The organism is Streptomyces sp. NPDC051183 (genome assembly GCF_040682455.1).
In the GTDB taxonomy this organism is placed as follows: Bacteria; Actinomycetota; Actinomycetes; order Streptomycetales; family Streptomycetaceae; genus Streptomyces.
This window is the reverse complement of record NZ_JBFBBA010000001.1, coordinates 1-56,329: the sequence shown is the minus strand read 5'-3', so window position 1 is coordinate 56,329 and position 56,329 is coordinate 1. Positions and strand designations below refer to the sequence as shown.

Here is a 56,329-nt window from a genome sequence, read left to right as displayed (position 1 = left end):
GGTCGAACGGCTCGTCCGGAGGGGTGGGGCGATTCCTGTCCATCGGGTCGCGCGGCATGCGTTACGCCTCCAGGGAGTGCCGGGTTCGAGCGGGGTGTGACGCCCGGAAAGCCCAGGCGACATATGTAGAGTTGTGGGCGGCGAAGAGCGGGACGAGGCCGCATGCGGCGGGACGGCTCAACCGTGGACCGCCCGCCGTGCATCGCGTCGCTCCTGGACGCTCGTCATGATCATCCCGACCACGGCCAGGAGGACGGTACCGGCGGCTCCGACGGCGCCGCCGTACAGCCCGCCGACGAAGCCCGTGGCGGCGCCGATGGCCGCGCCGACCGGCACGGCCGGGACTGCGGAGGGCAGGGGGGCGAGCAGGACGAGCAGTGCGCGGACGGCGACCCTGCCACTGCCGTAGCTGCGCGCCGACGCCAGGGCGCCCCCTGCGGTGAGACCGCCGACGCCGCCCGTCCAGAAGCCGGCGAACGCCCCCATGGGGCCGCCGGTGAAGGCTCCGCCGACGCCCCCTGCGACGGCGCCGACCGCGCCGGCGAGCATGGCCAGGACCGCGATGCCGATGGGGTTCCCCGAGGAGGGGGCGTACCGGCCGTCGTCCGACAGGTTCCGCGCAGTGCTCGCGCGGGTGGCGTACCAGAACAGGCCGAAGGCGAAGCGGAGCGTCCGTGACGCCCTGGCCAGGGTGGACGGGAAGTCCGGATCCGCGTGTACGGCCGCGAGTTCGGCGCACCAGTCCTGCTCGCGCTCGTCGCGCTCCGCCGCCTCGTCCTTGGCGCGACCGGAGTTCGCCATCATCCCGCACGCCCTGCGGAGCACGTACTCACCCAGCCGCAGCGGCAGGGCGTCGGGGCGGACCGGGCGGCTCATCCGGCGGTTCCCGCCGCGGGACGGGCGGTGCCGGGTGCGCCGGAGTGCCTCTTCTGCGTGAGGTGGGCCAGTTCGAGTCGCGCGACCTGCACGCCTTCGCCCGTGAGCTGGTAGTAGCGGCGGGGCCGCTGGCCCTCGTCTGCCGGGGTCTCCCACGCGGAGACCACCAAGCCGCTGTCCTGCAGCCGGGCGAACAGGGGGTAGACGGTGCCGCTCGCCAGCTGTGTCGCCTTCATGACTTCGTACCCGTAGCGCCGCGCCCCGGGTTCCTCCAGGAAGAACCGCAGGACGCACTCCAGTTGGGGCGTCATCCTCATGGCCCCAACTCTACATATGTCGGGGCGGGTTCGCGGGCGATCGGCGATACCGCCCCGGGCGGCGCCGCTCACGGGGTCGAGGGCTCCACTGCCGACAGGTAGCCGGTCGGGGACGGTGCCGCCCGCAGCCTCACGGCGTGGTGCGGATCCGGCTCCACGGCGGCCAGCACCTCGGCCGCCGGATACCCGAACAGGTCGACGCCCCCGAGCACCACCGGCACGGCGCACGGGCCGGCCGGGGCTGCACCGCATCGGCTCAGGTGGACGGCTGCGAGGCCGTCGATGGTGGCCCATGGCGGCTGCCGGGGGCAACGGGCAACGGGCGCGGGGCCGGGTCGGGGCAGAAACCTTTCGCCCCCGACCCGGACCCAACCGCCTCAGCGCACGCGGAAGTTCGCCATCATGCCCATCGCCGAGTGGTCCAGCATGTGGCAGTGGTACACGTACGTCCCCTTGTACGTGTTGAAGGTGGCGTGCAGCTTCACCGTCTCGCCCGGCATCACCCGCACGGTGTCCTTCAGCCCCGCCTCGCCCGGTGCCACCGGCACCCCGTTGCGCTCCAGAACCCGGAACTGCAGCAGGTGCATGTGGAAGTTGTGCGGGACGAACTTGTTGGCGTTGGTGACCGTCCAGACCTCCGAGGTGCCGAACGCGACCGTCTGGTCGATCCGGTCCGGGTCCCAGACCTGCCCGTCCATGAGCCCCCGCGGCTCAGGGCGGCCGTCCTCGTCCACGCTCATCACGATCGTGCGCTGCACCGCAGGCGCCGGCAGCGAGGCGACCGCCGGCAGCGTGCGCAGCGTGGCCGGCACGCGGCTGGGGTCGGCGGCGGTCCGTACGACGTCGAAGCGCAGCACCTTGCCCACCAGGTCCGGCGAACCCGGACCCAGGGTGTTCTCCAGGACGATCTTCGTGCCCACCGGGTAGCGGGAGAAGTCGATGACCACGTCCGCCCGCTCGCCGGACGACAGCCCGATCGAGTTGGTCGGGAACGGGCTCTCCAGCAGGCCGCCGTCCGACCCGATCTGGATCATCTCGCCGCCGTCCGACAGGCGCAGCTGGAAGAACCTCTGGTTGGAGGAGTTCTGGAGGCGGAAGCGGTACTTGCGCGCCGCGACCTCGAAGTACGGGCTCGGCTTCCCGTTGGCGAGGATCGTGCTGCGCCCGAACGCGTCGCCCATGACGTAGACGAGCTGCCCGGCCTCGTCGAACCGTGCGTCGCGCAGCGCGATCGGCACCTCGTACTGCCCGGACGGCAGCGGCAGGGCGCGCTCGGTCTCGTCCGAGAGCAGGTAGGTGGCCGACAGCCCGCGGTAGACGTGCTCGGACTCCATGTGGTGGGCGTGGTCGTGGAACCACAGCGCCGCGTTCGGCTGCTCGTTGAGGTAGGTGTACGTGCGCGAGGTGCCCGGCCCGAAGGTGTCCATGGGCCCGCCGTCCTCCTCCGGCGGCACGTTGGCGCCGTGCAGGTGGATGGAGACCGGCATGTCGTGCGTGTTGCGGTGCCGGACGACGACCTTGCGCCCGCTCCGCGCGCGCATCACCGCCCCCGGGAAGTGCCCGTTGAAGGTCAGCACCTTCGTCTGCACCCCGGGGAGGATCTCCCGGTCGACTTCCTTGATGGTGACGGCGTACGTGTCCTGCCCGCCCCACGTGGAGATCGGCGAGAGCACCGGCAGCCGGGGCATCTTCACGGTGAACGGAGCCGGCACCGCCACCGGCGCCGCGGAGGCCGCCTCCGCCGTCCGGGCGTTGACCAGCGGCAACAGCGCGCCGCCGGTTATCAGGGTGCCTCCGGTCGCGGCGATGGCACCGCCGATCACGCGTCGTCTGGTGACCATGGGATGTCCTCCTGGGTATGGGTGCACACGGCCGTTCTTCGCACATGTGTTGCGCCGCGAGTGCACCGGACCCGGCTCGCACGGCACTTGAGCCCAGGTGGTTCCCCTGGCGGCCCGCACCGGCCCGCCGTCGGCCCGCTCAGGCCCCACCCGTCCCGCCCCGTCCCCGGACAAAGGGCAGGGGCCCGTCCGAAACCGGACGGGCCCCTGTCTGCGGACTGCTGCTCAGCCCTTGTCGACCTTGATGACGACGGTGCTGCAGATCTTGTCGGCGAAGGTCTGCTTCTTCGCGTCCCACAGCGGCCACAGCCAGCCGAGGTAGCAGGGCAGGCCGTCGACGATGTGCGCCAGCTTGCGCAGGAACGCCTTGCCGAAGCCGAGCGTGCTGCCGTCGGCCTCGTTGCGCAGGCTGATGCCCACGACCTTCTTGCCGATCGTCTGGCCGGTGGAGCCTTCCTTGTAGAGCTGGAAGAAGCCCATGCCGATGGCGTAGATCACGCCGATGAAGAAGAAGACGCCGGGGTCCGCGGTGGCCGCGTCCTCGGCCATGGCGAGGTCGATGAAGCCCAGCGCGTACATCGGACCCGCGATGATCAGGAGGTCGAGCAGGTACGCCCCGACGCGCAGGCCCCAGTGGGCCAGCGGCGGCATTCCGGTACCCGGCATGCCGGGCATCCCGGGCATGCCCGGAGCCGGCGGGTACGCGCCGTACGGCGGCGGCGCCTGCTGCGGGTAGCCGTACTGCGGGGGGACGCCCTGCGGCGCCTGCTGCGGGTATCCGGGCTGACCCTGGGGCGGGTATCCGGGCTGCCCCTGCGGAGGCTGCTGGCTGTACGGGTTGTTCGGATCGCCGAAGCTCATGGCGAAGTCTCTCCAGGGTCTCAAACGGGGACGAAACGGCCGGAGCTGAGGGAGTTCACAACATGAGCGGTTTGCCCCCCTGCGCAGCCGCGATCTAGCGGCCCCATCGTGTTCGTAACATCGACCGCTTGTCCAATCCGTTCAACGGGGTACGAGTCCCCCCGCCGGCGGGGGTCCCGGAGAACTCCGGTCACCCGCGCTCCCGGCCGCTCGCGAGCAGTCGCAGGGCCTTGTCGAGCCGCGCCTGCCGGGCCTCCGGCGTCAGGGCCTGGAGCACCGGCAGCATCACCAGGTAGCGTCCGGTCCGATCCAGCGCCTCGAAGGCCTCCTTGGCCTCCGGATGCTCCTCCAGCGCCGCCACGACGTCCGGCGGCACGGTCGTGGTCGCGGACCTCTGCGACTCGTAGGCCGCCGCCCACCGGCCGTCCTCCCGGGCCTTGCGCACCTCGGCCAGGCCGGGTTCGCGCATGCGGCCCGCCGCCGTCAGCTCAGCGACCTTCTCCACGTTCACCTGGGACCACAGGCTCCTGGGCCTGCGCGGTACGTACTTCTGCAAGTAGTACTGCCCGTCGAGGGAGCGCCGCTGCCCGGAGATCCAGCCGTAGCAGAGTCCGATGTCGACCACCTCGTCGTCGGAGACGCTCGCGATGCCCGACTTCTTCTTGGCCATCTTGATCCACACCCCCTCGTGGCGCGTGTGGTGTTCGGCCAGCCAGTCCTCGAACGCCCGCGCGTCCGCGAAGGCGATGATCTGTACCCCGTTCAGCTCATCCATGGACCGAGGCTATCCCCGTACGGGGCTCCGCGCGCCGCCCGGCACGGGGTCAGCAGACCGGCCGCCGCCCGGTGTCGCGGGCGGCCTCCTCGGCGGCCGCCACGGGCGTCGGCAGCGACGGCACCGGCTCGGACGGCGCGATCAGTTGCGCCGGGAGCCCGGGGGAGGCGGCGGTGCCCTTGGCGGTGACCCGGCCGGTCGACACCGCCCGCAGCGTCCCGAGTTCGGCGACGTACGCGACGAAGCTCTCCATGTCGCGCCGGTGGCGGACCGGATCCCGGAAGCCGCCGAGCGCCGGGTACCCGTCCTGCCCTGTGAAGGTGTACGAGGTGGTCACCAGCCGGTACGCGCCGTCCGGCCGCAGCGCGGCGCTGCCGATGAGCACGTCGGCCGGAGCCACCCGGTCGCCGACGGGCCCCGCCGGGTCGAAGGAGTACCGGACGTTCCCCGAGACCGCCAGCGGGGCGTACGTCAGCAGTCCGCGGGCGTCCAGTGCCCACTGCTGCTCCAGGGCGTCGTGCAACTGCCGCCCGCTGACCGTCGCGGAGACCAGCGGGTTCCCGTACCCGACGGCCCGCCAGGCCCGCTCGAAGCTGACCGGTGCCTCCGCGGCGGACCCGAGGAGCAGGTCGGTGTTGACGACGCTCCGGCCGATCCGCGGGGCCAGCGCGATCAGGGCGAGGTCCGTCGGCCCGTGATCGGCGCGGGGGCTGGTGTCGAAGGAGTCCGGCGCCTGACCGGCCGCCCACAGCGCCCAGTCGGCCACCAGGTTGCCCATCGTGCTCTCGCCGGCCGGCGAGAGGGTGCGGCGGAAGGAGGCGCGCTGGCGGCCGATGGTCCTCGCGGCGTTCCGCGCCGCGTAGCCCTGCCAGTGGTCCACCACCTCCCGCAGTTCCGGATCGGGCGTCACGTCCCGGGTGTTGGGGTGGTTGGCCGAGGTGGTCAGCTCGCGGACCACCGCCCCGGTCACCGGGTCGAGACGCAGGTTGATCTCCCCCACGAGCTGCCCGTGGCAGCCGGCCTCGACGAACGGCCGCGGCCGCCCCGCCGGGTCGGGCAGCATCATGTTGAAGGCGGAGTGCCAGTGCCCGGTCACGATGGCGTCGATGTCCGGGGACACGCGCAGCGCCAGCTCGTACGCCGGTCCGCTCGGATCGCTGCCGGAGTCGAAGTCGGTCCCGGCCGTCGCCCCGTCGTGCATGCTGAGGACGATGGCGCGCACTCCGCGGGCCTTCAGCTCCGCCGCGCAGCGGTTGGCGGCGGACAGCTCGTCCAGTGTCGTCAGGCCGGGCTGGAAGGAGTTCGGGAAGCCCTCCGAGCCCAGGGCGGTCAGATGGATGAAGCCGATGGGCAACTGCCGCCCGTCCGGCGCCGGTACCCACTCGATGTTGTACGGGGGCAGCACCGTCGCCCCCGCAGGACCGGACACGGCATTGGCGCTGTAGTAGCGGAAGTCGGCGCCGTGGAACACCTGCCCCCGCGAGTCGGGGAACGAGTTGGTCAGGCCGGCCCCCTCGTACGGGACGCCCTGCTCCATGTGCTGGACGAGGAAGCCGGGGGTGCGGTCGAACTCGTGGTTCCCGGCCGTCGCGAAGTCCAGCCCGAGCCGGTTGAGCGCCTCGATCGTGGGCTCGTCGGACAGGGTGAAGGCGGGGAACTCCCAGCCCGAGAAGAGGTCTCCGGGCGCGAAGAAGAAGGAGTGCTCCCGCCCGGCCCGCAGCCGCTTCAGGTGCGTGGCCATGTACGCGACCCCGCCGACGGTGTACTTCGCGCCACCGGCGCCGGTGATGACGGAGTCCCGGGCCGGGGCGGCGCCGAGATAGCCGTGCAGGTCCGTGATGTGCAGCAACTGCACCTCGACGTACCCCGCCGCGCTGACGGCGTCGAGCGCCGCCCGCGTGGCCGCGGCCGCGGTGCCCGTGGCCGCCCGCCATCCGAGGATCCCGGCGCCGGTGAGGAATCCACGTCGGCCCAGCCCGCTCATCCGCGCTCCCGATCCGGTGTGCCCGACGGGACCGCAGGAGCGTCCCCGGGCCAGTTTTCCCGCTGTTGGCCACCATCCGGTGTGCGGCGCGGGGCCTGTCGGTGAAACTCCGGCGAACGGGTCCGGGTTCGGTGCGCCCGTCCGGAGCGTGAGACACGGCCGGTGGTGAACGAGCCCGCTCCTGGGCGGATCCCGCCATTCTCCGGACCGCGCCCGGCCGGACCCGGGATCCGGGGATAGCTTCCCCCAATGCATTCGAACATACAGACTTCAGCCATCAGTTCGCCGTCGCGCCGCGGGCTCCTGCGCACCGCACTGGCGGGCACGGCCGCGGCGGGCTCCGTCCTCGCCCTCGGCTCCGCCTTCCCCGCCGGCGCACAACCCGTGACCGACAGCCGCCCCGTCACCCCGCAGGAGGCGATGCGCCGGCTGGCGGCCGGCAACAGGCGCTGGGCGACGTACCGCCAGGAACACCCGCACGAATCCCCGTCCGTACGCCTGCGGCTCACCGAGTCCCAGCACCCGTTCGCGATCGTGCTGGGCTGCGTCGACTCCCGCGTGCCGCCCGAACTCGTCTTCGACCAGGGGCTCGGCGACCTGCTGACGGTGCGCTCCGCGGGCGAGGTGCTGGACGAGGCGGTGCTCGGCAGCATCGCGTACGGGGTCCTGGAACTGGACGTCCCGCTGGTGCTGGTGCTCGGCCACCAGTCGTGCGGAGCCGTCGGCGCCGCGGTCCACGCGGACGAGACGGGAGAGCAACTGCCCGCCCACATCCAGTACCTGGCCGAGCAGATCAGGCCCTCCATCGACCGCGACCGGCACGGCGAGGCCCGCGTCGACGCCACGATCGACGCCCACGCCCGCCGCACCCGCGGGCTCCTGGCGGCCGAGCCCGACATCGCGCGCCGCATCGAAACCGGCAAGCTGGCCGTGGTCGCGGCGCGTTACCAGTTGCGCGACCAGCGGGTCCGCACGCTGTGAGCCACGACGCTATTCGTACATCCACCGCATGAACGACCGTTCGTGGCGGCAGGGCGGATTGGTCCGCCTGCCCGCCAATGCGCCCGCCAGGGTCATCCCTTCGAGGGAAAGAGCCGCTGGAGACAGTCCTGAGCGGCTCCGGAGGACGAAGGAAGAGGTGCGGACCTGACCAAGGCCGTGCGATGTGCCTCCCGGCACATCGCTGGAATCAGAAGGAGACATCTGATGTCGCGTGTTCTCAAGAGCGCCGCACTCGCCCTCGCCGCCGGCGCCCTGCTCCTCGGCGGAGCCTCCGTCGCCTCCGCCGACGCCGAGGCGCACGGCGTCGCCGTGGGCTCGCCGGGCGTGCTCTCGGGCAACGTGGTCCAGGTTCCCATCCACATCCCGATCAACGTGTGCGGGAACTCGGTGAACATCATCGGACTGCTCAACCCGGCCGCCGGCAACACCTGCATCAACACCTGACCGGCCCGGCCGGAGGATCCACGCGGGTGACGGCAGTCGGCGCCGCCACCCGCGCGTCCGTTCGTCCGGCACCGGATCCGCCCCCCCGCGTCCCGGTGGGGCGGACCGCGCCTGGACAATTGCCGGGAGCCGGTATCCGGCCACCCGACGTGCACGGCCGGTCAGTCGTGCGGCAGGAATGGAGTCCCCCGATGGACGTACGGCACTTCGAGCGCATCACCGCGTTCATCGAGGCGCGCCTCACCCCCCTCTTCGCCGAGGAGACCGGCAGCGACAACGGCTTCGGGATGGACGACACCTCCCGGGCACTGCGGGCGCTGCGCAACGCGGTGCTGGAGGCCTCCGCGGTCAAGGGGCTCATCGAGAAGCGCGAGACGGCCGAGCCGGCGCTGCGCCGCGCGATCGACCAGTCGGTCGAGCACCACTGGGACGTGCTGCGCGGCGTCGCCCGCCAGTGGGAGGACCACGCCGACTTCGTCCGGGAGTTCAAGCGCCACGCCTGGGAACTGGACGAGGCCCCGGCAACGACCGCGACCCCGGCCGCCTGACGGGTCGGCCCCCCGGTTTCCGGCTCCCCGGGTTCGACTTCGGACGCAAAAATACCCCGGTCCCATTGGCGGCCGGGGTATTCGTCTGCGTATATTGGTTGTTTCACGTCTGGGCTCAATCAATGACGTGAAGAAGCTTACGAGGACACTGTATCGCGTCAGGAGTGGAATTGTCAACCGAAGAATTCCGGAATGAGCAGCAATTCATCACCGGGCTCTACGCGCGCCTCGACGACCTGCGCTACCAGGCCGAACACGCCGTCCAGGCGGCGCTCGGCGAAGGCGGCAACGGCTTTCAGGCACGCCTGGAGCGCGATGTGCTCGTATCCGAACAGTCCGGTCTGCTTTCCGCTCTGAACTCGGGCGAGAACGGTCTCTGTTTCGGCCGGCTCGAGTTCTCCGACGGACGCGACCACCACATCGGCCGTATCGGAATCAGGCAGGACGACGCCGAGCGCACACCCCTCGTTCTCGACTGGCGGGCCGAAGTGGCGCGCCCCTTCTACCTCGCCACCGGTCATTTCCCCATGGGGCTGCGCCGCCGCCGGCACATCACCACCCGGGGCCGACAGGTCACGGGCCTGCACGACGAGATCCTCGACCTCACCGACACCGAGCGCACCGGGTACGAGGGAGCCGACGCGGACGCGGTGCTGCTCGCCGCACTCGACGCCGCCCGCACAGGCCGCATGCACGACATCGTGCAGACGATCCAGGCCGAGCAGGACCGCGTGATCCGCTCCCCGCACCGCGGGGTGCTGGTCGTGGAAGGGGGCCCCGGCACCGGCAAGACCGCGGTCGCCCTGCACCGCGCCGCCTACCTCCTCTATGCGCACCGCGAGCTGCTCGCCAAGCGCGGCGTGCTGATCGTCGGCCCGAACCCCGCCTTCCTCGGCTACATCGGCGAGGTGCTCCCGGCCCTCGGTGAGACCGGCGTGCTGCTCGCCTCGCCGGGCGAGCTCTTCCCCGGCGTCCGGGCCACCGCCACCGAGCGGCCCGGCGCCGCCGCCGTCAAGGGCCGCGCGGAGATGGCCGAGGTCCTCGCCCGCGTCGTGAGCGACCGCCAGACGCTGCCCGACACCGTGCCCGCCGGCAGCGGCGAGGACTCCGACGTCGTCCCCGAACCCGCCCTTGAGATCGACCACGACGACTACGGGACGCTGCTCCTAGACCGGAGCATGGCCCATGAGGCCCGCGACCGGGCGCGGGCCACCGGGCTGCCGCACAACCTGGCCCGCCCGTACTTCGCGTTCCGGATCATCGACGCGCTCACCGCGCAGCTCGCCGACCGGCTCGGCGCGGATCCCTACGGCGGACCCAACCTGCTGGGCCCGGACGACATCGCGCAGCTCGGCAAGGAGATCGCGACCAGCGCCGAGGTGCACGCGGCCATCGACACCCTGTGGCCGGAGCTCACCCCCCAGCAGCTGATCTCCGACTTCCTGGAAGCGCCCACCCATCTCCCGGAACGGGACGCCGAGTCGATCCGCCGCACGAGGGGCGGGGCGACGGACGACTGGACTCCGGCCGACGTTCCGCTCCTTGACGAGGCCGCCGAACTCCTCGGCGTGGACGACAGCGCGCTGCGCGCCGCCGAGGAGCGGGAGCGGCTGGAGCGCATCGCGTACGCGCAGGGCGTGCTGGACCTGTCGCTGGGGTCGGAGTCGTACGAATTCGAGGACATGGAGAACGAGTTCCTCGCCGCCCACGACATCGTCGACGCGGAGCGCATGGCGGAGCGGCACGAGGAGGCCGACCACCGCAGTGCGGCCGAGCGGGCCGCCGCCGACCGCACCTGGGCCTTCGGGCACGTCATCGTGGACGAGGCCCAGGAGCTGTCCGCGATGGCGTGGCGCCTGCTGATGCGGCGCTGCCCGACCCGTTCCATGACGCTGGTGGGCGACCCGGCCCAGACCGGCGACGAGGCCGGCTGCGGTTCGTGGCGGGAGATCCTGGAGCCGTACGTCGCGGACCGCTGGGACCTGGTGCGGCTCGGCGTCAACTACCGCACGCCCGCCGAGATCATGGACGTCGCCACCGCCGTCCTGCGGGCCCGGCGGCCCGACTTCGAGCCGCCGAGCTCGGTGCGGACCACGGGGCACCGGCCCTGGGTGCGCAGGGCCGACGACCTGGCGCATCTGGTCCGCACGGTCGAGGACGCGGTCCGGGAGGGCACCCCGGCCGAGGGCCGGCTGGCGGTGATCGCGCCCCGCCCGCTGCACGAGGCGCTGGCGCCCGCGCTGCCCGGCGTACGGGCGGGCGAGGGGCCGGACCTGACCCGTACGGTCGTCCTGCTGGACCCGCGCCAGGCGAAGGGGCTGGAGTTCGACACGGTGATCGTGGTGGAACCCGCCGACCACTTGCCGAGCGACCTCTACGTCGCCCTGACCCGGGCCACGCAGAGCCTCGGCGTCGTCCACACCGGCCGGCTCCCGCAGGGCCTGGGCGAAGCCGCCGAGCGGGCGTAGCCAGGGACCGTGACCGCAGCCCCCGGCGCGGGGGCTGCGGTCACGGGAGGTCAGCGGAACAGCATGGAGGCTTCCCCGGCGGCCGTGGTGACCGAGCCGGGGCACAGGAAGCTGCCGGAGACCTTGGTCGCGGTGAAGGCCTGGTTGACGTACTTGCGGGTGGCCCCGTCGCGGTTCCACACGATGTTCGTGGCCTTGAAGCGGCAGGAGATGAAGCTCTGCTTGCCCGAGATGTCGATGGCGTCGGTCCTGGCGAGCCCGGCGGCGTCGTCGAAGGTGAATGCGGGGTTGTTGTTGAGCGTGGCCGTGATGCCGCCGCTACAGGCGAGGTTGCCGCCGGGCGGGTTGATGCTGGTGCGGTCGACGGTCAGGGCGGCCGGCGGGTTGGCGCTGGTGTGCGCGTTGGTCCAGCTGCAGGTGTTGCCCGCGACCACGATCGTCCCGTCCAGGCGCTGGTCGGCGGTGGGGCCGAGGGCCGAGGCCGCGGTCGATCCACCGATGATCACCGCGGCCGCGAGGGCGGTCACGCCGGAGAGTTTCGAGAGGTTCATCCTGCTGCTCCTCTTCGTCACGTGCTTGTGGGGGAGGTGGGGCACGCAGGAACGTGTCACAGGGACCTTGAAATGTCAGGACCATGCCAATGATTGGCCGAATGGTTCCGGTCCGGCCCTACCCGGAACCGGGCAGTCGTTCGATGCGTCGAACCCTGCACAACCACAAGGGAATTGGGGGAGAGATGGCGGAGAACGAGCCCGAGGGGACCGAGGCGGCGGCCGCGGACAACGTGCAGCACGCCGACTGGATCGGCCCGGGCGTGGCCCCGGACGGCTGGGTCGGCCCGACGGCGGAACCGGCCGAGCCGGAAGCGTCCGACCCCGACCGGCAGGACTGGGTCGGCCCGAGCTGACGGACCCCGGCCCGCCGGCTGAGCGAACCGGCGCCGGGCGGGGTGCAGCCCCTCGATCCGAAGCGGATCGAGGGGCCTCGGCGCGGGTCCGGTAGCCGGGCGGGGCTCGGCCGATGCGGTTCACCGAGGACGGGCGCACCGACAACGCCCGCTACGCCGGCGGGCAGACGTACGTCCGGTACTGGCAGGCCGTCGACCGGACGGGCAAGTCGGCCTGGGTGGCCCACCCCCGACGCCCCGTCACCCTGGGCCCCCGGACGGCCTGCTCAACCCGCCGAAGCCGGCCCCGACGGGAAGTTGACCTCATCGCACTCGCCGCGCAGATCGAGCAGCATCACGTCATGGCGGTCCGCATCCGAGCCCCATGGCTGCGCCTGGCCCACCTTGCGGTACCCCCACGCCCGGTAGGCGGCCGACGCCGCCTCGCTCGCCGGGTGGACGTTCAGCAGCACCCGCTCGGCCCCGATGGAGTCGAGCAGCGCCGTGTGCAGACGCCGCGCTACGCCCTGTCCCCGCCACGGTCCGCGCACGGCGAGTTCCATGAGCCCGAAGGTGCGGCGGCCGTCCTCGCGACGCATGTCGTCGGGCACGGGCTCGATGAGTTCGTCCCACCACACCGCGTCGGGGCCGAGCGGGTAGCCGTACGCCATGCCGATCGGCTCGCCGCCCTCGGTCCGGGCCAGGACCGCGCGAAAGGCGCGCTTGAGAGCCTGGACGGGGAAGCGGCGGAAGGCGGCGGCGACGTCGTCCTCGGACTCGTCGTAGGGAGGCTCGGCGAACGCCTCGGCGTAGATCACCCTGAACGAGTCCGCGGCCTGAACGGCGGACGCCCCGTCCATCTGCTCTATCGCGACGATCCCTTGCTGTGCCACGTGACCCCCATCGAGCGGTTGCGCAATGCGCTCGCCGCGCGCACGCGGCCGCTGCAAACTCCCGGATCCTACCCGGCAGCCACGTCGCGCGCCCCAACCGCCTTGTGCGGGGCGGCCCTTAGGGGGTGATCCCGGATGTCCTTGAGGGGCGCGCCCGCTTACCTTCGCGAGTAGCGCGGGCCTTCCGGCCGGCCGACCCACTGCGCGCCGAGGCGGCGCGCGTCACGGAGGCGTAGTGAAGGCCATAGTCCAGGACCGGTACGGATCGCCCGACGTCCTGGAGTTCCGGGAGGTCGACAAGCCGGTCGTCGCCGACGGCGAGGTGCTCGTGCGGGTCCGCGCGGCCGCCGTCAACGCGCGCGACTGGCACCTCATGCGGGGCGACCCGTACGTGGCGCGCCTCGTGCTCGGCCTCCGCAGGCCGAAGGAGAGGATCCGGGGCACGGACTTCGCCGGTCTGGTCGAGGCGGTGGGCAAGGGTGTGACGGGGCTGAGCCCCGGCGACGAGGTGTTCGGCGAGGCGGACGGGGCCTTCGCCGAGTATGTGTGCGCCCCGGCGGAGGCGGTGGGCCTCAAGCCCGCCAACCTCACCTTCGAGCAGGCGGCCGCGGTGCCGCTGGCGGGCAACACCGCGCTCATGGGCCTGCGCGACCTGGGACGGGTGGCGCCGGGACAGCAGGTGCTGGTCAACGGCGCGTCGGGCGGAGTGGGAACGTTCGCGGTCCAGATCGCCAAGTCCCTCGGCGCCGAGGTGACGGGCGTGTGCAGCACGAGGAACGCGGACCTGGTCCGGTCGCTCGGCGCGGACCACGTCGTCGACTACACCCGGGAGGACTTCACCCGCGGGGGGCGGCGGTACGACCTCGTGTTCGACCTGGTGGGGAACCGCTCGCTGAGCGACCTCCGTCGCGTGCTCACCCCCGCCGGGACGCTCGTCCTGTCGGGCGGCGGCGTGTCCGAAGGCGGCAGCCTGTTCGGGCCGATGGGGCTCATCATCAAGGGGCAGGCGCTGTCGCGCTTCGCCGGCCACCGGCTGCTCGTCCTCACGGCGACGCAGGACAGGGAGAACCTGGCGGAGCTGAGGCGACTCGCCGAGGCGGGGAGCATCAGCCCGGTGATCGACCGTACCTACCCGCTGAGCGAGGCACCCGAGGCCATCCGGTACCTGGAGGTGGAGCACGCGCGGGCGAAGGTCGTCGTCACCGTCTGACGTCAGTCGCCAGTCGCCAGTCGCCAGTCGTCAGTCCTCTTTCTTCGGTACGACGAGGACGAGTTCGTTCCCGCGGCAGTAGCGGAGTCCTCCTCCCGGCACGGTGTGCGCCCGGCAGGCGGATCCGGCCTTCCACAGGATCCGGTCGCCCGCTCCGGGCCAGTTGCCGAACAGGAGCAGCCGGCTGCCGTCCTGCCAGACACCGCTGTCGACGATCGCGGCGCCGGGCCCGAGGCCGGCCGGCCGGACCGGGCGCTTCTCCGGGTCCTCCGGGGCGTGGTCCGGCCCGTTGGGCCCGTGTACGAAGACCTCCGTCCGCTCGGCCGGGTACATGTGCTCGGTCCTGAGCAGGTACTCGCCCGGCTCCAGCCGTGGCCGGGCGACGGCGGCTGCCGGGCCGTCGAGGGCGCGGACGACACGGGCCCCCTCCGCGTCGGGGACGACAAGGCCGGCGTGCGAGAGGAGGGGCCCGGTCCGGTCCCACCGACAGCCGGTGCCCGGGTCCCGCGCCGCTTCGGGCTGGTCCCAGGTGACGTCCGCCCGCCAGCCCGGTCGGTCCCCGTCGGTCCGCATGGAGCCCGCGGCGACGGACGCCCGGCAGGTCCCCTTCTCGGGTGCGGTGACCACCACCAGCCACGAGCTGTGGGTGGAGCCCACCCGGTCGATCCGGCCCTCGGGCAGTCGCAGTCCTTCCGCCCACAGGACCCCTCCCTCGCGGGGCTCGATCCGGGCGATCCGGCCGTCCGCCACGACGTACGTCCCGCAGTCGTGGACGGCGGTGCCCAGGCCGTCGCGGCCGCAGCCGTGGAGTACGGCGCCGGCGCCCGGGACCGTACGTTCCCACTGCGACCGGCCCGTTGTGGGATCAGATCCCTCGACCCGGCAGGAGCCGGGCGCGCAGGTGGCCTCGATGAGCACGCCGTCACCGGAGCCGTGGTCCCGGTCGAGGGAGACCGACGTTCCCCCGGCGACCTCGCGGCGCCAGGTGATGACGCCCTTCCGGGGGTCGAGGCCCGCCACGGCGGTGGGGCCCACCCGGTCGGGCCGCCCGCCGACCAGCAGGACGGTGTGCCCGCGGACGAGGGCCGAATGCGGTGTGCCGGGCACTTTCGACGTCAGGGCGAACTCGGCCGGCAGCTCCAGGGTCCAGCGGGGGCCGCGCCGGTCCGCCCCCTCGTCGGCCCCTGCCCCGGCTCCCGTACGGTCCTGCTCCAGGCGTACGCCGGGCGGTCGCGCGACCACGGTGCCCTGGCCGAGCACCCCGGTCGCGGGCTGGTACAGGGCCCAGGTACCGTCCGGGCCGGGCGCCACCGGCAGTTCGCCGCGCCAGGACACGACGGGCTTCGACTCGCCGTCGCCGAAGTGCGGCGGTTGGGGCACGAAGCACCCCGTCAGAACCGCGCCGAGCAGGAGGAGGGCGAGTCCCCTCCACGTACGTGTGTGCACCGCAGCCCCCCGTCAGGCAGCTCCGCACCGAACGCACCCGGTACGGCAGCGGCCAACGAGGCCTCATCGTAGGTCAGTTCGACCACAGGTGGAGGGGCCGGGGCGGCCGCTCCGGGCCCCGCGGGGCTACTCGAAGCGGGTGGTGTCGCCCGCCCCGCGGCGTACGATCTCGGCCTCGCCGCTGGAGAAGTCGATGACCGTGGTCGGCCTGGTGCCGCAGTCGCCCGAGTCGACGACAGCGTCCACCACGTGTTCGAGGCGCTCCTTGATCTCCCAGCCCTGCGTCATCGGCTCTTCCTCGTCGGGCAGGAGCAGGGTGCTGGAGAGCAGCGGCTCACCGAGCTCGGCGAGCAGGGCCTGGGTGACGACGTGGTCCGGGATCCGGACTCCGACGGTCTTCTTCTTCGGGTGCATCAGCTGGCGCGGCACCTCCGACGTCGCACGGAGGATGAAGGTGTACGGGCCGGGCGTCGAGGCCTTGATCGCCCGGAACACGTCGTTGTCGACGTGCACGAACTGGCCGAGCTGCGCGAAGTTCTGGCACACCAGGGTGAAGTGGTGACGGTCGTCGAGGTCGCGGATCGACCGGATCCGCGCGAGGCCGTCACGGTTGCCCAGCTGGCAGCCCAGTGCGAAGCAGGAGTCCGTCGGGTACGCGATGAGCGCGCCGGAACGGATGCTGTCCGCCACATTGCTGATGGTGCGTCGCTGAGGGTTCTCAGGGTGCACGTCGAAGTACGTCGCCATCCGCCGAGACTACGGGATCGGGCCGGTGCGGCCGCCCGTCGGCCGCGCGTCGACCGCTCACCGGCCGCCTTGCCGGCGGAGGCCCCGCGGCGGACGGCCCCGCGGCGGGGGCCGATCTGCTGAACCGGGCCGCTGCGAGGCATCGGGCCCGCGCGGAGCGGGCACGCAGCACGGGTGACCCCTCTCGCCCTCAGCGCGGCGCCGCCGACCGGCACCCGACCGCGCCGCGCGCTGCTCGCCGGCTCGGTGGGCAACTTCGTCGAGTGGTACGAGTTCGGCGTGTACGGCTGCTTCGCCACCGTCATCGCCGCGCACTTCTTCACCCCGGACGCGGGGACGGGCACGGGCGCGGGAGCCGGCGCGGCGGGTGCGGGGCCGCTGCTCGGCACGTACGCCTCCTTCGCGGTGGCCTTCTTCTTCCGCCCCGTCGGGGCCGTGCTGTTCGGCCGGCTCGGGGACCGCTTCGGCCGCCGCCCCACCCTGATCCTCGTGGTCGGGCTCATGACGCTCGCCACCACCCTGATCGGCCTGCTCCCGACCCAGGCCACCGTCGGCCCGGCCGCGCCCTGGCTGCTCACGGCGCTGCGGGTCGTGCAAGGACTCTCCGCCGGCGGGGAGTTCGGCGGCGCCGTGGCCCTGATGACGGAGTGCGCGCCGCCCGGGCGGCGCGGGCGCTACGGCGCGTGGCAGTCCTTCACCGTCGCGCTCGGCCTGCTCTGCGGCGCCGGCGCCGCCGCCCTGCTGGGCTCGCTGCTCACCCCGGCCGCGCTGTACGGATGGGGCTGGCGGCTCCCGTTCCTGATGGCCCTGCCGATGGGTCTTGCCGCGCTGTGGCTGCGTACGGGACTGGAGGAACGGGAACCGCCCGGCCGCGCGGAGACCGGAGCCCTGCCCGGGACGGGGTCCGGGACCGGGACGGGCACCGGGAACAGCAGCGGCACCGGCACCGGCACCGGCACCGGCACCGTCCGGGCCATCGTGCTCGGTGTCGGGCGGATCATGGGCTGGTCCGCGGCCGGGTACACCTTCCTCGTCGTCCTGCCGTCCTACCTCCAGTCCACCCTCGGCGCGTCCTTCCGGGAGGCCCTGATCGCCACCGCCCTCGCCAACCTCGGCTTCGCCGCGTCGATCCTGCCCGCCGGAATGCTCAGCGACCGCGTCGGCCGCCGTCCCGTCATGCTCGGCGGGGCCCTCGCCGTCGTCCTGTTCGCCCTCCCGCTCCTGCACCTGCTCCAGGCCCCCGATGCCTCCGCGCCCGCCAAGGCCGCCGCCGTCCTCGCCGCGGGCGCGGCGGTGGGCCTGCTGGCCGGCCCGGGCCCCGCGATGCTCGCCGAGATGTTCCCCGCACGCGTGCGCTGCACCGGGCTCGGAGTGGCGTACGCCCTGGCCAACGCGGTGTTCTCCGGCTGCGCGGGTCTCGTCATCACCGGCCTGATCGCCACCACCGGCGACACCGACGTCCCCGCGTACTACGCGGCCGGCGCCTGCGCGCTCAGCGCCCTCGCCCTGGCGGGCCTGGGCGACGACGGCCACCGCGGGCCGCTGCGATGAGGGTCGTCGGGCTGATGTCGGGCACCTCGTACGACGCCGTGGACGCCGCGGCCGCAGAGCTGACCTTCGAGGACGGGGGCGGGACCCTGCGCCTGGTCCCGCTCGGCATGGTCAGCGCCCCGTACGAGGAGGAGCTGCGGAGCGCGCTCGCCGCGGCCCTGCCGCCCGCGGCCACCTCCATGGCCGAGGTGTGCCGGCTCGACACCCGCATCGGGCAGGCCTTCGCGGAGCTCGCGGCCCGGGCCGACCGCGAACTGTGCGCAGGGCGGGCCGAACTGATCGCCTCGCACGGGCAGACCGTCTACCACTGGGTGGCCGGGGGCCGGGTCCACGGCACGCTCCAGCTCGGCGCCCCCGCCTGGATCGCCGAGACCACGGGCCGTCCGGTGGTCGCCGACTTCCGCCCCCGGGACGTCGCGGCCGGCGGCCAGGGCGCCCCGCTGGTGAGCCTGATCGACCTGATGCTGCTGCGCGGGCGGCCCGGCGCACCGGCCGCCCTGAACATCGGCGGGATCGCCAACGTCACCGCCCTGCCCGCCACGGGCGTGCCGGTGGCCTTCGACACCGGACCGGGCAACGCCCTGCTCGACGCCGCCGTCCGCGAACTCACCTCCGGGCGGCTCGGCTACGACGAGGACGGCGCCCTCGCCGCCGCCGGCAGGGTGCACGAACCCCTGCTGCACCGACTGCTCGCCGAGCCGTACTACCGGCTGCCCGCGCCCAAGACGACCGGCAAGGAACTGTTCCACCACCGCTATCTGCGCACCGCGATGGCGGGCCTCGGCGCACTCGCGCCGCCGGAGGTCGCCGCCACCCTCACCCGGCTCACCGCCCGCACGATCGCCGACGCGCTGCGCCCCTTCGCCGCCACCGAGGTCATCGCCTCGGGCGGCGGCACCCGCAACCCGGTCCTCATGTCGATGCTCCGGGAGGAACTGCCCGCGCACACCGCGCTGGCCACCTCCGACAGCCTCGGCCTGCCCGCCGCCGCGAAGGAGGCGTACGCCTTCGCCGTCCTCGGCTTCCTGACCCTGCACGGCCTCCCCGGCAACGCCCCCGGCTGCACGGGCGCCGCCGCCACCCGGATCCTGGGCTCCGTCACCCCGGGTCCCGGCCCCCTCCGCCTTCCGCCCGGGCCCGCACGAGCCCCGGCCTCGCTGGTCATCGGCGCACGCTGACACCGACCCCATGTACTACCTGGGTAGTACACGGGAAACGCTACGCCGGGGTGACGCAGGCCAGGCGGGGCCGCGTCTAGCGTGGCTCGTATGGAAGAGCAGCGTGGGCGCCCGGGTCCCCCCTGGCGGCGGTGGGTGGAGCATGGCGGACGGGGGCCGGCGTGGCGGTCCGTGCTGCTCGTCGCCGTCTTCGCGCAGGTGGGGTCCGGATGGGCCGCGCAGGCGCAGGGCGGGCGCGTGGCGCTGGACTGGTTCGCGCGGCTCCTGCTCCTGCTCGGGCCCGCCCTGCTCCTGGCCCGGCGCCGGTATCCGGTGGCCACGGTGTACGGGGTCAGCGCCGTCACCCTGGTGTATGTAGCCGCCGGGTACCCCTACGGCCCGGTGTTCCTCAGCGTGGCGCTGGCCTGCTTCGCCGCCGTCATCGCCGGACACCGCTGGGCCGCGTGGGGGGCCGTCGGCCTGCTCTGGACCGGGCATCTGCTCGTCGCCCACTGGCTCTACCGCCGGCTGCCGCCCACCGGCGACGGCCCGGCGCCCTGGGCGCAGGAGCTGGTCGTCACCGCCTGGGTCCTCGCGATGCTCGCGCTCTCCGAGCTGGTCCGCGTACGCCGCGAGCAGTGGGCCCGCGAGCGGTCCGAGCGGGAGGCCGCCGAAAGACGCAAGGTGGACCGGGAACGGCTGCGCATCGCCCGGGAGCTGCACGACGTCCTCGCCCACAGCATCTCGGTGATCAACGTCCAGGCAGGGGTCGGGCTGGCCCTGCTGGACAGCGATCCCGAGCAGGCCCGTACGGCGCTCACCACCATCAAGGCGGCGAGCAAGGAGGCATTGGGGGAGGTCAGACAGGTCCTCGACACCCTGCGCACCCCCGGCGACGCGCCGCGCACCCCCGCCCCCGGGCTCGACCGTCTCCCCGAGCTCGTCGAACAGGCGGCCGCCGCCGGGCTCGCCGTGGAGATCACCGCCGAAGGCGAGGCCAGGGTCCTCGCGCCCGGCGCCGACCTCGCCGCCTTCCGTATCGTGCAGGAGGCGCTGACCAATGTCGTACGGCACTCCGGCTCGCGAGCCGCCCGCGTCCGCCTCACCTGGCGGCCGGACTCCCTGCAACTGCGCGTGGACGACGACGGCCCGGCCACCGGCGGCGCGTCGGACGGCAGCGGCAACGGCCTGGTCGGGATGCGCGAGCGGGCCGCGGCGCTGGGTGGCAGCATCGAGGCCGGGCAGCGCCCGGACGGCGGCTACCGGCTGGGCGCGCGAATCCCGCTGAAGGCCGCCCCGCTCCAGGAGGACCCGTGATCCGCGTGCTGCTCGCCGACGACCAGCTGCTCGTCCGGGCGGGGTTCCGGGCCGATCGCGATCCTGGGACGGCGCTTCGCCACCGGCGAGATCGACCAGGACGAGTACTGGCGGCGGCTGTCCGTCCTGGACGAGCAGTTCGGCCGCCCCCTCAAGGACGGCGCGGCATGACCACCGTCACCCCCGCGCCGGCGGGCGGGCGCAGGCGGCGGCCAGGCGGGCCAGGGTGGTCCGCATCCCGGCCCGGTTGACCTCGACGCGGCGCTCGGTGCCGGTCCCGGCGAAGACGGCCCCGAGCGCGTCGGTCAGCCCGGCGCCGCGGCCGGTCCGGAGGTCCTGCCAGGTCTCGGTGACCCGGGTGCCGTCGCCCTCCGGCTCGAAGCGGTAGCCCCAACGGGCGATCGGGAGGCCGAAGATGCCGACGTCGAATCCGAACTCCCCGGTCCAGTCCGGGGCCTGCGGTTCGCGCAGCACCACGATCCTACCGGTCGTGAACCAGAGGAACGGTCCCCGCCGGTTGAGCCCGAGGAACCGGCCGCCAGGGCGGCCCGGCGGCCCGGCAACCAGAACCCGTCGGCACTCGGGGCTCCAACGGCCCATGTTCCGCAGGTCGGACACCACCCGGTGGACGTCCGCGGGGGCGGCGTCCACCACGATCTGCTCCTCCAGGAGCCGCACGCGCTCTGCCACCGGGGTCAGCCTGCCGGGCGGGTGGCGAAGAGTTCGAGGTGCCCGCACTCCGGGCAGCGGGTCGCGCCCAGGAAGCCCGGTTCGAGGCCCGTGGCGGAGCAGCGCGTACAGGTGGTCGTCGACATGGGGGGAGTGTAGGCACCGCCGCCCCCAGGCGGTACAGGGGCCGAGCTGCCGATCTGGCGCCTGCCGACCGGCAGATCCGGGGGCGGGTGCGGACGGTGGTGCGTATCCTCCCGATCATGGTGAGTTTGGAGCGGCTCCGGGCCGATCACGCGGCTGCCCTGCTGGCCTTCGAGCGGGAGAACAGGGAGTTCTTCGCGCGGAGCGTGCCGGACCGGGGGGACGCGTACTTCGCGGAGTTCGCCTCCCGTCACGAGGCCCTGCTCGACGAGCAGGCCACCGGCGGGATCCACTTCCACGTCGTCCTGGACGAGCACGGAGCGCTCATCGGCCGGGCCAACCTCGTGGACGTGCGTGACGGCGCCGGCGAAGTCGGCTACCGCGTCGGCGAGCACGCCGCCGGACGGGGCGTGGCGACGGCGGCCGTCGCGGAGCTGTGCTGGCTGGCCGCCGGCTCCTACGGGCTCTCGACACTGACCGCACTCACCGACCTGGACAATCCGGCCTCCGCTGCCGTGCTCCGCAAGAACGGCTTCGCCGCGGTGGAGGAGATCCTCATCGCCGGGAAGCCCGTCGTGCGCCACCTCCGTCACCTCCGCCCCCGTTGCCGATGACGGTTCGTGATCGTTCGACTGGCTGAGGGCGCGACCGGCAGGGTCGGCCGGCGATACGCGAAGCGAGTGATCGGGTTGCGAGTTGCGCGCAGGACGGTTCTGCAGGCGGCTTCGGCCGGAGCCCTGACGGCGCTGCTCGACAGCTCCCCGGCCCCGGCCGCCCCCGCCCCCGCCCCGGCCCCGGCCGCCCCCGCCCCAGCCCCGGCCGCCCCCGCCCCAGCCGCGGCCGCGCCCCCCGCTGCCGGGGACCTCGTCCGGCTGCGCTTCACCCGCGCGACCAACGGCGCGGCGACCGCCACCGCGAGCGGGGACCGCATCGTCGCCGAGGTGCAGAACATCCTCTGGTCACTGCCGCCGGACGGCTCGCCCGCGACCCAGCTCACCCCGCCCGACCTGGAGCCCGGACGCCCCGTCTTCTCACCGGACGGCCACCGGATCGCGATGAGCGCGTACCGCGGCGGCGCCTTCCACATCTGGGTGATGCGCGCGGACGGCTCCGCCCTGCGCCGGCTCACCGACGGCCCCTTCGACCACCGCGCCCCGGCCTGGTCGCCCGACGGCCGCAGCATCGCCTTCTGTTCCGAGCGGGGCGGCGACCCGGTGGCGGGCAGCCCGTACCGGATCTGGACCGTCAACGTCACCGACGGCCGCATGCGCCGACTCACCGGTCTGCCCGGGCAGACCGGTCCCGGACAGGAGGGCGCCTGGGAGGACTTCGACCCGGTCTGGTCGGCCGACGGCTCCCGCGTGCTGTTCGTCCGTGCCACCCTCACCGGCGAGACCCTGACCGCCCGGACCCTCGCCTCCGTCACCCCGGGCGACCCCGGCCCCGTACGGACCGAACACACCGCCACCACCGGCAGCCTGCTCGCCCCGGCGGTCTCCCCGGCCGGGCGCACCGCCTGGCTGTCCGCCGCTCCGGGCCCCCGCAAGGCCGAGGTCCTGAGCCTCTACGCCGACGGCCGCCCGGTCGCCCTCGACGGCGACCTCGCTCCCGCACCCCCGCGCTGGATCGGCGACGACCGGCTGCTCATCACCCTCGACGGCCGGTTCCGGGTGATCCGCCCCCACCGCGACACCACCGGCCACGAGATCCCGCTCGACGCCACGCTGGAGACCACCCGGCCCCGCTACCGGGTCAAGCCGTACGTCCTGGAAGCCGAGCGGAGCCGCCCCGTCCGTGGCATCCACCTGCCCAGCCTCTCGCCCGACGGCCGCAGCGTGGCCTTCGCCGCACTGAACGCCCTGTGGGTCGCACCCGTCGCCGGGGGAGCGCCGCGCCGGATCTCCCAGGCCCCCGTCACGGCCTACGTCCAGGGCCCGCTGTGGACTCCCGACGGCCGGGCCCTCGTCTACACCGACGACCGCGACGGGCTGAACACCGTGCGCCGCCGCGACCTCGCCGACGGCCGGGAGAACGTGCTCGCCCCGGGCGGCCGGGTCTACGGGGCGCTCTCGCCGGACGGCCTGCGGCTCGCGGCCCTCGACCTCGCCGGCCGGCTCCACGTACGCGATCTCGCGACGGGCACGGAGACGCCCCTGGTCGCGGCCCTCGGGGGCGGCGGGCTGCCGGGTCCGCCCAGTTGGTCGCCCGACGGGCGGTACGTCGCCCTGTGCGACCGGAACCGCCTGAGCCGGCGCTTCCGCGAGGGCTTCAACCTCATCCGCATCGTCGACACCACCACCGGCGAGGCCCGGCTGCACGCGCTCGCCCCGCACGCCTCGCTCGCGGACCGCTACGCCTCGGGGCCGGTCTGGTCGCCCGACGGCCGCTTCCTCGCCTGCGTCAGCGAATCGGCCCTGTGGCTGCTCCCCGTCACCCCCGACGGCACGCCCGCCGGCCCCGCGCGGATGCTGACCGACGAGCCCGCCGACCACCCCTCCTGGTCCGCCGACTCGCGCACCCTCCTCTATCAGTCCTGCGCCCGGCTGCGCCTGCTCACCCTCGACGGCGACGGCGAACCCGCCGCGGACCCCCGGACCGTGCCGCTCTCCCTGAGCCACCGCCGCCCCGCCCCCGTCGACACCGTCGTGCACGCCGGACTCCTGTGGGACGCCACCGGCACCCCGCCCCGCGCCGATGTCGACATCCTCCTCAGCGGCGGCCGGATCACCGCCGTCGAGCCCCACCGCGCGGGGCGCCGCGCCGCACGCACCGTCGACGCCTCCGCCGGCACCGTCCTGCCGGGCCTGTGGGACTCGCACGTCCACCCGTACCCGTACACCTACGGGGCCCGCCAGGGCGTACTGCACCTCGCGTACGGGGTCACGACCGCCGTCTCCCTCGGCGGATCCGCGTACGAACAGGCACGGCTGCGCGAGGACATCCGGGCCGGGCGGCTCGCCGCACCGCGGCTGCTGGCCGGCGGCGAACTGCTCGACGGTGCCCGAGTCGCCTACAGCATGGGGCGCGCCCACCGCACCCGCGCGGGATTCGCCCGCTCGCTGGCCCGGGCCGCGGCGCTGGACTGGGACTTCGTCAAGACGTACGTCCGCGCCCCGTACGACTACATGGAGGACGCCGCCCGCTTCGCGCACGACCGGCTCGGGGTCCTGGCCGGGTCCCACCTGTGCGCCCCCGGGATCCAGGCGGGACAGGACCTGACGACGCATCTCGTGGCGACCGAGCGTGCGGAGCACGGGCACGGCGCGACCCCGAGCGGGCACACCTACCAGGACACCGTCGAGGTCTACACCCGGGGCGGCTTCGACCTCGTCGCGACCCCCTTCACGGCCCTGCCGCTGATCGGCGCCGACCCGGCGGTCGCCGCCGACGCGCGGGTCACGGACCTGATGCCGCCGTGGGACGTGGCGGCGGTACGGGCGGCGGCCGCGCAGCCGCCGACCGCCGAGCAGAGCGCCGCCCTCGAACGGGAGGTCGGCGTGTACCGGCGGGTCCTCGCGGGCGGCGGCAGGCTGGCGCTCGGCACCGACGCGCCGCTCACCCCCGTGGGCCTCCACCTCCACCTGTCGCTGCGCGCCCTGCACCGGTACGGGCTCACCCCGGCCGAGGCCCTGACCACCGCCACGCGCACCCCGGCCCGGGTCTTCGGGGTCGCGGACCGCCTCGGCACGGTCGAGCCCGGCAAGATCGCCGACCTCACCCTCGTCGACGGCGATCCCTTCACGGACTTCGCGGACCTGATCCGGGTACGGGGCAGCATCCGCGGCGGAACCCTGTGGGAACGCGCCTCCCTGGAGCGCGCCTTCACCCCTCCCGCGGCTCCCGACACGCCGCCCGAGGGCTGGCGCGGCGTCCTGCACCAGATGCTCCGCGACGGCTGCTGCACCACCCACCAGTCCCCGGAGAACCCGCCATTCCGCTGATGTCGCAATAGCAGTGGAAACTTCTGCCGGTCCTTGGAGAATGCCTCCATGCGCATTCGAGCAGTACGCATTGACGAGTTGGGGCTCCTCCAGGACATCGAGAGGGCGGCCGGGGAGTGCTTCCGCGACATCGGCATGCCGGAGATCGCCGACGACGAACCGCTACCGCGCGAGGAACTGGCCCGGTACCATGAGACCGGGCTGGCCTGGGCCGCGGTCGACGACACCGACGCCCCCCGCGCCTACCTCATCGCGGAACGCGTCGACGGCAACCTCCACGTCGAGCAGGTGTCGGTGCACCCGGACAGCGCGCGCCGCGGCATCGGCCGGTCCCTGCTGGAGCGGCTCGCGGTCCGCGCCGCGACCGAAGGGGCGCCCGCGCTCACCCTCACCACCTTCACCGAAGTCCCGTGGAACGCCCCCTACTACGAGCGCTGCGGCTTCCGGAGCCTGGACCCGGGCGCGCTCACGCCCGGCCTGCGCGAGATCTGGGACCGGGAAGCGGAGCACGGCCTGAGGCGGTGGCCGCGGACGGTGATGCGCCGACCGCTGTGAACACGCAGGCCGCTACTCGGGCTCCAGCGTGGAACCGGGCCCGGCGGGCGGCCGGCCGAGCGGGTCGTAGAGGCGGGGCCGTTCTCTGAAGGAGGAGTCGCCCATCGGCAGCCGGGGGCGTGGTCTGAGGTAGTCGTCGTAGGCACCGGTCAGGACCTGGGGCATCAGACCGTTGAAGTCCTCCAAGCCGAGCACGCCCTCGCCGGACCGTCCGCTCCGGCGCAGCAGGTTCGGGACGGTGGTGGCCAGTCGACGGCTCAGACGGGGCGCCGCCTCAACGCTCTCCCGGTCTTGGCGGCTCCAGGCGACGACGATGCTCGTTCCCGGCGAATCGTACGTGTCCAGGGCGGCCAGTGCCCTGCCGATGGCGGGAACCTCCAGTGCCCAGAGGTCGACGAGCAGGATCAACGGACCGGAAATCCTGCGGTGCCTCGCCAGCGCCACCTCGTCTTCGAGTGTGGAGGCCTCCACCTGGTTGTTCAGCTGGTACGCCAGGTCGGCGGCCGTATGGGCGAGCGTCCGCGCGGTCAGGGGGTGATACGGGTTCCAGTCGTCGGGGCGGTTCCCGTAGTAGTCGGCGCTGCGCCCTTCCGGGAGGTTCGCCCGCGTGGGGGCCGCCACCGCGATCCGCAGACTGCCCCGGTAGGACGTGGCCGTGCCGAAGGCGCTCGGCACCGTCCGGAAGTCCACGGGACTGACGGGGCCGAGCCGGACGCTCTCGCCGACCCGGACGATCCGTTTGGCCAGTTCGTACACCGCCCGCTCGTACTCATCGGCGTAGCCGCGGAGTTTGAGCAGGCCGTAGAGCCCGTCGGTCACGTAGCGCTCGCCGAAGGCGTGGTGGCTGAAGTGCAACCGTTCGGCAGGGGCGGGCAGTTGGGAGGGCGGTACCGGCACCCACAGTGCGGGCACGATGGCCTCGGCCGGCTGACCGCTGAACGCGCCGTGCTGGGCGGTCCGTTGGGCGAAGGCGAACCACTCCTTCCCGCACATCTCGCTGGCGAAGTAGCGCGGCGAGTACAGGGGGACGAAGACACGGCAGTCGGCCAGCGCCGTACTCAGCCGCTCCGACCAGCCCTCGCCGTTGCGGATCTCCCGGTCCATGAACCCCACCGGGTATCCCGTCGGCAGGTCCGTCAAGGCCATCACATGCCCGCACAGATCACGGAAGAGCCGTTCGACCCACATGTCAGGGTCCGCGCCGGTCGCGCCGTAGCGCGGCGTGTGCGCGTAGCTGAGGAAGAAGTACGGCCGGACCCGCGCGGACTGGGTAGGGCGGCCGGATGCGGCGGCCTCGACGAGCGGAGCCACGGCGGACGTTTGCGGTCCGGGTTCCCCGGCAGGGGTCGGTGCCTCCCCCAGCACTTCCGGGTGCACCTCGGCGAACGGCGCGTGGTCCGCGGTGACCTCGGCACCCCCCTCCGCTTCGGGCACGAGGGCGGGGAAGCGCGAAGGGGCCGCGGTGTGCGCGGCCATGAAGCGGCTCACCGCGTCACGGGTGCGTGCCGCGTCGCGCGCGCCCAGCCTGGGGGCCAGCCGTTCGCGCACGCCGTCCCGGAACCTCAGCACCGGACCGCCCCGCCCGGGCTCGCCCTCCTCGACCGACACCAGGCCGCCGACGACCACTTCGGCCATGTCGGCCGCACTCGCCTCCGGGACCAGCTCCTGGCGCACCAGGTGCAGCAGCCCGGAGTGCATGCGCGGGTACGGGGAACAGAGCACGGCCAGGCGTACGGCGTTCGCCGAGGCCCGGTGCAGGAAGGCGTCGACGAGCTGCCCGGCGTCCGGCGGGGCGTCCGGGGGAGCGGCCGGCCGGCCGAGCAGTCCCGGCTCCGGCACCAGGACCGCGTCGCAGCCTGCGGGGTCGCCCCGCATCAGGGTGCGGGCCCAGCGCGCGACGGAGCGCGGGGAGAGGCCGACGACCGGCAGCGGCAGCCAGGTGTCCGTGCGGTTGCCCGGCGGGCCGAACGCGTCCTCCAGCAGTGGCGGGGCCAGGAAGCGCAGTTGGGCGTTGTGGACGCCCGGCGCACCGGGGGTGGTCACCTTGACGGCCGGGAGGTCGAGACCGGAGTGCCGCCAGATCTTCGGGGGCAGCGGGTTCACGAGCACGGTCGGAGTGGCGCCGGCCCAGGCGTGCACCTGGTCCCAGAGCCAGTTGTCGGCGCCGGCGCCCGGCACGCAGTCCGAGACGACCAGTGTCAGCCGGCGCTGCCGTGCCGTCCCCGCGGCCTTCTGGGGCCCCCGGATCCGGGGCTCCGCCTCTGCCCCGGCCTCCCAGGTGTCGACTTCCCGGACCCGGAGCGTACGGAAGGCCCCGGTGGTGGCCAGCACCTTCAGCAGTTCGTCGACGGTCTCGCCCCAGACGGCCATGGTCGGCGACCGGTCGACCACGACGGACAGGTCGAACCAGCGCTCCGGAGCCGGGCTGAACGCGGGCAGCAGCTCACCGCTGCGGGCGTAGCGGGCCACGGTCCGCGGGAGGTCCAGCTGCTGCCTGCGCCCCGCTGCCCAGGGCCGGCGCAGGGGGCGCAGGGCGCGGGCGATCTCCCGGGCGCGGGGGAGTGCGGAGCCTCCCGGTACGGTCACTGCGCGGGCGGGCAGTGCCTCGCCGCCGGGCGCCGCGGGACCGTACACCGGTCTGCGGAGGCGGCCCCACTCGCCGGTCCGCTCGCGCGGGTCCTCGGTGCCGGAGGAGCCGGGCGGGGCCGCTGCCGGATCCGCCGGGTCCGTGGCCCCGGTCCCCGGGCGGGCCTGCGTACCGGCGGCGAGCCAGAGCAGTTCGGCCAGCGAGAGGCCGTCCAGCTCCCGGCCCAGCGCGTGCAGCGCCGAGGCCACGGCCGTCAGCGGGTCGCCGTGCGGGGCCGGGGCACCGGCGGGCTCGGCGGACCCGGCCGACTCGGTGGACCCGGCGGGCTCGGTGGACCCCGCAGACCCCGCGGACCCCGTGGACCCCGTGGACCCCTCAGGCACCCGAGAGGTCCCTCATCAGGAGGCCGATGAGCCGCTCGCGCTCGGCCGCGTCCGACCGGGCGGGCCCGTCCAGGAGGTGCAGCGTGCCCAGGAGCTGGTCGACGGCCACGCTCTCGCCCGACGCGACCCGGCGTACGAAATCGTCGACGAGCTCGGCCGCCGGACCCGACTCGCCGACCTCCATCCCCAGGTGGCCGCGTACCACGTCACGGATCAGCGCGGCCGTCGGCTTGGGCATGGTGTAGCGCACGCAGCGACGCAGGAACGGCGCCGGGAGCTCCTGTTCGCCGTTGCTCGTCATCACGATGAACGGGAACTCGGTGCACTGCACGTGACCGTCCTCCACCAGGTGCCGGACGTCGCTCTCCCAGGTCCGCACCCGCGCGGTGTGCTGTTCCTCGCGCATCAGCTCGGTGATGCGGAACTCGCCGCGTTCCAGCACGTCGAGCAGGTCCCCGGGGAGGTCGAGGTCGGCCTTGTCGATCTCGTCGATGAGCAGGGCGCGCGGCCGCGTCGCGGGCAGCAGCGCGGTCCCCAGCGGGCCGAGCGTCAGGAAGGCGGCGATGTCGTCCACGTCGACGTCCGTGCCGGGGTTCCCGCCCGCCCGCGCCTTCTCCTGCTGGAGCCGGTGGGCGTGGATGCGGCCGAGGGCGTCGTAGCGGTAGAGCGCGTCCGCGAGCGAACTGCGCGAGGTGATGTGCCAGCGCAGTACGGGCCCCAGTGTCAGCTCCGTGGACACCTGCTCGATGACCGTGGACTTCCCGGTGCCCGGGCCCCCGGTGATCAGCAGCGGCCGGCGCAGCGCGAGCGCCGCGTTCACGGCGTCGGTCAGCCCCTCCGGCGGCCGGAACACCGCGGCCGCCGAGCGGATCGGGAAGGTGCGCCAGGGCGGCGGTTCGGGCAGCGGGACGGCGGCCCTCTTCACACCGTCCCCCCGGTAGTACGCGTCCCAGGTCATGGGGTCCCCTCGTCTCGGGTGCGGGCGGGCGGGGTCGAAGTCCTGAAGGACCTGCAGAAGCGCAGCCAGTCCTCGTCGTCCCAGACGGCGCGGAGATCGGCCAGCCCGGCATCCGCGTCGCCCCGCCAGCGGTCTCGGTAGGCGCGCGCCAACGCGCCCGGCATGGCCCACCAGTTCTTGTCCAGGCAGCCGTGCCGCTCCTTGGGGAAGCCCTCCGCCGCGTGCGGCCACAGCAGGACCGGCGTGTAGGCCAGGAGCATCTCCATCAGCCGGGCGTCGGCGCCGGGATGCCGGGTCAGCCCGATGCCGCGCGTGTAGCGGCCGAAGCGCAGGTGGTCGCGCAGGGTCTGCGGATCGGCGAGGTCCTCGTGGGGCAGCCAGTCGACGGGCGTGCCCGCCCGGCACTCCGCGATCGCCTCCCAGCGCTCGGCGACCACGGCGTCGATGCTGCGCAGTACGGCGTCGGGGGTCAGGCGGCTGCTCCAGTGCAGGCGCACGTCGTAGCGGATGCCCAGCAGCATGGCGACTCCCGCCTCCTCGGGCCGCCAGGCCAGCAGGAGTCCGCTGGGGACGGCCAGGTCGAGGCGTTTGAGGGGGAGTTCGAGGGTGGCGGCGTGCTCCTCGGCCCACTGCACCGCCGCCTCGACCGCGCTCTCCGCCCCCCGCCTGTCCGCAGCCTCGTTGGGGAACTGCTCGTGGTGGATCATCGCCCCGTCCAGCAGCAGCCAGGCGTCGAGCACCTCGGGCCAGTCTCCGGTGAGGGAGGAGTGCAGGCTGACGACGAGGCCGAGGCGCTGGCTGTCGGTACGCCGCAGGGCGTGCACGATGGCGTCGTTCACCTCGACGGGGGCTTCGATCCGGTGTCCCCAGGCGCGCAGTTCGGGGTCCTTGAGATCCTTCCCGCAGGCCTGTGCCAGCAGCGCCACGAACCGGGCGACGGAGCGTCTGCCGTCCACGTCGGTGGCGGGATGGTTGAAGGTGAGCTCGTCGATGACGGCCACATCGGTCGGGTTCGGGTCGTCGGCCGGCAGCCGGCCCTCGGCCGCCAGCATCGTGTACAGCGCGTGCCGGATCCGGGCGGAGGTCAGATCGCCGCCGATCCAGCCCCGGAGGAACTCGACGGTGCGTACCGCGACGAGCAGCCCGTCGACACCGCGCAGCGCGCGCTCACGGGCCGGGGAGGCCGGCAGGCCCCGGAGTTGCTCACGGCACCGTCTCGCCGCGTGCACGTCCGCGGTGATGTCCGGTACGGGCATCAGGGGGTCCATGGCCGCGAGGGCCTCGGTCAGCTCCTCCGCGGCGAGCCTGCCGCCGAGGCCGCCCAGCAGGCCGTCGCGGACCCGTGCGTTGCGGGCGACCCACAGCGGCTCCCTGGCCGCGCCGTCCCCGTCGAAGTCGAGGCCTGTGAGGTTCTGCCCCACGACCACCGCGCGCAGCGCGCCGAGTACCTCGCCCACGCGCAGCGTCCCGCCCGCGCCCGGCAGACCGGCCCGTACGAGGGCGGCCAGGTGCCGGGAGAAGGAGAGGTCGACGGCGGGCTGGCCCAGTGACGAGGCCATCAGCAGTCCCAGCCGGGTGCGGCCGCCGCGGGCGCCCGCGGTCAGGTCCTGGGCCGCGGGCGGCGCTCCGGCCGCGTGGCAGGTGTCGATGATGCCGAGTACGCCGGCCACCCCGGGGTGGTCCGAGGCGACGGTCAGGAGTTCGCTCACGTTCACCGAGTCCTGCCGGAGGTCCTCCGTGGAGTCGGCGCACATGAGGTGGAGGGTGCTGCTGCGGCCGGGAGCGAAGCCGTGGCCGAGGAGGGCGAGGACCAGTGCCGCGCCGTGCTCCGCCGCGTGGCGGACCGCCTCGTGCACCGTGTCCCGCACCACCCGGCTGGTGAGGCCGTCGCCGGTGACGAGCGCGGACCGCCCGTCGGGCAGCCCGGGTTCGCACCCGCCGAGCGCGGGGTCCGCCAGCACCCCGTACAGTCCGCCGGCCGCCTCCTCCAGGCGTGTCAGGTGCTCCATCGACGCGCACTGCGGCGCGACCACCAGGACGTGCCGGCGGGCCGTCCTGCGCCTGCTCATCCCGCGCCACCGCCGCCGGGCCCGAACGCCGGGCGGGACAGGGCTTCGGCGACGGGGCCGGCGACGGCCGGCTGGGCGAGGTACTTCTCGGCGGAGTGCACCCAGGTGCCGTCGGAGTCGACGCGCCGGCTGACCGGGACGACCCCCGCGGGGTTGGCGCGCACGTCCCGTTCCAGGCGGGGGCGTACGGCGATGATGTCGTCGCGGTCCCAGAAGTTCAGCCATTGCGCCACGGTTCCCGGCGCGCTCGGCGGCCGGGGGGAGAGCCGCGGCCACACCACGGTCCGCATGGCGATCGGAGAGCCGAGGGTGACGAACAGGGGTGCGGGCGCGGTGAGTTCGTGCAGCGATTCCAGCGCGACGATCGTCCCCAGCGAATGCGCGACCACCACCGCCGGTCCGTCCCCGATCGCCTCGGCCACCCGGGCGCGGATCCGGCGGTCCAGGCCGGCGCCCTGCGCATCGGCCTCGGCGCGCGCCAGGTAGCGGGCCACTTGGGTCAGGTGGCTCACCATCAGCTTGGGGGTGACCCACCGCGCGGCGGCGCCCCAGGGTTTGAGGGCCATCAGCGTGGTCGCCACGTTCAGGGCGCGGCGTACCACTTCCAGGCTGCCCTGTTCCTGCGCCCTCGGCGCGGCCTGGGCCCGGGCGTGGTCGAGGGTCCGGCGGTCCCACTCGTCGTCACCGCCGCCGCCGTCCGCGTGCTCCTCGGCCAGGCCGTCCACCCAGGCGACGAGGAGCTCGGAGAGGATCTCGGCCTCCGCGTCACCGGTGTCATCGGCCCCGGCCCCGCCCTGGGCCTGGCCGGATCCGAACAGGTCCGCGTAGTGGGCGAACACGCACTCGGCCAGGCCGCCGGCGAGCAGTTCGCGGGCCGCCTGCGAGTGTCCGGCGCCCTGCATGCCGGTGGCCAACGCCCCTGTCCAGGCGGCGAGTTCGCGGTCCGGGTCGCGAGTGCCGCCGATCCCGTGGACGAATACCAGGCGTGCCCGCACCGACTGCCTCCCCATGACGCAGCGCACCGTCCAGGAAGGCTAACAACACCCGCTGTCGCGGGCGGCCGGTTCGGCCAAGTCTTTGGATAGGGTGCCCTGCGAGACCGGTGTTCTGCGTGGGAGACATGAATTGATGAGTGGTCAGCAGTCCGGCCCGGGCGGTTCCGCACAGGTTTTCCAGCCGCTGACGGGAGACGATCCGACCACCATCGCCGGGTACCGGCTGGCCGCCAAACTGGGCGCGGGCGGCATGGGCAAGGTGTACCTGTCGTACACGCCGGGCGGGCGGCCGGTGGCGATCAAGGTGATCCGCCCGGAATTCGGCGAAGACCAGGAATTCCGGAGGCGGTTCGCCCAGGAGGTGCAGTCCGCGCAGCGCGTACAGGGGCTGTTCACCGCTCCCGTCATCGACGCCGACACCGACGGCGCGCAGCCCTGGCTGGCCACGGCGTACGTCCCGGGCCCCTCGCTGGCCGACGCCGTCGTCGCGCACGGCGCCCTGCCCGTCGAGGCGGTGCTGCTGCTCATCGCGGGCATGGCCGAGGCCCTGCACGTGATCCACGGCGCGGGCATCGTGCACCGCGACCTCAAGCCGTCGAACGTGCTCCTCGCCGCCGACGGCCCCCGCGTCATCGACTTCGGCATCGCCTACGCCGCCGACGCGACCTCCCTCACCGGCAGCGGCGTCACCATCGGCACCCCATCGTTCATGGCGCCCGAGCAGGCGGCGGGGCGCAAGGTCACCGCGGCCACCGACATCTTCGCGCTGGGCCAGGTCGCGGCGTACGCGGCCACGGGATCCCCCGCCTTCGGGGAGGGGACCTCGCACGGCGTGCTCTACCGGATCGTCCACGAGGAGCCCGACCTCGGCGGAGTGCCGCCGCGGCTGACGGAGCTGGTCACCCGCTGCCTGGCCAAGGACCCCGGAGCCAGGCCGTCGATCCCCGAGATCATCGCGCTCTGCCAGGCGGCGAACGCGGAGACGGTGCTGCGCCGGCCCGAGGACTGGCTGCCGGGTCCGGTCGCCGCCGACATCACGGTCCGCGCGGCCGCCCCCGCCCCGGTCCAGGCCCCGCCGCCGCCCACCGTCGCGCCGTCCGTCGGCTACACGCCCACCGCGCCGGTGCGCCCGGCCGCCGCCCCGCCCGCGGCGGCCGCCCCGCCCGCGGCGGCCGCCCCGCCCCCGGGCTACGGGCCGGCCCCGGCGTACCAGCCGCCTCAGCCGTACCGCACTCCGCCGCCCGTGGCCGTTCCCGTACCGCCCGCGGCGCACGCCCATGCCTACGCCCCGACGCCCATGCCGGCCTACCCGGGGGCCCCGGCGCCCCGGCCTCCGCAGCGCGGCGGCAGGCGGGGCGCGCTCGCCGCCCTCGCGGCCGCGCTGGTGTTCACCGTCGTCGGCGGCGGCGCGGCGTACGTCGCGCTCAAGGACGACGACAAGGACAAGGGGCAGCAGGCACAGGGCGGCGGCCGGTCCGACAACGCCGGCGGCGGCGGGCAGAGCTCGCCCGAGCCGAGCGCCAAGGCCGATCCGAAGCCCGTCGACCACAAGGGCATCAACCTCACGGCCGGCTACCACCTGACGCTCAGCGACGACTCGCTGCGCCCCCAGCAGGGTGAGGACGGCGGCTACGAGCTCTCCTACGACACCGGGTGGTACCTCGACGCGGAGAGCCAGGGCGGACAGCTGGTGCTGCTCGACCCGGGGCAGGAGGGCTCGCTGGCCGCCTGCCGCGAGGACACCCGCTTCACCCAGAACGTCTACGTCAACAAGCTGTCCAAGGGACGGCAGGTCTGCGTCATCACCGGAACGGGCCACCTGGGCCTCCTGACGGTCCAGGGCTTCTCGCCGGAGGATTCGCCCAGCAAATACATCACGCTGGACGTGACGGTCTGGCGCAACGCCATCCGACCGGCCTCGGGCCGCTGAGTCGTTTTGACTTCGCGGTGCCTTTGCGATTGCGTAGATGATCCGCCCGCTCCGCCGTGAAGGACGCACCCATGCACCGCACCGCCCGCACCGCAACCGTCGCCGCCGCGCTCCTCCTCGGGGCGAGCGCGTGCTCGGGCGGCGGCGCCGAGACGGTCGACAAGGTCGACAAGGTGGTCGACGACACCTACCAGGTCACCTACGAGGTCACCGGCAAGGACGTGGCCTCCATCCAGTACTCCGCCGGCGAGGGCACCGCGACCGACCCCAAGCTGGCGACGGCGGACAAGCCCGCGCTCCCGTGGTCGAAGACCGTCACCCTGCGCGGCATCATGCCGCCGACCGTCCTGCCGGTCGCGGCGGACGCCGCGGACACCACGACCGCCGGCATCACCTGCCGGATCGTCTACAAGGGCAAGACCATCGCGGAGAAGTCGGGCGAGGACCTGGCCACGGCCGGCGGCTGCGTCGCCGTCTCGCCCGTCACCGGCTGACTTCCCGCCGACTCCCGGGACACGACGGCGAAGCGGGCCGGACACGAGGTCCGTCCCGCTTCGGATCGGCTGTCGTACGGTCAGGCCTTCCGGCGGCCGAGTCCGATCGCCACCAGGAGCGCCGCGCCGACCATGATCGCGGCGTCGATCGCCAGGACCGTCCGCACCCCGTCGAAGAGCGAGGCCTGAGTGGTGGCCAGGACGCCGAGCAGCGGGATGCCGATCGTGAGGCCGACCTGCTGCGTGGTGGTGACCAGGCCGGTGGCCAGCCCCTGCTCCCCGTCGGGCACGCCGCTCGTCACGGTCAGCCCGTACGAGATGATCGCGCCCAGGTGGAACATGCTCGCCACCGACACGGCGACGGTCGCGACCAGGGCGCCGGAGCCGCTGCCCACGGTGAGCAGGGCGGCGGTGAACAGCCCCTGGCCGAGCAGCGAGCCGACCAGCGTGCGGCGGGCGCCGAAGCGGCCGATGACCTTCGGGGCGAACGCGCCGGCGAAGACGGAGGCGATGCCCTGGATGCCGAAGACCAGACCGGTCCGGAAGGACGACAGCTCCAGCGTCTCCTGGAGGTAGAGCGTCAGCACGAAGACGACCGTCGACATCATCGAGAAGGTCACCAGACCGCCGATGTTGCCCCAGGCGACCGTACGCCGCTTCAGCATCGGCAGCGAGACGAGCGGGGCCGCCGACCGCGACTCCGCCACCACGAAGGCGGCGAGCAGCACCAGTCCGGCGGCCAGCGTGCCCTGGACGTCCGCGCCGCCGAAGCCGTGCTGGGCAGCCGTCGACAGGGCGTAGATCAGCGCGAGCAGACCACCGGTGACGGTGACGGCACCCGGCACGTCCAGCCGCGGCCGCTCCGGGGTGCGCGACTCGGGCAGCAGCCCGGGGGCGAGCACCAGCACGACCACCGCGGCGACCGCGAGCAGGCCCATCGTGGAGCGCCAGCCGAGGGTGTCGGTCATGACGCCGCCGAGCACCATGCCGATGGTGAAGCCGAGGGACAGCAGGGTGCCCGAGATGCCGAGCGCCCGGTCGCGCTGGGGCCCCTCGGGGAAGGTCGTGGTCAGCAGGGACATGCCGGTCGGCACGATCACCGCCGCGCCCAGGCCCTGTAGGGCGCGCCCGGCCAGGAAGGACGCCGGGTCCCAGGCGAGGGTGGCGAGGAGCGAGGCCGCGGCGAAGACCGCGAGGCCGGTCAGGAAGAGCTTCTTGCGGCCGTAGAGATCGGCGATCCGGCCGAACAGGAGCAGGAAACCGCCGGAGGGCAGCGCGAAGGCGGTGACCGCCCACTGGAGGGCGGAGCGGCTCAGGCCCAGGTCCTCGCCGAGCACCGGCAGGGCCACGTTCAGTACGGAGAAGTCGAGCGCCACCATGAACTGGGCGGCGCAGAGGACGAAGAGGACCAGCTTGGCCCGGCCGGAGAGCCGGTTGTCCGCGGGTGCCGCCGTGTGCGGCGCGGTGGTTGTCGTATGTGTGTCGATCGCCATGAGCACCACCTTCACGGAGCGGGAATGTCCGTGAAGAGTGGGAACTTATCCTGTTGCTGGTACCACCAGGCAGCCGACAGGGGGATTTCGTGGCGACACCGATCGACAAGTACCGCAGGACGGAACTGCGCGAGTTCCTGATGAGCCGGCGCGCCAGGGTCAGCCCGGCCGAGGCGGGGCTGCCGGACGGTGGGGCCCGCCGCCGCACTCCGGGCCTGCGCCGCGAGGAGGTCGCCGTTCTGGCCGGGGTCGGGGTCTCGTGGTACCAGTGGCTGGAGCAGGGCCGTGACATCACGGTGTCCGCGCAGGTCCTGGACGCGGTGAGCCGGGTGCTGAAGCTGAGCAGCGCCGAGCGCCGGCACCTGTACGTCCTGTCGGGACTCAATCCACCGGCGCTGGAAGTCGCGCCGGGCGACCGGGACATGTGCCACGGCCTGAAGCGGCTGATCGACGCCTGGATGCCGTTCCCCGCGCACATCATCGACTCGTACTGGAACACCGTGATGTACAACGACGCGGCCGCGCTGGTGTTCGGGATGCGTCCGGAGATCGTGCAGAACTGCCTGATCGCCTTCTTCACCGACCCGATCTACCGGGCCCGCTCCACGCACTGGGAGGAGATCGCCTGCGACGTCGTGGCCCAGTTCCGGGCGGCCTGTGCGGAACACCCCGAGGACGAGGGGTTCCAGGCGGTCCTGGAGGAGGCGCGCGCACTCAGCCCGGAGTTCGTCGCCCTCTGGGAGCGGCGGGACGTCCGGCCCGGCGGTCAGATCCAGAAGCACATGGAACACCCCGTCGTCGGCGAGCTGCACGTGGAGTCGACCACGCTGCGGGTCCCGGCCCGCCCCGACCTGTCGATCGTGCTCCAGAACCCGCTGCCGGGCACCGACACGGCCGAGAAGCTGGAGTGGCTGGCCTCGCCCGCGGGCCGGCGCGGGATGCTGTACCCGATCGCGGGCTGACCCGCCGGCGCCGGCGGCGGGCCTACGGGGTGTGCCGGGCGCCGAGGGCCGCGACGGCGCCGACCATGCGGTCCCAGAACCGTTCGGCGTCGAGGGTCACCGCGACCTGCGCGTTCACGGGGCGGTCGAGGTACTGGTGGAGGTCGACCACGGTGGCCCCTCGGGTGTACTGGCCGTGCAGTTCCACCGTGACGTTCGCGTCGACGCAGCCCACGATCGACCGGTCGATGACCCGGGCCACCGCGACGGGGTCGTGCAGCGGCGGGTGCGGCATGCCCCACAGGCGCTTGTAGGTGGAGGCGAAGTAGGACAGCAGCTCCGCGCAGATGTGCCCGAGCTCGGTGCCGAGTCCTTCGAAGCGGGCCAGTACCTGCGGTGTGGCCAGTGCCTGATGCGTGACGTTGAGCCCGCACATGGTCACGGGGACCCCGCTGCGGAAGACGATGTCGGCGGCTTCCGGGTCCCCGTGGATGTTGAACTCGGCGGCCGGGGTGCGGTTTCCGCGGTCGGTGGAGCCGCCCATCAACACGATCTCGCGGATGCGGGCCGCGCTGTCGGGGTAGCGGGTCAGCAGCAGGGCGATGTTGGTCAGCGGGGCGGTCGGCACCAGCGTGACCGGCTCCGGGTGTTCCATGAGGATCCGGTGGATCAGCTCCACCGCGTGCTCGGGCACCACCTCGACCGTGGGTTCCGGGAACTCCGGTCCGTCCAGCCCGGATTCGCCGTGCACGTCGTCCGCCACGGCCAGCGGCTGGAGCAGCGGCCGGTCGCAGCCGGCCGCGATGGGTACGCCGGTGATCCCCGCCACCGTGCACACCCGGCGGGCGTTGAGCGTGGTCTTCTCCAGGGTCTGGTTGCCGGCGACGGTGGTGATGGCGAGCAGGTCGACGGCGGGGTCGGCTGCCGCCAGCATGATCGCGAGGGCGTCGTCGTGTCCGGGGTCGCAGTCGATGATGATCGGTACGGGCACGGGCAATCCTCGTGGTCGGGGTCGCTGATCTGCCCAGTCTGCCGTCGGCAGGCCCGCGCGAGCCGCTGGTTCCGCGCCAAAACGAAGGCTCAGTGGCGGATACACGTACCATCGGCCGGCTACGGCGTCCAGCGCACCGGCAGTTGCGTCAGGCCCCGGAGCATGGTGCCCGACCGCCAGGTCAGGGATTCGGGAGCGGCGGCCAGGGCGAGGCCGGGCAGGCGCCGCAGCAGGGTCGCGAGCGCGATCGAGCCTTCGACGCGGGCGAGCGGGGCGCCCAGGCAGTGATGGACCCCGTGGCCGAAGGCCAGATGCCCGCGGGGCGCCCGGCGGATGTCGAAGCGGTCCGGGTCGGGGAAGTGCCGGGGGTCGCGGGAGGCCGCGGCCAGCGAGAGCATCACGCTGTCACCGGCGGGTACGAGGGTGCCGCCGATCTCCACCGGCTCGGCGGCGAAGCGGAACGCGGCGGCGGTGACGGGCCCTTCGTAGCGCAGCATCTCCTCGACGGCGCCGTCGAGCAGGCCCGGGTCGGCGCGCAGGGCGGCCAGCTGGTCCGGGTGGCGCAGCAGGTTCAGTACCCCGCCGGAGATCAGGTTCACGGTGGTCTCGTGGCCGGCGACGAGCAGGAGGAAGGCCATGCCGAGCAGTTCCTCGGGGGACAGCCCGTCCTCCCGCGCGGATGCCGCGACGAGCGCGCCCATCAGGTCGGCGCCCGGATCTACGGCCGGATCTGCGTCCGGATTCGCGGTCGGCCCGCCGGCGGGAGCGCTGCCCTTGCGCCGGATCAGTGCGGCGAAGTAGCCGGTCATCTCGGCGACGGCGGCGCCGGCCGCCGCGGGCGACGAGGGTGCCACGATCTCGTTCGACCAGGTGCGGAAGTCCTGCTGGTCCCCGGCCGGTACGCCGAGCAGCTCGCAGATGACCGTCAGGGGCAGGGGCAGCGCGTACTCGGCGACCAGGTCCGCGGCGCCGCCCTGGGGGAGGGCGTCGAGCAGACCGTCGAGCAGGGCGTCGGCGATCTGCTGGACGCGGGGCCGCAGGGCCTGGACGCGCCCCGCGGTGAACTCGCGGGCGACCAGGGTGCGCAGCCGGGCGTGCTGGGCTCCGTCGGTCTGGAGCATGTTGAGCCCGATGGCGTGGCCGCCGTCGTCCTGCCACGAGGAGGAGTGGCGGATGTCGTTGCGCAGCCGGGGGTCGGTGAGCGCGGCGCGGACCTCGTCCCGGCCGAGGACGAGCCAGGTCTCGCCGGATCCGGGGACGAGGACGCGGTGCACGGAGCCCTTGTCCCGCAGGGCCGCGTAGGCCGGGTACGGGTCGACGGCGATGTCGGTGCCCGCGGGTGCCAGTTCCCCAAGTGTCGCGGCGCTCATGGGGGTTCCTCCTCGTACGGAAATGGGGAGCACTCCCCGCTTGGCTGCGACAGTAGCAGAAGCGGGGAGTGGTCCCCATATCGGGAGCTCAGTTGCCGATGGTCCCCAGCGCCGGACGGAAGGCCGTCATCGCACTGCCGACCGGGTGCGGCGCGCTCCACCCCCCGCTGTTCGGATGGATCCGGCTCCACCAGATGCGCTCGTCGCCGTCGACCCCCTTCCACGTCATCTGGACGAACCCGCCGTGGAAGGCGAGGGCCGGCCCGACGCCGCTGCTCGCCCCCGCCACCGGCTGGGGCGCTGTCCAGGCCCCACTGCCCGGGTAGAGCCGGCTCCACCAGATCCGCTGGTCGCCCTGCACGCCCTTCCACGCCATGAACAGGCCGCCCCCCGGCGGCCCGGTCAGCGCGACACCGGCGCTGGTGGCGGCCCCGTCCACGGGCCGCGGTCCCGTCCAGGCGTTCCGGCCGGAGTCGCCGCCCTGATAGGTGTTCCACCAGATCCGCTGGTCCCCGTCGACGCCCTTCCACGCCATGACGGGTTCGCCGTAGGTCCCGATGCGGTTGACGGCCAGCGCGGGCGCGAAACTCGTGAGGGCATCGGGGACTTGCTGGGGCGGCGTCCACTGCCCGTACACGTACCGGTTCCACCAGATGCGCTGGTCGCCCTCGATGCCCTTCCACGCCATGAAGACCCCGGAGTACGGGGCCAGTGCCGGGCCCACGCTGCTGCCCGCGTCGGGCACGGGCTGCGGACCGGACCACGCGGAGCCGTCGTACCGGTTCCACCAGATCCGCTGGTCGCCCTCCACGCCCTTCCACGCCATGTGCAGCGGGCCGTTGGACGGGCCCGCCAGGGCGACCCCGCTGCTGCCGTAGGTATCGGCGACGGACTGCGGCCCGGTCCAGGTCCCGTCGCGCAACTCGCTCCAGAAGACCCGCTGATCCCCTGTGACGCCCCGCCACGCCATGAACGTCCTGCCGTCGCCGATCGCCGCGGCGGCCGCGGCCGCGGCCGGTGCGGCGGCCACGGGGCCGCCCAGCCCCACCGCCGCGAGGCCCGCCCCACAGCCCCACCGGAGCAGTTCGCGCCTGCTCGTGAACGGTGTGCCCGTCCCTGATGACTCCACGATTCCCCCTGTACCGGATGTCGTCCGTGCCTCCTCCGCAGGTTCCCCGGCGTAGGAAACCCGGGCAAGGCGTGGATCCCGGCCATGGCGCCGGTCGCGCCGGACACCGTCCGATATCCGCCATCCGTGGGACGACGGCACGTACCGGCCGGGCCGCCGCCCTAGGATGCGATGGCCGCGGCCCGCCGACCCTCGGGCGCACGAGCGGCATCGAGAGTCCACCCGTGAGGAGTTGAGGCATGAGGCAGTTGCGCGTCCTGGTCGCGGTCGGAGTCCTGACGCTGGGAGCCGCAGGGACGGGAACCGCCCAGGCGAGCCCCTCGTCGCCCGCCCGGGGCTGCCCCACGGCGGAGATCTTCGCCACCAACAACACCGCGACCATCACGGACCCGGCCGACCCGCGGCTGAAGACCCGCCTGACCCGGTTCGACCACGACGTCCGCGACATCATCCGCACGCACGGCGCGAAGCCCGGCGCCTCGACCCTGCTCGACGGGGTGTTCTGGTCCGGCGACCTGAAGCAGGCCACCTACGAGCGCTCGCGCGAGTTCGACGTCAACAGGGTCGGCCCCGCCGGTCTGCACCACATCGCCGACGTCATCCGCAAGGAGTACAAGCAGGAATCGGTGCTCACCTTCCGCTGCCTGCCGCGCACCTCGCCCGAGACCGACGCGGTCGAGATCCGGGCCGACGGAGTCAACCCGACCCGGCTGCACGACGCACTGCTCGCCGACCCCGAGGTCCGCGACCGGCTCGGCGGCGGCTCCGTCACCGTGGGCGGGCGGCTGATCCTCATCGCCCCGCTCGCCGACCTGCCGCTCGCCCGGAAGTTCACCGAGTCCCTCGGGGTCGACTGGAGCAAGGCCGAAATCCGTTACGGGGACGAGGAGTTCGTCGGGTAGAGGGGAGGGGTGCTGCGCGCACGCGCGCAGCACCCCCCTCCCGCTATCCGGCCGCTGTTACGTCCACTGCTCGACCGGCGACTTGCCGGGCAGCGGCTTGCCGATGACGGCGAGCGGTATGAAGAAGTTGACCTGCCCGATCGCGATCGTCAGCGTGATCAGCGCCTTGGCGTCGTAGTGCTCGGACACCCTGGCGTACAGCTCGTCCGAGACCCGCTCGCCGCCGGCGGACGGCAGGAGCACGGCTTCCACCAGCGCCAGCGCGGCACGCTCGGCCTCGGTGAAGTACGGCGCGTCCTGCCACGACGCCACCGCGGCGAGCCGCTCCTCGGTCTCCCCGCCCTTGCGCAGGAGGTCCGAGTGCATGACGGTCAAATAGGTGTTCCCGACGAGCTGACCGGCCCGGAGGTGGACCAGGCCGATCGTGGTCCGGGGCACCGACCGGTTGGCGGTGGCCTTGTACAGCAGCCCAGCCAGGTCCTCGATCTCGGGGACGAGGTCGACGGGGTTGGAGATGCGCGAACGCAGGGTCTCCTCGACGGTGGTGGAACGTGTTTCCATGGCCGGCTTCCTTTCAGAATGCTCAGGTTGTTGCCAGTGCCATGACGGTGCGCGGGGGAGCGATGTGACCGGCGGCGGGCGCACCGAGCTGATTTGGCTCGAATGCGGCCTATGGCGGGCGAGCAGCCGGGTGGAGCGGGCCGGCCGGAATCACGGTGACACCGCGACGGCCTCGACGATCGAGGGCAGGGCCGGAGTCGGCAGGATGCGCTGGAGCCGGAAGCCCGCCCGGTCCAGCAGTGTCCCGAACTCGGCGGCGGTGCGCTCGCGGCCCTTGAGGGCCATCAGCATGACGATGTCGAGTTCCAGCGCGGGATGCGGCGCACTGTTCCCGGGCAGGACGGAGTCGACGACGAGCAGCCGGGCGCCGGGCTCCGCCGCGCGGCGGATCGAGCCGAGGATGCGCAGGCAGTCCTCGTCGTTCCAGTCGTGCAGGATGTGCTTGAGGACGTAGAAGTCACCGCCGGACGGTACGGCGGTGAAGAAGTCGCCGCTCTCGGTGCGCCACCGCCCCGCGAGCCCGGGCCGGTCCAGCAGGTGCTCGGCCACGGTTGCCGACTGGTCGAAGAGCACGCCGGACAGGGACGGCTGCCGGTCCAGTACGGCGCCCAGCAGACCGCCTCGGCCCCCGCCCACGTCGATCACCCGGGCACCCTCCGGGAACGCGTAGCCCTGCGCGACCAGTTCGTCCTCCGCGCCGGAGAACGCCGCCATGCCGGCGTCGAAGGTGGCCCGGTCCTCGGGGGACTTGAGCAGGTGCTCGAAGAACGGCATGCCGTAGACGAGGTCGAAGGACGGCTGCCCGGTGTGCAGCGTGTCCTGGAGCCCGGGAGCTGACCGCGCGAACATCGGGTCGGTGATCATCACCACGCCGGCGTGCTGCGATCCCGGCACGTCGGTCCGCAGCGGCTGCCCGTCCTCCTCCAGCCGGAAGCCACCCCGCTCGTCCTCGGAGAAGAGGCCCCGGCTCGCCAGCAGCCGCAGGACGCGCCGCAGGGCGGCGGCGTCGGTGCCGGTACGGGAGGCGAGGTCCTCGGCCGTACGGGGTCCGGCGGCGAGGTGGTCGGCGACCCCGTGGACGACCACGGCCCGCAGGGCGGCGGAGTGGATGTGGCCGAACATCAGGTCGTGCAGCGGAGACGGGAGGAAGGGGTCGACGGGACCCGTGGGTTCGACGGGCTCGGTCGGGTCGACGGGCTCGGTCGGGCTGGTCACAGGCGCGCTCCTGTCGTGTCGGGGAGTGCGGGAGTACACGGCAGCGGCCATCGTCACCCGCACCCCGGACCCGTGGGGGCGCTTCCGGCCCGGCGGACCGCGGTCAAGTCGAGTTCAGGGCAGTCCGGACGGGCCGGCTGCCCTGCCGGGCCGTCGGGCCGTCAGACCCCGGCGCGCGACAGGTCCCGCAGCCGCTCCAGGCGCTCGCGCGTCCGCTCGTCCCGCGGCACGTACGCGATCAGCCGGGGGCCGGCCGCCGGTCCGAGCCACAGGTTGGTGTACTCCAGGTGCAGCAGGCCCACATGGGCGTTGCGGATGTACTTCACCTTCGCGCCCGGCCCCACGACCTCGTGCCGCGCCCACGCCTCACGGAACTCCGCCGACGCCCCTTCCAGCCGCGCCAGCAGCGTCTTCCAGGCCGGCTCCGACAGGTGCTCGGCCATCGAGGCCCGGAACTTGGCGGCCATCACCCGGTTGACCTCCGCCATGTCGACCACGGCCGCCCGCCAGTCCGCATGGGTGAAGGCCAGCCACATGCAGTTGAGGTCCTCGGGCCGCACCCCGTCCAGATCGCACAGCAGCCGCCCGAATGTCGAGTTGTACGCGAGGATGTCGTACCGGCTGTTCTGGATGCTGGCCGGAACCGGGTCCAACTGGTCGAGCACCGCCCGCAGGGCCGGCGTCACGGTCGCGCACGGCGTGTGCGCGGCCGGATCCACGGCGCCGGCCAGCGAGAACAGGTGCGTGCGCTCGCTGGCGTCCAGCATCAGGGCCCGCGCCAAGGCGTCCAGCACCTGCGGGGACACCTGGATCTCCCGGGCCTGCTCCAGCCAGGTGTACCAGGTGACGCCGACCGCCGAGAGCTGCGCGACCTCCTCGCGGCGCAGCCCGGGCGTACGCCGACGGCGGCCCCGTACGAGCCCGACCTGCTCGGGAGCGATCCGCTCGCGGCGGCTGCGCAGGAACTCCGCCAGCTCGTGCCGACGTACATCGCTCTCCGGGGCAACAGTGGTCATGGAAGCAGCCTGCCGTACCGCTCAGCCGGATGCCAGGTACTCCTGGTACCAGGATGAAGAGACTCTGGTACCAGGCTGAGGCCGCGGGGATCGTCTTCCCCGTGAGCAAAACAACCACCGGTACGGCCCATCCGTCCACACCCGCCGCCACGGGCTCCGGCCCGGTCCCCGCCATCCGCCACGGAGCGGTACTGGGTCCGCTCGGGCTGTTCACCGTGCTCCTGGGGGGCGCCCTGCCGCTGATCGACTTCTTCATCGTCAACGTCGCGCTGCCGGCCATCGACAGCGACCTCGCCGCCGGCCCGGCCGTGCTGGAGCTGGTCGTCGCCGGCTACGGAGTCGCGTACGCGGTCCTCCTGGTGGTCGGGGGCCGACTCGGCGACACGGCCGGACGGCGCCGGCTCTTCCTGATCGGCATGGCCGCCTTCGGCCTGACCTCGCTCGCCTGCGGCCTGGCCCCCGGCGCCTGGACACTGGTCGGCGCGCGCGTGGCCCAGGGAGCCGCCGCCGCGCTGATGCTGCCTCAGGTGCTCGCCACCATCCAGGCCACCACCCAGGGCGCCCGCCGGGCGCGGGCGATGAGCCTCTACGGAGCGACCGCCGGACTGTCCATGGTCCTCGGGCAGATCCTGGGCGGCGTCCTGGTCGCCGCCGACGTGGCCGGCTCCGGCTGGCGCTCGGTGTTCCTCGTGAACGTCCCGGTGGTGGTCCTCGGGCTGGTGCTCGCCGTCCGTGCCGTCCCCGAGACCCGCTCGGAGCGCCCCGCCTCGGTCGACGTACCGGGGACGCTGCTGCTCGCGCTGGCGCTCGTGTCCCTGCTGCTGCCGCTGACCGAGGGCCGGGCGACCGGCTGGCCGCTGTGGACGTGGGTGTCGCTCGGCGTCTTCCCGTTCGCCGCCGCGGCCTTCTGCTTCGCCGAGCACCGCGCCGACCGCCTCGGCCGCAGTCCGCTGGTGCCGCCGAGCCTGCTGCGCCTGCGGTCGCTGCGGCGCGGACTGGTGATGGTCGTGCCGTTCTCGATCGGCTTCAGCGGGTTCATGTTCGTGATCGCGGTGGCCCTGCAACAGGGTCTGCGCATGGGGCCGGTGGCGGCCGGGCTCGCACTGGCGCCGATGGCCGTCGCCTTCTTCGCGGCCTCGCTCGCCGGCCCGCGCCTGGTCGGCCGGTTCGGCAGCCGGGTCATCACCGCGGGCGGCGTGCTCCAGGGCGTGGGCGTGGCCCTGATCCTGCTCGCCGTCCAGCTGGGTCGGCCGGATCTCGGACTTGCCGAGCTCGCTCCCGGAGTCGCCGTCGCCGGCCTCGGCCAGGGCCTCCAACTGCCGGTGCTGATACGGCTGATGCTCTCGGACGTACCGGCCGACCGGGCCGGAGTGGGCAGCGGAGTCATGAGCACCACCCAGCAGTCGGCGCTCGCCGTGGGCGTGGCGACGCTGGGCAGCCTCTTCCTCACGCTGGTCCCGTCGATGGGCACGCGGGACGCCCTCGCCGTGACCCTGCTGGTCCAACTGGGCCTGGTCGCCCTGACGGCCCTCCTCAGCCTGCGCCTGCCGCGCGTCATGGGCTGAGGGGGCCGCGGGGCGGCGGTGCCGCGGTGGCCGCGGGGCGCCGGGGCGACGGGGCGCCGGGGCGACCGCGCGGGCCGTCGCCTCAGCCGAGCCGGGTGAGGCGGGTGCCGAACGACGGCTCGGACAGGCCGTCACGCACCGCCACCGGCACGCTCTTCGCCCCGTTCCCCTCGCCGACCGTCAGCACGCCGACCTCGGCGCCGGGCTTCGCGGAGCGCGGCAACGGCGCGGCGCCGGTCCCGAGCGAGATCCGCAGCTGCTGGCCCGGTACGCCGACCACGTTCAGGTCCTTGGCCGCCACCAGCGGGGCGCGGCCGCCGAGCTTGTCGTCCACGTACCCGACGACCTGCCCCTTGCGGATGACGGGCGCCGAGGTCAGCGCCTGGCGGACCGACTCGATGACCTTCTTGCTGTTCGCCAGCACGAGGGCGAGGCTGCGCACCGCGTTGGGGTCCGCGCCTTCGGCGCGCTGTTCCATGAGGGTGCCGAGGATCAGCGGGGTGTCGTCGCCGACGCTCTTGTACGAGGCCCACATCAGCGCGCCGCCGGCGGGCGTGCTCGAACCGGTCTTGATGCCCATGACGCTCAGGCCGGGCGCCGAGAGCAGGGTGTTGTTGTTGACGAGCTGCTGCGGCAGCCCGGGGACGGTGGCGCTCTGCATCGCGACGACCGCGCGGAACGCGTCGAACTTCATGACGGCCTCGGCGAGCTTCAGCTGGTCCACCGCGGTGCTGACCGTGCCCGCGTCCAGACCGCTGGGGTCGGTGTACGTGGTGTCCTTCATGCCCAGTTCCGCCGCCGCGGCGTTCATCTTCGCGATGAAGGCCGCCTCGGAGTCGGTGCCGGAGTCCCACCGGGCCAACAGCCGGGCGACGTTGTTGCCCGAGGGGATCATCATCATCTTGAGCATGTCCTGCTGGCTGTACTTCGTCCCCTCGACCAGCCCCTCCACCCGGGACTCGTTCTCGGAGGTGCCGTCGGCCACGGCCTTGGCGTCGACCGCGATCTGCGGGCCCGCCTCGGTCTTGCCCAGCGGGTGGTCCTTGAGGAGCACGTACGCCGTCATCACCTTGGCCACGCTGGCCGTCGGCACGGGCTTCTGCTCGCCGAAGGTGCCGATGTCTCCGGAGCCGGGTATGCGGACGGCGCCCTGGCCCTTGGCGGGCCACGGCAGCGAGAGGGACCCGTCGAGGGTGTGTACGGTCTCGGCGGCCACGATCGCGGGCGCGGGCAGGGGCCGCAGCAACTGGGCGCCGGTGACGGCGCCGGCGAGGAGCACCAGGATCGGCGTCCACACCTTGACCCGGCGCGTCACGGTCCGCCGGGGGGTCTCCGGCGGGGGAGCGGTGTTGGTGAGCTCGGCCAGCAGATCAAGCGGCGGCAGCGGCGCCGACTGTGCGGGTGCCGGTGCCGGTGCCGGTGCGGGTGCGGGTGCCGCCTCCTGCACGGGCCGGGCGGGGGCCGCGGGCAGGTCGAGCGGCCTCAGCGCCACGAACTGACTCGTCCGCTCAGCATCCACCTCCACCCCCCGGACCCCAGCCCGCTCCCCGGCGACGAACCCACCCCCGGCCCCGGCACCGCCCTCAGCCCTGACCCCGGTGCGCGCCCATGCCTCGCCCTCGGGACGCGCCCCGACCCCGGCACCGGGTCCCGTCGTGCCCTGAGCCCAGGCCCCGGCCCGCTCCTCGGCCCCGGCCCCGGGACGGGCTCCGCCCCTGGCCCCGGCCCCGGCCCCGGTCCCGGCCGGGGCCGCGGCCCCGGGAACGGTCCCCGCGTTGGTCCCGGCCCCGGGACGTGTCCAGGCGTCGGGATGTGCCCCGGGATTGGCACCGGTACCGGCCGCGAGGCCGGCCTCGGCATCCGACCCGGGAGCCTCGGCCTGCTCGACCCCGATGCCTATCTCGGCCGCTGTTCCGGACTCGACCGCGGTCGCTGCCCCGACTGAGGACGTGATCTCGATCTCGGCTCCGGCCCCGGCCTCGCCCGAGGCGTGCGCCCCGGCCTCGCCCGAGGCGTGCGCCCCGGCCTCGCCCGAGGCGTGCGCCCCGGCCTCGCCCGAGGCGTGCGCCCCGGCCTCGCCCGAGGCTCCGGCCCCGGCCTCGCCTGAGGTTCGGGTTCCGGTCACCGCTGAGGTCCCGGTCACGGCCTCGCCTGAGGTCCCGGTCCCGGCCTCGCCAGAGGCCTGCGCCCCGGCCTCGGCTCCGGTCTGGGCCGGGGTTCCGGCCGGGGCTCGTGTCCCGGACTCGGCCTTGGGCGAGGTGCCCGTCTTCGGGTCTTCGGAGGGGCCGCCCGTCACCGATACCGCTTTCATCCCTGCGCCGCCTTGCTGTTCGCACCCGGCGGCCGTCCGCCGGTTCTAGCCGATTCCGTCCGGCGCGTGCGCCGAAGCGCGCCCCGCCGACCCGGTAGATGCAGGCTCCACCAGCACCGTTCCCCGTATCCCATCCTGTGACCATTCGGTCATACTTCCGACCCCCGGCCCCGGCTCCGCTTCAACCCGGGCTGACGGGAAGCAATCCTTGGTTGCTTCCCCTTGACGGAGTGGTTACTGTCGCGATCGCAGCAGCGTTCGTAACAGCCAGAGTCCAGCGGGAGTATGCGTGAGTGAGAAGCCCTTCGCGGACCCGACCGAGACCGTGAACCGCATCGTCCCGCTCCTCGAGCGAGCAGGACTCAAACGCGAGGACGTGCTCCGGGTCGAGGGCGAGGGCGGGCTGTCGTTCGCGTCGGGTCTGCCCGCCGCGGACGTGGAGGCGCTGCTCCGCGGAGAGCGGGTACCGCCCGGCGCCGGCGCGGCCGACCCGGTGGAGGAGCGCCACCGCCAGGTGGTCGACCGGATCCTCTTCCTGCGCGCCACACGCCTGCGTTCCTCCCCGGACGGCAGCCGCCGGGTCTACTCGCTGGCGGAGATCGCCGGCGGCGCCGGTACGAGCGCGCAGTGGCTCGACAAGATGATCAAGACGGGCAAGGCCCCGAACCTCGATCACGCGGCCGGCATCGCGGGCTTCTTCGGAGAGAAGATCGAGTTCCTGATGGCCCCGCCCGCGGAGGCCCTGGACCGGGTCCTGCAACAGATCCACAAAGACCTGCTCGAACGGACCGTGGAGCGTCAGGACCAAGACCTCCAGCGTCTGAAGCGCACCGACCCGGCGGCGTACCTGGAGTCCGAGCTCGGAGTCGTCGGCTACGCCGCCCGCGCCCTGGCCGACGTACCCGCCGATACGGCGCAGCCCATCATCGCCTTGATCGAATCGGTTGCCCGGCGGTCGCGCGAGGAACGCGCGCGGGAGGCCCGGGCCGCCGCGGACGGGAGTGCGGCATCGGAATGACAGGGGGCCACGGTTCGGGGGACCCGTGGCCCGCGGGCGGGGCGAGCAAGTAACACGACGTGCCAGGGGGAACTGGTGCGTCCGGTGGGAAAGACGGGTGGGACGCGGTGGGCATCTCCCGCGAAATGAAGCGGCATCGGGACGAGCTGTTCACGGGGGTGATGCGTCCGATACCGGATGCCCCGCGAGAGCTGTTCCAAGCGATATGCACTTATCTGACCGAGAGCAGCGGGCGTGAAGTCCGCCTGATGATGGAGTCCTTCCCGACCGACACGGTCAGCGGACTCTGGCTCGACATGGGGGACTACGACCTGATCGCGGTGGAGGTGAACACCTCGCCGCTGCACCAGATCGTGATCCTGGGGCACGAGCTGTGGCACCGCAAGGAAGGACGCTGCGGCCATCACGGCGTCGGAGCCGGGGCCACTGCCGCGGCGCGCACGCTCGGAGCGCGGTGGAGCCTCAGCGACGCGGTCGCGTACGTCGTCGCCGCGCGTACGGACGCCGCCCTCGACGAGGAACGGCGCGCGGAGAAGTTCGGCCGCCTGCTGGCGGCGAAGTTCCGGCCCTACCTGGAAGGCACCCACAGCAGTACGCCGCAGGGCGGGGTGGCCGGCCGTATCTGGGCCTCCCTGGAAGGCTGAGCATGCAGCCAGGCGTCAACTACTACATCCCCGCGGCCATGCTGGGCGTGGCCCTGGTGGCGAAACTGCCCGCTCTCCTCCGAGGGTGGCGCAGCCCGATGGTCCGCACCGTGAACTTCGTGATCTTCCTGCCGTGCGCGGGTTTCGTCCTGTCCGCCCCGCCCACGGTGACCCTGGTCAACCGGGTCACCGGGATCAGCAACCTCTCGGCGCTCCTCGTCCACTGCGTCCTCACCGCGTACTCCTGCGCCTGCCTGGTGCTCACGGAGCACTGGCGCGGGGACTCGCGGGCGGACCTCCGTACGAAACAGCGGGTACGCGGCTGGATCCTGGGCTGCTGCCTCGTGATCGCGGCCATCGTGGTCCTGTTCCTCGTGGGGGAGGCGCCGGTCGAGCGGCCGCGGGACTTCGACACCTATTACGCGACGACCCCGTTCATCGGCGAGATGCTCGTCCTGTACCTGCTCGCCTACGTCGTGGCCGCCGTAGCCACGGCGGCGATGTGCTGGAACTGGACCCTGGACATCAGCAGGAACAAGGGGCGCGGGCAGAAGACCACGGTCGACGGCTCGCTGCGCGTCGGACTGCTCGTCCTCGTCATCGCCTCCGTCGCCAACATCATCTTCGGAGTCTTCAAGCTCACCGCCATCGCCGCCCGCTGGGCCGGCCGTGACTGGGACGTGCTCAACGACAGCCTGGCGCCCTTCATGTCGGTCAGCGGCATGATGATCGGCTTCGGGTTCCTCGTACCGGTCTTCGGCCCCCGGCTGATCGAGCGGGTGTGGCAGCCGTTCCGCCTGATCCTCGCCCTGGGGCCGCTGTGGCGGCTCGTCCGGCACCCGGACACCGCCTCTCGCAACACGATGCTCCTGACCACACCCTGGTACTCCGGCCCCGAACAGGTGCTGGTGTACCGGATGACCAACATCCACGACTGGATGCTGGAACTGTGCGCCTACTGCACGGACGAGGTGCGCGGGCTCGCCCACCACCGGGCCAAGGAGAGCGGCAGCACGGAGCGCGAAGCCGTGGCGGTCGGCCTGGCCGCCATGTTCAAGGCGGCGGCGCACGACCGCGCACGCGACTCTCCGGCCGATGAGGAGCAGAGCGTCCTCGCCGCCGTCGCCCTGCGTTCCGCCGAGTCGGAGTACCGCGGCCTCCTGGTCGCGATCTCCCGGGCCCTGCCGACCGCACCCGAGCGGGCGGACCTGCTGGAGTGCCCCCTGACCGCGGCAGCCGAGCGGGAGGGCACCGTCTGAAACGGTGCCCTCCCCGGCCACGACTTCTGCCGAGACCCGCCCCGCCCGCGTGGACGCGTTCGTCCTGGCGCGGGCGGGGCGGGCTGCTGGGACGGCGCTACTTGCGGGTGGTGGCGGTGACGTCCGTCGTGCCGGCGAGGTTGCCGGGGACTTCCTTCCACGCCGTCCAGGTGCCGGGGCCGCTCATGAGGATCGAGCCCTGGACCTTGCCGTTGGCTCCGACCGTGTAGACGTGGACGTTCTTGCCGGACGGGGTGCTGGTGATGCGGGTGAGGCCGGTGCCGCCGCCGTCGGTCCAGGCCTGGTTCCAGTGGCCGGCGTCGTAGTTGCCGTACTGGAGCCACAGGCCGCTGTTCGCGCCGACGATCTGGAGCTCGACGTTGTTGCCGACGAGGCTGGCGGAGATGTCCTTGACGTCGGAGGCGCCGCCGGGCAGCTCGCCCCAGCCGGTCCAGGAGCCGTTCTGGGTGTTGAGGTCGCGGCCGTAGACGCGGCCGTCGGCGACGGCGTACAGGCGCACGCCCGTGCCGGCGGCGACGCTGGTGACGTTGGTCAGGCCGGAGGCGGAGACATCGGCCCAGGTGTTGTTCCAGCGGCCCGCGTTGTAGTCGCCGACCTGGGTGTGCAGGGAGCCCCCCGAGCCCGCGATCTGGAGGTAGACCACGTTGTTGACGAGCGCGGCGGTGATGTCGCGGGCGCCCGCGGCGCCGCCGGGGATCTCGCCCCAGTTCGACCAGGTGTTGTTGCGGACGTCCAGGTCGCGGCCGTAGACCTTGCCGCCGGCGATGCCGTAGTACCGGACGTGGTTCTCGGCGGTGACGCTGGTCAGACGGGTGACCTCCACGCCGCCGACCTGGGCCCACTGGGCGCCGTAGCAGCCGGTGGCGAGGTCGCCGTTCTGGCTCCAGAGGGTGCCCTGGCTGCCCGCTGCCAGGGAGACCTTGGTGGGCGCGGCGACGGCGGTGGCGCTGACGTCGGCCGTGTTGGTGAGGCCGCCGGGGAGCTCCTTCCACGGCGTCCAGGTGCCGGGGCCGCTCTGGAGGGTGGCGTTGAGGACCTTGCCGGAGGCGCCGACCGCGTAGACGTTGACGCTCTTGCCGACGGGGCTGCTGCTCAGGCGGGTGAGGTCGCTGCCGCCCGCCCGGGTCCAGGCCTGGTTCCAGTAGCCGGAGTCGTAGTTGCCGTACTGCATCCAGACCGCGCCGTCGGCGCCGATGATCTGGAGCTCGACGTTGTTGCCGACGAGGCTGGCCGCGATGTCCTTGACGCCCGCGGCGCCGCCGGGCAGCTCGCCCCAGCCGGTCCAGGAGCCGTTCTGGGTGTTGAGGTCGCGGCCGTAGACGCGGCCGTCGGCGACGGCGTACAGGCGCACGCCCGTGCCGGCGGCGACGCTGGTGACACTGGTCAGGCCGGAGGCGGAGACCTGGGTCCAGGTGTTGTTCCAGCGGCCCGCGTTGTAGTCGCCGACCTGGGTGTACAGGGAGCCGTCGGCGCCCGCGATCTGGACGTAGGCCACGTTGTTGACGATCGAGACGGCGATGTCCCGGGTGCCTGCCGCGCCGCCGGGGATCTCGCCCCAGTTGGACCACTGGTTCGTACGGGTGTTGAGATCGCGGCTGTAGACCTTGCCGCCGGCGATGCCGTACGCGCGCAGGTACTCACCGGCACGCGCGCTCGTGACGCGGGAGATGTTCTGGCCGTCGACCTTGCCCCAGGCCTGCCCGTACTCCCCGTAGCCGAGGTCCCCGGACTGCGACCACATGGTGCCGCCGCCACCGGCGAGCACGGAGACCTGCGAGCTGTTGCGGGGGCCGGTGGTCTGGTCGATCCACTGGCCGACGTTGTCGGTGCGGGCGGAGACGGCGCCGGTACGGGTCTCGGCCGCGTCGGTGCCGAGGCAGCCGCCCTGCCAGGAGCGGCTGTTGATGCCGACGAGCTCGCCCGCGGCGTTGAGGAGCGGGCCGCCGGTGTCGCCCTTGCAGAGGACGTCGGTGCCCTTGCCGGTGATGGTGAGGGTGGTGGCGTCGGTGGTGTTGGTGGTGAACGTGCCGGTGTGGAGCTTGCCGGGGACCCACTCGGTCTTCGTACGGCCGAACCCGGCCGAGGCCAGGTCAGTGCCGGCCGCGGGGGCGGTGGTGGCGCGCTTGACGGGGGTGATGTCGGTGACGGGCGTGGCCAGGCGGGCCAGGACCAGGTCGCGGTCGGCGGCGCTCGCGGATACCTCGACGATCTCGCGGGTCTGGCCGCCGGCGAAGGTCGCGGTGGCCGTCAGCGCGGGCTGGCCGGCCGTGATCGCGTCACCGGGCTTGGCGGCCAGGCAGGAGGCGGCGGTCAGCACCCAGCGCGCGTTGACCAGCGTCGCGGTGCAGGCGCGGCTGGTGGCCTCGTCGCCGATGCTCAGCTTGGCGGCGTACGCGTACTGGCCAGCCTGGGCCTCGGGGCCGGTGAGGGCCTGGGCGGGGCCGGCCGAGATCAGGCCGCCGGCGACCGCGGTCGCGGTCACGAGCAGGCCGGACATCCGCGCGGAGCGCGAACGGAGAACAGACATGGACTTCCTTCTGGAGCAAGATGGAGGCAGGACTGCGGACCGGACCCCGCAGCGCCGAAGAGCACTGCGGGGTCCGGCGGCGCGGTCCGCGAGAATGTGTGAGACGGCCTGGACGGCTCACCTGCCGGGCGTGACGGGGCGGTTGAAGACGCCGTTGCCGTCGCCGGCCCAGAGCCTCAGGATCCCGGAGCCGTCGCGGGCGGTGAGGTCGCTCTTGCCGCCGCAGGTGAAGTCGGCGGTGACGGGATGGACGAAGTCCCAGCCGCCGGTCACCTTCTTGGCGGTGGTGTGGACGCCGTTGCTGTTCCCGGCCCAGAGGAACAGCGCCCGTTGCTGCTGTTGGCCGCGATCAGGTCGCCGAGGCCGTGCCCAGTTTCACGGTGTATGTGCTGGCCCGGTCCGGGCCTCGGGGCCGACACCCGTCCGCGCGGGGCGCGGACGGGAATGAGACATGGATCTTCCTCGGGAAGAGATGGCTGCGAGTCGGCCCCGCGGCGCCAGGAGCGGTACTAGAGGGTGCCGGCGATGGAGATGGCGCCCAGGGTGCCGCTGGTGCCCTGCAGGTCGACCGTGCTGGTGGTGTTCCAGGTGCGGTCGGTGTGGCGGATGGTGTGCAGGGCCTTGTTGTCCGACGTGGTGACCGCGAGCTGGAGCTCGCCGTCGACGCTGCCCGCGGCGACGGACTTGGCGGTCACGGTGCCGAGGACGTCCTTCAGGTCGCCGAAGCGCTCCCAGGTGCCGTCGCCCTTGCGCATGGCGTGGTACTGGCGGGTGCCGTTGTCGGTGGCGATGACGAGGTGGGCGTCGTTGCCGGTGCCGGCCATGCTCACCGAGGTGATCGGGCCGCGCGCGCCGGCGGCGTCGGCGACGTTGCCCCACTTGGCCCAGTTGCCGGCGGTGGTGCGCAGCGTGTGGAAGGCCTTGCCGCCGGAGACGGCGGTGACCTGGAGCTGGCCGCCGGCGCTGGCGGTGGCGACCGAGGTCACGGTGTTGATGGGACCGGCGACGGGGGCGAGGTCACCGAACCGGGCCCACGTGCCGTTGGCGTAGCGCATGGTGTGGAAGACCTTGCCGTCGGCGACGACGACCACGTGCAGGTCGTTGCCGATGGAGACGGCGGAGACCTGCGTGATGTTGCCGAGGTAGTTGGCCACGGCGCCGATGTCGCCGAAGCCGCTCCAGGTGCCGTCCGCCTTGCGGATGGTGTGGCGCAGGGTGCCGTCGGTGGCCAGGGCCACGACGTGCGTGTCGCTGCCCATGCCGGCCACGGCCGCGGTGCGGATGCCGCCGATGTTGCCGGCCTGCGTGGTCTGGACGTCGGTGAAGCCGGTCCAGCCGCCACCGGCGAGGCGGATGCCCTGGTAGAGGGTGTTGCCGGCCTGGACGACGGTCTCGGCCTTCCAGCCGGCAGCCGCGGAACGGACCTGGTCGATCCAGCCACCGAGGTCGTCGGTGCGCACCGAGACGGCGCCGGTACGGGTCTCGGCCGCGTCGGTGCCGAGGCAGCCGCCCTGCCAGGAGCGGCTGTTGATGCCGACGAGCTCGCCCGCGGCGTTGAGGAGCGGGCCGCCGGTGTCGCCCTTGCAGAGGACGTCGGTGCCCTTGCCGGTGATGGTGAGGGTGGTGGCGTCGGTGGCGTTCGTGGTGAACGTGCCGGTGTGGAGCTTGCCGGGGACCCACTCGGTCTTCGTACGGCCGAACCCGGCCGCGGTCAGGTCGGTGCCGGCCGCGGGAACGGTGGTCGCGCGCTTGACACCGGCGATGCCGGCGGCCGGGGTGGCCAGGCGGGCCAGGACCAGGTCGCGGTCGGTGCGCGGGGCGAGCTCGGTGACCTCGACGGTCTTGCCGTCGGTGAGCGTGGCGATGGTCTTCAGCGCGGGCTTGCCGGCCGGGACCTGCTCGCCCGCCGTGCCCGCGAAGCAGGAGGCGGCGGTGGCGAGCCAGTACGAGTCGATCAGAGTGCCGGAGCAGCCGCGGCTGTTGGCCTCGTCACCGATGGTCAGCTTCACGGTGGCGGTGTGCTGACCGGCGGCGGCCTCGGGGCCGGAGACGGCCTGGGCGACGCCGCCCGAGAACAGGCCGGCCGTGACGGTCGTGGCACCGACGATCAGGCCGGTCATCCGCATGGCACGCGGACGGGGAGCAAACATGTGGATCTTCCTTACGAACTGGATTCAGCGCATGGTGGCACGCGCGAATCGGAGCGGGCTGCGTGGGTGCGGTGGTCAGCCGACGCGGAGTTCGAGGAGGATGGAGCGTTCGCCGGTGTCGCCTGCTTCGCCGAAGGGCTTGTAGTCGTTGGCGGGGGCGTCGATGAC

General features: G+C 73.3%; 49 protein-coding genes and 1 pseudogene (1 of these 50 cut by a window edge). 21 read left to right on the top strand and 29 right to left on the bottom strand.

The features are described 5' to 3' along the window. From AB0M99_RS00250 to AB0M99_RS00215, 8 genes are all read right to left on the bottom strand, one after another. On the bottom strand, positions 1 to 58 hold the start of the coding sequence (locus AB0M99_RS00250; RefSeq protein ID WP_365915860.1) for a hypothetical protein. 134 nt of this gene lie to the left of the window's left edge; 58 of the gene's 192 nt are visible here — the first part of the coding sequence; its start codon is at positions 56 to 58; the stop codon falls past the left edge of the window. Between the two features lie 119 nt (positions 59 to 177). After that, on the bottom strand, positions 178 to 876 hold the full coding sequence (locus AB0M99_RS00245) for a hypothetical protein (RefSeq protein WP_365915859.1): 699 nt from the start codon (positions 874 to 876) through the stop codon (positions 178 to 180). Continuing rightward, positions 873 to 1,193 carry a PadR family transcriptional regulator gene (locus AB0M99_RS00240; protein WP_365915857.1) on the bottom strand — a complete coding sequence of 107 codons (321 nt, stop codon included), beginning with the start codon at positions 1,191 to 1,193 and terminating at the stop codon, positions 873 to 875. Before AB0M99_RS00240 ends, AB0M99_RS00245 begins: the two co-directional genes overlap by 4 nt. Before the next feature lie 68 nt (positions 1,194 to 1,261). Further along, on the bottom strand, positions 1,262 to 1,408 hold the full coding sequence (locus AB0M99_RS00235) for a hypothetical protein (RefSeq protein WP_365915855.1): 147 nt from the start codon (positions 1,406 to 1,408) through the stop codon (positions 1,262 to 1,264). 162 nt (positions 1,409 to 1,570) lie between these two features. Beyond that, positions 1,571 to 3,034: a multicopper oxidase family protein gene (locus tag AB0M99_RS00230; protein ID WP_365915853.1), complete on the bottom strand. Its 1,464-nt coding sequence runs from the start codon at positions 3,032 to 3,034 to the stop codon at positions 1,571 to 1,573. 225 nt (positions 3,035 to 3,259) lie between these two features. Continuing rightward, positions 3,260 to 3,895 carry an RDD family protein gene (locus tag AB0M99_RS00225; protein ID WP_365915851.1) on the bottom strand — a complete coding sequence of 212 codons (636 nt, stop codon included), beginning with the start codon at positions 3,893 to 3,895 and terminating at the stop codon, positions 3,260 to 3,262. Positions 3,896 to 4,085: 190 nt separating this feature from the next. Continuing rightward, positions 4,086 to 4,670 (bottom strand): YdeI/OmpD-associated family protein, encoded by a 585-nt coding sequence (locus AB0M99_RS00220; RefSeq protein ID WP_365915849.1) that lies wholly within the window; start codon positions 4,668 to 4,670, stop codon positions 4,086 to 4,088. Positions 4,671 to 4,719: 49 nt separating this feature from the next. Next, positions 4,720 to 6,654: a 5'-nucleotidase C-terminal domain-containing protein gene (locus AB0M99_RS00215; RefSeq protein ID WP_365915846.1), complete on the bottom strand. Its 1,935-nt coding sequence runs from the start codon at positions 6,652 to 6,654 to the stop codon at positions 4,720 to 4,722. 249 nt (positions 6,655 to 6,903) lie between these two features. Between AB0M99_RS00215 and AB0M99_RS00210 the strand changes: the two genes are divergently transcribed. From AB0M99_RS00210 to AB0M99_RS00200, 3 genes are all read left to right on the top strand, one after another. Further along, positions 6,904 to 7,635, top strand: a complete 732-nt coding sequence (locus tag AB0M99_RS00210; protein ID WP_365915845.1) for a carbonic anhydrase — start codon at positions 6,904 to 6,906, stop codon at positions 7,633 to 7,635. Positions 7,636 to 7,860: 225 nt separating this feature from the next. Next, on the top strand, positions 7,861 to 8,100 hold the full coding sequence (locus tag AB0M99_RS00205; RefSeq protein WP_365915843.1) for a chaplin: 240 nt from the start codon (positions 7,861 to 7,863) through the stop codon (positions 8,098 to 8,100). Between the two features lie 191 nt (positions 8,101 to 8,291). Beyond that, positions 8,292 to 8,648, top strand: coding sequence for a hypothetical protein (locus AB0M99_RS00200; protein ID WP_365915841.1), 357 nt, complete (start codon positions 8,292 to 8,294; stop codon positions 8,646 to 8,648). Positions 8,649 to 8,821: 173 nt separating this feature from the next. Here the strand turns inward: AB0M99_RS00200 and AB0M99_RS00195 are convergent, their stop codons facing one another. Beyond that, the gene (locus AB0M99_RS00195; RefSeq protein ID WP_365915839.1) at positions 8,822 to 9,169 is read right to left on the bottom strand and encodes a hypothetical protein; all 348 of its coding nucleotides are present in this window, start codon (positions 9,167 to 9,169) and stop codon (positions 8,822 to 8,824) included. A 6-nt stretch (positions 9,170 to 9,175) separates the two neighbouring features. Between AB0M99_RS00195 and AB0M99_RS00190 the strand changes: the two genes are divergently transcribed. Next, positions 9,176 to 11,116: a helicase gene (locus AB0M99_RS00190; protein WP_365915837.1), complete on the top strand. Its 1,941-nt coding sequence runs from the start codon at positions 9,176 to 9,178 to the stop codon at positions 11,114 to 11,116. Positions 11,117 to 11,166: 50 nt separating this feature from the next. Here the strand turns inward: AB0M99_RS00190 and AB0M99_RS00185 are convergent, their stop codons facing one another. Further along, positions 11,167 to 11,667, bottom strand: a complete 501-nt coding sequence (locus tag AB0M99_RS00185) for a hypothetical protein (protein WP_365915835.1) — start codon at positions 11,665 to 11,667, stop codon at positions 11,167 to 11,169. Positions 11,668 to 11,852: 185 nt separating this feature from the next. Here AB0M99_RS00185 and AB0M99_RS00180 point away from each other — a divergent pair, with 185 nt between their 5' ends. After that, positions 11,853 to 12,023, top strand: a complete 171-nt coding sequence (locus AB0M99_RS00180) for a hypothetical protein (protein WP_365915833.1) — start codon at positions 11,853 to 11,855, stop codon at positions 12,021 to 12,023. Positions 12,024 to 12,289: 266 nt separating this feature from the next. On the opposite strand, the gene AB0M99_RS00175 is transcribed toward AB0M99_RS00180, so the two are convergent. Continuing rightward, complete coding sequence (locus AB0M99_RS00175; RefSeq protein ID WP_365916502.1) at positions 12,290 to 12,862, bottom strand: GNAT family N-acetyltransferase; 573 nt, start codon at positions 12,860 to 12,862, stop codon at positions 12,290 to 12,292. Between the two features lie 268 nt (positions 12,863 to 13,130). On the opposite strand from AB0M99_RS00175, the gene AB0M99_RS00170 reads away from it, so the two are divergent. Continuing rightward, on the top strand, positions 13,131 to 14,105 hold the full coding sequence (locus AB0M99_RS00170; protein WP_365915831.1) for an NAD(P)-dependent alcohol dehydrogenase: 975 nt from the start codon (positions 13,131 to 13,133) through the stop codon (positions 14,103 to 14,105). Between the two features lie 30 nt (positions 14,106 to 14,135). On the opposite strand, the gene AB0M99_RS00165 is transcribed toward AB0M99_RS00170, so the two are convergent. Both AB0M99_RS00165 and AB0M99_RS00160 read right to left on the bottom strand, forming a co-directional pair. Beyond that, a complete protein-coding gene (locus tag AB0M99_RS00165) occupies positions 14,136 to 15,485 on the bottom strand; it encodes a hypothetical protein (protein WP_365915829.1) in 1,350 nt (449 codons plus the stop codon). 192 nt (positions 15,486 to 15,677) lie between these two features. After that, the gene (locus AB0M99_RS00160) at positions 15,678 to 16,298 is read right to left on the bottom strand and encodes an L-threonylcarbamoyladenylate synthase (RefSeq protein WP_365915826.1); all 621 of its coding nucleotides are present in this window, start codon (positions 16,296 to 16,298) and stop codon (positions 15,678 to 15,680) included. Between the two features lie 174 nt (positions 16,299 to 16,472). Here AB0M99_RS00160 and AB0M99_RS00155 point away from each other — a divergent pair, with 174 nt between their 5' ends. The 4 genes and pseudogenes from AB0M99_RS00155 to AB0M99_RS00140 form a co-directional block, all read left to right on the top strand. Then, on the top strand, positions 16,473 to 17,849 hold the full coding sequence (locus AB0M99_RS00155) for an MFS transporter (RefSeq protein WP_365915824.1): 1,377 nt from the start codon (positions 16,473 to 16,475) through the stop codon (positions 17,847 to 17,849). Further along, positions 17,846 to 19,027, top strand: coding sequence for an anhydro-N-acetylmuramic acid kinase (locus tag AB0M99_RS00150; RefSeq protein WP_365915822.1), 1,182 nt, complete (start codon positions 17,846 to 17,848; stop codon positions 19,025 to 19,027). Before AB0M99_RS00155 ends, AB0M99_RS00150 begins: the two co-directional genes overlap by 4 nt. A gap of 90 nt (positions 19,028 to 19,117) precedes the next feature. Further along, a complete protein-coding gene (locus tag AB0M99_RS00145; RefSeq protein ID WP_365915820.1) occupies positions 19,118 to 20,323 on the top strand; it encodes a sensor histidine kinase in 1,206 nt (401 codons plus the stop codon). 51 nt (positions 20,324 to 20,374) lie between these two features. Next, positions 20,375 to 20,494 (top strand): annotated as a pseudogene (locus AB0M99_RS00140) (SHOCT domain-containing protein); the annotation flags it as partial. A gap of 6 nt (positions 20,495 to 20,500) precedes the next feature. On the opposite strand, the gene AB0M99_RS00135 reads toward AB0M99_RS00140, so the two are convergent. Beyond that, positions 20,501 to 21,013 (bottom strand): SRPBCC family protein, encoded by a 513-nt coding sequence (locus AB0M99_RS00135; RefSeq protein WP_365915818.1) that lies wholly within the window; start codon positions 21,011 to 21,013, stop codon positions 20,501 to 20,503. Positions 21,014 to 21,255: 242 nt separating this feature from the next. On the opposite strand from AB0M99_RS00135, the gene AB0M99_RS00130 reads away from it, so the two are divergent. The 3 genes from AB0M99_RS00130 to AB0M99_RS00120 all read left to right on the top strand — a co-directional run bounded on the left by AB0M99_RS00130 (position 21,256) and on the right by AB0M99_RS00120 (position 25,632). Beyond that, the gene (locus AB0M99_RS00130) at positions 21,256 to 21,750 is read left to right on the top strand and encodes a GNAT family N-acetyltransferase (protein WP_365915816.1); all 495 of its coding nucleotides are present in this window, start codon (positions 21,256 to 21,258) and stop codon (positions 21,748 to 21,750) included. A 66-nt stretch (positions 21,751 to 21,816) separates the two neighbouring features. Next, positions 21,817 to 25,077, top strand: coding sequence for an amidohydrolase family protein (locus tag AB0M99_RS00125; protein ID WP_365915814.1), 3,261 nt, complete (start codon positions 21,817 to 21,819; stop codon positions 25,075 to 25,077). 48 nt (positions 25,078 to 25,125) lie between these two features. After that, positions 25,126 to 25,632 (top strand): GNAT family N-acetyltransferase, encoded by a 507-nt coding sequence (locus AB0M99_RS00120; RefSeq protein WP_365915812.1) that lies wholly within the window; start codon positions 25,126 to 25,128, stop codon positions 25,630 to 25,632. A 12-nt stretch (positions 25,633 to 25,644) separates the two neighbouring features. Here AB0M99_RS00120 and AB0M99_RS00115 read toward each other — a convergent pair whose 3' ends face one another. Genes AB0M99_RS00115 through AB0M99_RS00100 form a run of 4 tightly spaced genes read right to left on the bottom strand, consistent with a single transcriptional unit; the run spans position 25,645 to position 32,624 of the window. Next, positions 25,645 to 28,602 (bottom strand): TIR-like protein FxsC, encoded by a 2,958-nt coding sequence (locus AB0M99_RS00115; RefSeq protein WP_365915810.1) that lies wholly within the window; start codon positions 28,600 to 28,602, stop codon positions 25,645 to 25,647. Beyond that, positions 28,595 to 29,560 (bottom strand): AAA family ATPase, encoded by a 966-nt coding sequence (locus AB0M99_RS00110; RefSeq protein WP_365915808.1) that lies wholly within the window; start codon positions 29,558 to 29,560, stop codon positions 28,595 to 28,597. The genes AB0M99_RS00115 and AB0M99_RS00110 overlap by 8 nt, the downstream gene beginning before the upstream one ends. Continuing rightward, the gene (locus tag AB0M99_RS00105) at positions 29,557 to 31,629 is read right to left on the bottom strand and encodes a hypothetical protein (RefSeq protein ID WP_365915806.1); all 2,073 of its coding nucleotides are present in this window, start codon (positions 31,627 to 31,629) and stop codon (positions 29,557 to 29,559) included. The genes AB0M99_RS00110 and AB0M99_RS00105 overlap by 4 nt, the downstream gene beginning before the upstream one ends. Next, positions 31,626 to 32,624: a hypothetical protein gene (locus tag AB0M99_RS00100; RefSeq protein ID WP_365915804.1), complete on the bottom strand. Its 999-nt coding sequence runs from the start codon at positions 32,622 to 32,624 to the stop codon at positions 31,626 to 31,628. Before AB0M99_RS00100 ends, AB0M99_RS00105 begins: the two co-directional genes overlap by 4 nt. Before the next feature lie 133 nt (positions 32,625 to 32,757). Here AB0M99_RS00100 and AB0M99_RS00095 point away from each other — a divergent pair, with 133 nt between their 5' ends. Next, positions 32,758 to 34,554 (top strand): serine/threonine-protein kinase, encoded by a 1,797-nt coding sequence (locus AB0M99_RS00095; RefSeq protein ID WP_365915802.1) that lies wholly within the window; start codon positions 32,758 to 32,760, stop codon positions 34,552 to 34,554. Positions 34,555 to 34,625: 71 nt separating this feature from the next. Next, positions 34,626 to 35,048, top strand: coding sequence for an MmpS family transport accessory protein (locus AB0M99_RS00090; RefSeq protein ID WP_365915800.1), 423 nt, complete (start codon positions 34,626 to 34,628; stop codon positions 35,046 to 35,048). An 80-nt stretch (positions 35,049 to 35,128) separates the two neighbouring features. Here AB0M99_RS00090 and AB0M99_RS00085 read toward each other — a convergent pair whose 3' ends face one another. Next, a complete protein-coding gene (locus AB0M99_RS00085; RefSeq protein WP_365915798.1) occupies positions 35,129 to 36,541 on the bottom strand; it encodes an MFS transporter in 1,413 nt (470 codons plus the stop codon). A gap of 140 nt (positions 36,542 to 36,681) precedes the next feature. Between AB0M99_RS00085 and AB0M99_RS00080 the strand changes: the two genes are divergently transcribed. Further along, a complete protein-coding gene (locus AB0M99_RS00080) occupies positions 36,682 to 37,503 on the top strand; it encodes a helix-turn-helix transcriptional regulator (protein WP_365916500.1) in 822 nt (273 codons plus the stop codon). 22 nt (positions 37,504 to 37,525) lie between these two features. On the opposite strand, the gene AB0M99_RS00075 is transcribed toward AB0M99_RS00080, so the two are convergent. The 3 genes from AB0M99_RS00075 to AB0M99_RS00065 all read right to left on the bottom strand — a co-directional run bounded on the left by AB0M99_RS00075 (position 37,526) and on the right by AB0M99_RS00065 (position 40,972). After that, complete coding sequence (locus tag AB0M99_RS00075; RefSeq protein ID WP_365915796.1) at positions 37,526 to 38,473, bottom strand: nucleoside hydrolase; 948 nt, start codon at positions 38,471 to 38,473, stop codon at positions 37,526 to 37,528. Between the two features lie 119 nt (positions 38,474 to 38,592). Continuing rightward, a complete protein-coding gene (locus AB0M99_RS00070) occupies positions 38,593 to 39,843 on the bottom strand; it encodes a cytochrome P450 (protein ID WP_365915794.1) in 1,251 nt (416 codons plus the stop codon). Positions 39,844 to 39,931: 88 nt separating this feature from the next. After that, positions 39,932 to 40,972, bottom strand: a complete 1,041-nt coding sequence (locus tag AB0M99_RS00065; RefSeq protein ID WP_365915792.1) for a hypothetical protein — start codon at positions 40,970 to 40,972, stop codon at positions 39,932 to 39,934. Between the two features lie 239 nt (positions 40,973 to 41,211). Here AB0M99_RS00065 and AB0M99_RS00060 point away from each other — a divergent pair, with 239 nt between their 5' ends. Further along, positions 41,212 to 41,874 (top strand): hypothetical protein, encoded by a 663-nt coding sequence (locus tag AB0M99_RS00060; RefSeq protein WP_365915790.1) that lies wholly within the window; start codon positions 41,212 to 41,214, stop codon positions 41,872 to 41,874. A gap of 57 nt (positions 41,875 to 41,931) precedes the next feature. Here AB0M99_RS00060 and AB0M99_RS00055 read toward each other — a convergent pair whose 3' ends face one another. The 3 genes from AB0M99_RS00055 to AB0M99_RS00045 form a co-directional block, all read right to left on the bottom strand. Next, on the bottom strand, positions 41,932 to 42,435 hold the full coding sequence (locus AB0M99_RS00055) for a carboxymuconolactone decarboxylase family protein (RefSeq protein ID WP_365915788.1): 504 nt from the start codon (positions 42,433 to 42,435) through the stop codon (positions 41,932 to 41,934). A 150-nt stretch (positions 42,436 to 42,585) separates the two neighbouring features. After that, positions 42,586 to 43,650 (bottom strand): methyltransferase, encoded by a 1,065-nt coding sequence (locus AB0M99_RS00050; protein ID WP_365915786.1) that lies wholly within the window; start codon positions 43,648 to 43,650, stop codon positions 42,586 to 42,588. A 161-nt stretch (positions 43,651 to 43,811) separates the two neighbouring features. Beyond that, positions 43,812 to 44,666, bottom strand: coding sequence for a helix-turn-helix transcriptional regulator (locus tag AB0M99_RS00045; RefSeq protein WP_365915784.1), 855 nt, complete (start codon positions 44,664 to 44,666; stop codon positions 43,812 to 43,814). A gap of 53 nt (positions 44,667 to 44,719) precedes the next feature. Here AB0M99_RS00045 and AB0M99_RS00040 point away from each other — a divergent pair, with 53 nt between their 5' ends. Next, positions 44,720 to 46,231 carry an MFS transporter gene (locus tag AB0M99_RS00040; protein ID WP_365915782.1) on the top strand — a complete coding sequence of 504 codons (1,512 nt, stop codon included), beginning with the start codon at positions 44,720 to 44,722 and terminating at the stop codon, positions 46,229 to 46,231. An 82-nt stretch (positions 46,232 to 46,313) separates the two neighbouring features. Here the strand turns inward: AB0M99_RS00040 and AB0M99_RS00035 are convergent, their stop codons facing one another. Next, a complete protein-coding gene (locus AB0M99_RS00035) occupies positions 46,314 to 48,542 on the bottom strand; it encodes a serine hydrolase (protein ID WP_365915780.1) in 2,229 nt (742 codons plus the stop codon). 289 nt (positions 48,543 to 48,831) lie between these two features. Between AB0M99_RS00035 and AB0M99_RS00030 the strand changes: the two genes are divergently transcribed. The 3 genes from AB0M99_RS00030 to AB0M99_RS00020 all read left to right on the top strand — a co-directional run bounded on the left by AB0M99_RS00030 (position 48,832) and on the right by AB0M99_RS00020 (position 51,463). Next, complete coding sequence (locus AB0M99_RS00030; protein WP_365915778.1) at positions 48,832 to 49,560, top strand: hypothetical protein; 729 nt, start codon at positions 48,832 to 48,834, stop codon at positions 49,558 to 49,560. Positions 49,561 to 49,808: 248 nt separating this feature from the next. Then, entirely contained in the window at positions 49,809 to 50,204 is a 396-nt protein-coding gene (locus tag AB0M99_RS00025) for a toxin-antitoxin system, toxin component (protein ID WP_365915776.1), read from the top strand. A gap of 2 nt (positions 50,205 to 50,206) precedes the next feature. Continuing rightward, positions 50,207 to 51,463 carry a DUF6545 domain-containing protein gene (locus tag AB0M99_RS00020; RefSeq protein WP_365915774.1) on the top strand — a complete coding sequence of 419 codons (1,257 nt, stop codon included), beginning with the start codon at positions 50,207 to 50,209 and terminating at the stop codon, positions 51,461 to 51,463. Between the two features lie 97 nt (positions 51,464 to 51,560). Here AB0M99_RS00020 and AB0M99_RS00015 read toward each other — a convergent pair whose 3' ends face one another. The 3 genes from AB0M99_RS00015 to AB0M99_RS00005 form a co-directional block, all read right to left on the bottom strand. Further along, positions 51,561 to 54,011 carry a trypsin-like serine protease gene (locus tag AB0M99_RS00015; protein ID WP_365915772.1) on the bottom strand — a complete coding sequence of 817 codons (2,451 nt, stop codon included), beginning with the start codon at positions 54,009 to 54,011 and terminating at the stop codon, positions 51,561 to 51,563. A 117-nt stretch (positions 54,012 to 54,128) separates the two neighbouring features. Next, positions 54,129 to 54,284, bottom strand: coding sequence for a hypothetical protein (locus AB0M99_RS00010; RefSeq protein WP_365915770.1), 156 nt, complete (start codon positions 54,282 to 54,284; stop codon positions 54,129 to 54,131). A 236-nt stretch (positions 54,285 to 54,520) separates the two neighbouring features. Next, on the bottom strand, positions 54,521 to 56,161 hold the full coding sequence (locus AB0M99_RS00005; RefSeq protein WP_365915768.1) for a trypsin-like serine protease: 1,641 nt from the start codon (positions 56,159 to 56,161) through the stop codon (positions 54,521 to 54,523). Between the last annotated feature and the right edge of the window lie 168 nt (positions 56,162 to 56,329).

Coding starts and splice junctions, on each gene's coding strand:
- AB0M99_RS00015 (WP_365915772.1), bottom strand. CDS start 54,011: ATGTCTGTTCTCCGTTCGCGCTCCGCGCGGATGTCCGGCCTGCTCGTG.
- AB0M99_RS00160 (WP_365915826.1), bottom strand. CDS start 16,298: ATGGCGACGTACTTCGACGTGCACCCTGAGAACCCTCAGCGACGCACC.
- AB0M99_RS00230 (WP_365915853.1), bottom strand. CDS start 3,034: ATGGTCACCAGACGACGCGTGATCGGCGGTGCCATCGCCGCGACCGGA.
- AB0M99_RS00225 (WP_365915851.1), bottom strand. CDS start 3,895: ATGAGCTTCGGCGATCCGAACAACCCGTACAGCCAGCAGCCTCCGCAG.
- AB0M99_RS00200 (WP_365915841.1), top strand. CDS start 8,292: ATGGACGTACGGCACTTCGAGCGCATCACCGCGTTCATCGAGGCGCGC.
- AB0M99_RS00195 (WP_365915839.1), bottom strand. CDS start 9,169: ATGACCGGTGGCGAGGTAGAAGGGGCGCGCCACTTCGGCCCGCCAGTC.
- AB0M99_RS00070 (WP_365915794.1), bottom strand. CDS start 39,843: ATGAGCGCCGCGACACTTGGGGAACTGGCACCCGCGGGCACCGACATC.
- AB0M99_RS00060 (WP_365915790.1), top strand. CDS start 41,212: ATGAGGCAGTTGCGCGTCCTGGTCGCGGTCGGAGTCCTGACGCTGGGA.
- AB0M99_RS00040 (WP_365915782.1), top strand. CDS start 44,720: ATGAAGAGACTCTGGTACCAGGCTGAGGCCGCGGGGATCGTCTTCCCC.
- AB0M99_RS00045 (WP_365915784.1), bottom strand. CDS start 44,666: ATGACCACTGTTGCCCCGGAGAGCGATGTACGTCGGCACGAGCTGGCG.
- AB0M99_RS00180 (WP_365915833.1), top strand. CDS start 11,853: ATGGCGGAGAACGAGCCCGAGGGGACCGAGGCGGCGGCCGCGGACAAC.
- AB0M99_RS00130 (WP_365915816.1), top strand. CDS start 21,256: ATGGTGAGTTTGGAGCGGCTCCGGGCCGATCACGCGGCTGCCCTGCTG.
- AB0M99_RS00120 (WP_365915812.1), top strand. CDS start 25,126: ATGCGCATTCGAGCAGTACGCATTGACGAGTTGGGGCTCCTCCAGGAC.
- AB0M99_RS00035 (WP_365915780.1), bottom strand. CDS start 48,542: ATGAAAGCGGTATCGGTGACGGGCGGCCCCTCCGAAGACCCGAAGACG.
- AB0M99_RS00205 (WP_365915843.1), top strand. CDS start 7,861: ATGTCGCGTGTTCTCAAGAGCGCCGCACTCGCCCTCGCCGCCGGCGCC.
- AB0M99_RS00240 (WP_365915857.1), bottom strand. CDS start 1,193: ATGAGGATGACGCCCCAACTGGAGTGCGTCCTGCGGTTCTTCCTGGAG.
- AB0M99_RS00190 (WP_365915837.1), top strand. CDS start 9,176: ATGGGGCTGCGCCGCCGCCGGCACATCACCACCCGGGGCCGACAGGTC.
- AB0M99_RS00090 (WP_365915800.1), top strand. CDS start 34,626: ATGCACCGCACCGCCCGCACCGCAACCGTCGCCGCCGCGCTCCTCCTC.
- AB0M99_RS00110 (WP_365915808.1), bottom strand. CDS start 29,560: ATGACCTGGGACGCGTACTACCGGGGGGACGGTGTGAAGAGGGCCGCC.
- AB0M99_RS00150 (WP_365915822.1), top strand. CDS start 17,846: ATGAGGGTCGTCGGGCTGATGTCGGGCACCTCGTACGACGCCGTGGAC.
- AB0M99_RS00185 (WP_365915835.1), bottom strand. CDS start 11,667: ATGAACCTCTCGAAACTCTCCGGCGTGACCGCCCTCGCGGCCGCGGTG.
- AB0M99_RS00105 (WP_365915806.1), bottom strand. CDS start 31,629: ATGAGCAGGCGCAGGACGGCCCGCCGGCACGTCCTGGTGGTCGCGCCG.
- AB0M99_RS00085 (WP_365915798.1), bottom strand. CDS start 36,541: ATGGCGATCGACACACATACGACAACCACCGCGCCGCACACGGCGGCA.
- AB0M99_RS00220 (WP_365915849.1), bottom strand. CDS start 4,670: ATGGATGAGCTGAACGGGGTACAGATCATCGCCTTCGCGGACGCGCGG.
- AB0M99_RS00095 (WP_365915802.1), top strand. CDS start 32,758: ATGAGTGGTCAGCAGTCCGGCCCGGGCGGTTCCGCACAGGTTTTCCAG.
- AB0M99_RS00020 (WP_365915774.1), top strand. CDS start 50,207: ATGCAGCCAGGCGTCAACTACTACATCCCCGCGGCCATGCTGGGCGTG.
- AB0M99_RS00175 (WP_365916502.1), bottom strand. CDS start 12,862: ATGGACGGGGCGTCCGCCGTTCAGGCCGCGGACTCGTTCAGGGTGATC.
- AB0M99_RS00145 (WP_365915820.1), top strand. CDS start 19,118: ATGGAAGAGCAGCGTGGGCGCCCGGGTCCCCCCTGGCGGCGGTGGGTG.
- AB0M99_RS00055 (WP_365915788.1), bottom strand. CDS start 42,435: ATGGAAACACGTTCCACCACCGTCGAGGAGACCCTGCGTTCGCGCATC.
- AB0M99_RS00080 (WP_365916500.1), top strand. CDS start 36,682: ATGAGCCGGCGCGCCAGGGTCAGCCCGGCCGAGGCGGGGCTGCCGGAC.
- AB0M99_RS00215 (WP_365915846.1), bottom strand. CDS start 6,654: ATGAGCGGGCTGGGCCGACGTGGATTCCTCACCGGCGCCGGGATCCTC.
- AB0M99_RS00025 (WP_365915776.1), top strand. CDS start 49,809: ATGATGGAGTCCTTCCCGACCGACACGGTCAGCGGACTCTGGCTCGAC.
- AB0M99_RS00245 (WP_365915859.1), bottom strand. CDS start 876: ATGAGCCGCCCGGTCCGCCCCGACGCCCTGCCGCTGCGGCTGGGTGAG.
- AB0M99_RS00005 (WP_365915768.1), bottom strand. CDS start 56,161: ATGTTTGCTCCCCGTCCGCGTGCCATGCGGATGACCGGCCTGATCGTC.
- AB0M99_RS00210 (WP_365915845.1), top strand. CDS start 6,904: ATGCATTCGAACATACAGACTTCAGCCATCAGTTCGCCGTCGCGCCGC.